General features: G+C 44.8%; 47 protein-coding genes and 4 pseudogenes (1 of these 51 cut by a window edge). 25 read left to right on the top strand and 26 right to left on the bottom strand.

Annotation, left to right across the window (positions count from 1 at the left end; translation table 11 throughout):
• Positions 1-764, top strand: partial view of an aldehyde dehydrogenase gene (locus ACR32F_RS17260; RefSeq protein ID WP_440109051.1) — the 3' portion only. Its footprint begins 637 nt before the window's first position; 764 of the gene's 1,401 nt are visible here — the last part of the coding sequence; its start codon lies off the left edge, out of view; the stop codon is at positions 762-764.
• A 63-nt stretch (positions 765-827) separates the two neighbouring features.
• Here the strand turns inward: ACR32F_RS17260 and ACR32F_RS17255 are convergent, their stop codons facing one another.
• The gene (locus tag ACR32F_RS17255) at positions 828-1,739 is read right to left on the bottom strand and encodes an AraC family transcriptional regulator (RefSeq protein WP_440109049.1); all 912 of its coding nucleotides are present in this window, start codon (positions 1,737-1,739) and stop codon (positions 828-830) included.
• Positions 1,740-1,953: 214 nt separating this feature from the next.
• Here ACR32F_RS17255 and ACR32F_RS17250 point away from each other — a divergent pair, with 214 nt between their 5' ends.
• The 9 genes from ACR32F_RS17250 to ACR32F_RS17210 all read left to right on the top strand — a co-directional run bounded on the left by ACR32F_RS17250 (position 1,954) and on the right by ACR32F_RS17210 (position 12,872).
• Complete coding sequence (locus ACR32F_RS17250; protein ID WP_440109047.1) at positions 1,954-4,185, top strand: glycoside hydrolase family 52 protein; 2,232 nt, start codon at positions 1,954-1,956, stop codon at positions 4,183-4,185.
• Positions 4,182-6,332 (top strand): alpha-glucuronidase family glycosyl hydrolase, encoded by a 2,151-nt coding sequence (locus ACR32F_RS17245; protein WP_440109045.1) that lies wholly within the window; start codon positions 4,182-4,184, stop codon positions 6,330-6,332. The genes ACR32F_RS17250 and ACR32F_RS17245 overlap by 4 nt, the downstream gene beginning before the upstream one ends.
• A 77-nt stretch (positions 6,333-6,409) precedes the next feature.
• Positions 6,410-7,477, top strand: a complete 1,068-nt coding sequence (locus ACR32F_RS17240; RefSeq protein ID WP_440109043.1) for an NAD(P)-dependent alcohol dehydrogenase — start codon at positions 6,410-6,412, stop codon at positions 7,475-7,477.
• Positions 7,478-7,837: 360 nt separating this feature from the next.
• Positions 7,838-8,104: an HPr family phosphocarrier protein gene (locus ACR32F_RS17235; protein ID WP_440109041.1), complete on the top strand. Its 267-nt coding sequence runs from the start codon at positions 7,838-7,840 to the stop codon at positions 8,102-8,104.
• Between the two features lie 143 nt (positions 8,105-8,247).
• Positions 8,248-8,499, top strand: coding sequence for a type B 50S ribosomal protein L31 (locus ACR32F_RS17230; protein WP_440109039.1), 252 nt, complete (start codon positions 8,248-8,250; stop codon positions 8,497-8,499).
• Between the two features lie 219 nt (positions 8,500-8,718).
• Complete coding sequence (locus tag ACR32F_RS17225; protein WP_440109037.1) at positions 8,719-9,024, top strand: Dabb family protein; 306 nt, start codon at positions 8,719-8,721, stop codon at positions 9,022-9,024.
• 133 nt (positions 9,025-9,157) lie between these two features.
• On the top strand, positions 9,158-9,919 hold the full coding sequence (locus ACR32F_RS17220; RefSeq protein ID WP_440109035.1) for an SDR family NAD(P)-dependent oxidoreductase: 762 nt from the start codon (positions 9,158-9,160) through the stop codon (positions 9,917-9,919).
• A gap of 174 nt (positions 9,920-10,093) precedes the next feature.
• The gene (poxB, locus tag ACR32F_RS17215) at positions 10,094-11,821 is read left to right on the top strand and encodes a ubiquinone-dependent pyruvate dehydrogenase (RefSeq protein WP_440109031.1); all 1,728 of its coding nucleotides are present in this window, start codon (positions 10,094-10,096) and stop codon (positions 11,819-11,821) included.
• A gap of 295 nt (positions 11,822-12,116) precedes the next feature.
• Positions 12,117-12,872, top strand: a complete 756-nt coding sequence (locus ACR32F_RS17210; protein ID WP_440109029.1) for an SDR family NAD(P)-dependent oxidoreductase — start codon at positions 12,117-12,119, stop codon at positions 12,870-12,872.
• Between the two features lie 153 nt (positions 12,873-13,025).
• Here ACR32F_RS17210 and ACR32F_RS17205 read toward each other — a convergent pair whose 3' ends face one another.
• A complete protein-coding gene (locus ACR32F_RS17205) occupies positions 13,026-13,403 on the bottom strand; it encodes a ribosomal protein L7/L12 (protein ID WP_440109027.1) in 378 nt (125 codons plus the stop codon).
• 330 nt (positions 13,404-13,733) lie between these two features.
• Between ACR32F_RS17205 and ACR32F_RS17200 the strand changes: the two genes are divergently transcribed.
• The 10 genes from ACR32F_RS17200 to ACR32F_RS17155 all read left to right on the top strand — a co-directional run bounded on the left by ACR32F_RS17200 (position 13,734) and on the right by ACR32F_RS17155 (position 30,236).
• Positions 13,734-14,711, top strand: a complete 978-nt coding sequence (locus ACR32F_RS17200; protein WP_440109025.1) for an aldo/keto reductase — start codon at positions 13,734-13,736, stop codon at positions 14,709-14,711.
• Positions 14,712-15,141: 430 nt separating this feature from the next.
• On the top strand, positions 15,142-16,242 hold the full coding sequence (locus ACR32F_RS17195; protein ID WP_440109023.1) for an ATP-binding protein: 1,101 nt from the start codon (positions 15,142-15,144) through the stop codon (positions 16,240-16,242).
• Positions 16,230-18,632 (top strand): DUF5682 family protein, encoded by a 2,403-nt coding sequence (locus ACR32F_RS17190; RefSeq protein WP_440109022.1) that lies wholly within the window; start codon positions 16,230-16,232, stop codon positions 18,630-18,632. The genes ACR32F_RS17195 and ACR32F_RS17190 overlap by 13 nt, the downstream gene beginning before the upstream one ends.
• Complete coding sequence (locus ACR32F_RS17185) at positions 18,617-19,807, top strand: VWA domain-containing protein (RefSeq protein WP_440109020.1); 1,191 nt, start codon at positions 18,617-18,619, stop codon at positions 19,805-19,807. Before ACR32F_RS17190 ends, ACR32F_RS17185 begins: the two co-directional genes overlap by 16 nt.
• A gap of 38 nt (positions 19,808-19,845) precedes the next feature.
• A complete protein-coding gene (locus tag ACR32F_RS17180; protein ID WP_440109018.1) occupies positions 19,846-23,406 on the top strand; it encodes a DUF4132 domain-containing protein in 3,561 nt (1,186 codons plus the stop codon).
• 4 nt (positions 23,407-23,410) lie between these two features.
• Entirely contained in the window at positions 23,411-25,177 is a 1,767-nt protein-coding gene (locus ACR32F_RS17175) for a hypothetical protein (protein WP_440109016.1), read from the top strand.
• On the top strand, positions 25,164-25,442 hold the full coding sequence (locus tag ACR32F_RS17170; protein ID WP_440109014.1) for a hypothetical protein: 279 nt from the start codon (positions 25,164-25,166) through the stop codon (positions 25,440-25,442). The genes ACR32F_RS17175 and ACR32F_RS17170 overlap by 14 nt, the downstream gene beginning before the upstream one ends.
• A gap of 169 nt (positions 25,443-25,611) precedes the next feature.
• A complete protein-coding gene (locus tag ACR32F_RS17165) occupies positions 25,612-26,154 on the top strand; it encodes a sigma-70 family RNA polymerase sigma factor (protein ID WP_440109012.1) in 543 nt (180 codons plus the stop codon).
• Positions 26,136-27,542, top strand: coding sequence for a DUF4179 domain-containing protein (locus ACR32F_RS17160; RefSeq protein ID WP_440109010.1), 1,407 nt, complete (start codon positions 26,136-26,138; stop codon positions 27,540-27,542). The genes ACR32F_RS17165 and ACR32F_RS17160 overlap by 19 nt, the downstream gene beginning before the upstream one ends.
• Positions 27,543-27,728: 186 nt before the next feature.
• Positions 27,729-30,236 carry a WG repeat-containing protein gene (locus tag ACR32F_RS17155; protein WP_440109008.1) on the top strand — a complete coding sequence of 836 codons (2,508 nt, stop codon included), beginning with the start codon at positions 27,729-27,731 and terminating at the stop codon, positions 30,234-30,236.
• Between the two features lie 492 nt (positions 30,237-30,728).
• Here ACR32F_RS17155 and ACR32F_RS17150 read toward each other — a convergent pair.
• Positions 30,729-30,968, bottom strand: a pseudogene (locus ACR32F_RS17150) (helix-turn-helix transcriptional regulator); the annotation flags it as partial.
• A 15-nt stretch (positions 30,969-30,983) separates the two neighbouring features.
• Positions 30,984-31,604, bottom strand: a complete 621-nt coding sequence (locus ACR32F_RS17145; RefSeq protein WP_440109006.1) for a helix-turn-helix transcriptional regulator — start codon at positions 31,602-31,604, stop codon at positions 30,984-30,986.
• Positions 31,605-31,800: 196 nt separating this feature from the next.
• Between ACR32F_RS17145 and ACR32F_RS17140 the strand changes: the two genes are divergently transcribed.
• Together ACR32F_RS17140 and ACR32F_RS17135 are read left to right on the top strand one after the other, a co-directional pair.
• Positions 31,801-33,975, top strand: coding sequence for a glycoside hydrolase family 127 protein (locus ACR32F_RS17140; RefSeq protein WP_440109004.1), 2,175 nt, complete (start codon positions 31,801-31,803; stop codon positions 33,973-33,975).
• On the top strand, positions 33,875-34,834 hold the full coding sequence (locus ACR32F_RS17135) for a glycoside-pentoside-hexuronide (GPH):cation symporter (protein WP_440119919.1): 960 nt from the start codon (positions 33,875-33,877) through the stop codon (positions 34,832-34,834). Before ACR32F_RS17140 ends, ACR32F_RS17135 begins: the two co-directional genes overlap by 101 nt.
• Before the next feature lie 594 nt (positions 34,835-35,428).
• Here the strand turns inward: ACR32F_RS17135 and ACR32F_RS17130 are convergent.
• The 7 genes from ACR32F_RS17130 to aiiA all read right to left on the bottom strand — a co-directional run bounded on the left by ACR32F_RS17130 (position 35,429) and on the right by aiiA (position 40,663).
• Positions 35,429-35,650 (bottom strand): hypothetical protein, encoded by a 222-nt coding sequence (locus tag ACR32F_RS17130; RefSeq protein ID WP_440109002.1) that lies wholly within the window; start codon positions 35,648-35,650, stop codon positions 35,429-35,431.
• 141 nt (positions 35,651-35,791) lie between these two features.
• Positions 35,792-36,136, bottom strand: coding sequence for a hypothetical protein (locus ACR32F_RS17125; protein WP_440109000.1), 345 nt, complete (start codon positions 36,134-36,136; stop codon positions 35,792-35,794).
• A gap of 28 nt (positions 36,137-36,164) precedes the next feature.
• Positions 36,165-36,782, bottom strand: coding sequence for a TetR/AcrR family transcriptional regulator (locus tag ACR32F_RS17120; RefSeq protein WP_440108998.1), 618 nt, complete (start codon positions 36,780-36,782; stop codon positions 36,165-36,167).
• A gap of 152 nt (positions 36,783-36,934) precedes the next feature.
• Complete coding sequence (locus ACR32F_RS17115; protein WP_192267245.1) at positions 36,935-37,126, bottom strand: hypothetical protein; 192 nt, start codon at positions 37,124-37,126, stop codon at positions 36,935-36,937.
• 29 nt (positions 37,127-37,155) lie between these two features.
• Positions 37,156-38,544, bottom strand: coding sequence for an amidase (locus ACR32F_RS17110; protein ID WP_440108996.1), 1,389 nt, complete (start codon positions 38,542-38,544; stop codon positions 37,156-37,158).
• The gene (locus tag ACR32F_RS17105) at positions 38,541-39,890 is read right to left on the bottom strand and encodes an MFS transporter (protein WP_440108994.1); all 1,350 of its coding nucleotides are present in this window, start codon (positions 39,888-39,890) and stop codon (positions 38,541-38,543) included. The genes ACR32F_RS17110 and ACR32F_RS17105 overlap by 4 nt, the downstream gene beginning before the upstream one ends.
• Positions 39,891-39,904: 14 nt before the next feature.
• A complete protein-coding gene (gene aiiA / locus ACR32F_RS17100; RefSeq protein ID WP_440108992.1) occupies positions 39,905-40,663 on the bottom strand; it encodes a quorum-quenching N-acyl homoserine lactonase AiiA in 759 nt (252 codons plus the stop codon).
• A gap of 150 nt (positions 40,664-40,813) precedes the next feature.
• Here aiiA and ACR32F_RS17095 point away from each other — a divergent pair.
• A pseudogene (locus tag ACR32F_RS17095) lies at positions 40,814-40,888 on the top strand (transposase); the annotation flags it as partial.
• Positions 40,889-41,466: 578 nt separating this feature from the next.
• Positions 41,467-41,739, top strand: a complete 273-nt coding sequence (locus ACR32F_RS17090) for a tyrosine-type recombinase/integrase (RefSeq protein ID WP_440108990.1) — start codon at positions 41,467-41,469, stop codon at positions 41,737-41,739.
• A 70-nt stretch (positions 41,740-41,809) separates the two neighbouring features.
• On the opposite strand, the gene ACR32F_RS17085 is transcribed toward ACR32F_RS17090, so the two are convergent.
• From ACR32F_RS17085 to ACR32F_RS17045, 9 genes are all read right to left on the bottom strand, one after another.
• Complete coding sequence (locus ACR32F_RS17085) at positions 41,810-42,769, bottom strand: L-threonine 3-dehydrogenase (RefSeq protein WP_440108988.1); 960 nt, start codon at positions 42,767-42,769, stop codon at positions 41,810-41,812.
• 37 nt (positions 42,770-42,806) lie between these two features.
• On the bottom strand, positions 42,807-43,997 hold the full coding sequence (locus tag ACR32F_RS17080; protein WP_440108986.1) for a glycine C-acetyltransferase: 1,191 nt from the start codon (positions 43,995-43,997) through the stop codon (positions 42,807-42,809).
• A gap of 1,559 nt (positions 43,998-45,556) precedes the next feature.
• Positions 45,557-46,261 carry a lysostaphin resistance A-like protein gene (locus tag ACR32F_RS17075; RefSeq protein ID WP_440108984.1) on the bottom strand — a complete coding sequence of 235 codons (705 nt, stop codon included), beginning with the start codon at positions 46,259-46,261 and terminating at the stop codon, positions 45,557-45,559.
• 109 nt (positions 46,262-46,370) lie between these two features.
• The gene (locus tag ACR32F_RS17070) at positions 46,371-46,580 is read right to left on the bottom strand and encodes a helix-turn-helix transcriptional regulator (protein WP_440108982.1); all 210 of its coding nucleotides are present in this window, start codon (positions 46,578-46,580) and stop codon (positions 46,371-46,373) included.
• A gap of 4 nt (positions 46,581-46,584) precedes the next feature.
• Positions 46,585-46,917, bottom strand: a complete 333-nt coding sequence (locus ACR32F_RS17065) for a DUF6442 family protein (RefSeq protein WP_440108980.1) — start codon at positions 46,915-46,917, stop codon at positions 46,585-46,587.
• 672 nt (positions 46,918-47,589) lie between these two features.
• Positions 47,590-47,970, bottom strand: a complete 381-nt coding sequence (locus tag ACR32F_RS17060; RefSeq protein ID WP_440108978.1) for a hypothetical protein — start codon at positions 47,968-47,970, stop codon at positions 47,590-47,592.
• 14 nt (positions 47,971-47,984) lie between these two features.
• Positions 47,985-48,140 (bottom strand): hypothetical protein, encoded by a 156-nt coding sequence (locus ACR32F_RS17055; RefSeq protein WP_440108976.1) that lies wholly within the window; start codon positions 48,138-48,140, stop codon positions 47,985-47,987.
• Between the two features lie 473 nt (positions 48,141-48,613).
• Complete coding sequence (locus ACR32F_RS17050) at positions 48,614-49,468, bottom strand: NAD-dependent epimerase/dehydratase family protein (protein ID WP_440108974.1); 855 nt, start codon at positions 49,466-49,468, stop codon at positions 48,614-48,616.
• A gap of 51 nt (positions 49,469-49,519) precedes the next feature.
• Positions 49,520-50,755, bottom strand: coding sequence for an MFS transporter (locus ACR32F_RS17045; RefSeq protein WP_440108972.1), 1,236 nt, complete (start codon positions 50,753-50,755; stop codon positions 49,520-49,522).
• A 167-nt stretch (positions 50,756-50,922) separates the two neighbouring features.
• Here ACR32F_RS17045 and pdxR point away from each other — a divergent pair, with 167 nt between their 5' ends.
• Positions 50,923-52,314: a MocR-like pyridoxine biosynthesis transcription factor PdxR gene (pdxR, locus tag ACR32F_RS17040; protein ID WP_440108970.1), complete on the top strand. Its 1,392-nt coding sequence runs from the start codon at positions 50,923-50,925 to the stop codon at positions 52,312-52,314.
• Between the two features lie 84 nt (positions 52,315-52,398).
• On the opposite strand, the gene ACR32F_RS17035 is transcribed toward pdxR, so the two are convergent.
• From ACR32F_RS17035 to ACR32F_RS17010, 6 genes and pseudogenes are all read right to left on the bottom strand, one after another.
• Positions 52,399-52,839, bottom strand: a complete 441-nt coding sequence (locus ACR32F_RS17035; RefSeq protein ID WP_440108967.1) for an NUDIX hydrolase — start codon at positions 52,837-52,839, stop codon at positions 52,399-52,401.
• Between the two features lie 13 nt (positions 52,840-52,852).
• Positions 52,853-52,942 (bottom strand): annotated as a pseudogene (locus ACR32F_RS17030) (hypothetical protein); the annotation flags it as partial.
• Positions 52,943-52,993: 51 nt separating this feature from the next.
• Positions 52,994-53,113, bottom strand: a pseudogene (locus ACR32F_RS17025) (tyrosine-type recombinase/integrase); the annotation flags it as partial.
• Positions 53,114-53,426: 313 nt separating this feature from the next.
• Positions 53,427-53,990, bottom strand: coding sequence for a GNAT family N-acetyltransferase (locus ACR32F_RS17020; protein ID WP_440108965.1), 564 nt, complete (start codon positions 53,988-53,990; stop codon positions 53,427-53,429).
• Positions 53,991-54,384: 394 nt separating this feature from the next.
• On the bottom strand, positions 54,385-56,358 hold the full coding sequence (locus tag ACR32F_RS17015; protein WP_440108962.1) for a GTP-binding protein: 1,974 nt from the start codon (positions 56,356-56,358) through the stop codon (positions 54,385-54,387).
• A 794-nt stretch (positions 56,359-57,152) separates the two neighbouring features.
• On the bottom strand, positions 57,153-57,521 hold the full coding sequence (locus tag ACR32F_RS17010; protein ID WP_440108960.1) for a hypothetical protein: 369 nt from the start codon (positions 57,519-57,521) through the stop codon (positions 57,153-57,155).
• Positions 57,522-57,671 lie beyond the last annotated feature (150 nt).

The following is a 57,671-nucleotide window of genomic DNA, read 5'->3' as shown; positions in this document are numbered from 1 at the left end:
TTCCAGTTACATTAGAATTGGGCGGTAAGAGTCCAGTTATTGTAGATGAACACGCAGATATCAAAGTGGCTGCACAACGCATTATATGGGGCAAATTGCTCAATACGGGTCAGACCTGTATCGCACCTGATTATCTACTTGTACATGAGCGGGTGAAAGATCAACTGATCTCTGAGATGAAAGCTTCCATAGAGTCTTTCTTCGGCACGGATATTCAGCATAACCGTGACTATGGTCGGATCGTGAACAAGGCTCATTTTAAACGTCTGACGACCCTTATTGAACGTGATCAGGCACATGTGATTTACGGCGGCAGATCGGATGAAGAAGATCGATTCATTGAACCGACCCTGATCGATGCAAAATCCTGGGAGGCGGCCACGATGGAGGACGAGATTTTTGGGCCAATTCTGCCCATTATCAGCTATCGCACCATCGATGAAGCGATCGCAGGCATCGTGAAGCGGCCCAAACCGCTGGCGCTCTACCTCTTTACTTCCGATACAGAGTTGCAGGACAAAGTGATGCGAGAGGTTTCTTTTGGGGGCGGGTGCATTAACGATACGATTACGCATGTAGCCAACCCGCGTCTGCCCTTTGGCGGCGTAGGGCACTCCGGGGTTGGAGCTTATCATGGGCGGTACAGCCTGGAGACCTTCTCTCATATGAAAAGTGTGCTCAAGAAGAGCACCAAACTGAATTTGTCGATTCTGTATCCGCCCTACGATAACAAGCTGAAGACCATTAAACGTTTGCTCAAATAAATATCCAATCACTATATCCATACGCAGTGAAATACGGTATTAAAAAAGTAACCTCTGCGGAACTCATTCAGGAGCAGACTGCTCCTGTCTGTAGCGTGATGGAGATACACCCGACCAGCGCTTGAATTGACGACTGAAATGGGCAATATCTTTATAACCGAGCATGGCAGCGATGTTCTGAACGGACAGTTCTGGATTACCGAGCAGCACTTTAGCTTCATGCAGAACCATTTCGGACAAATATACCCGCGGCGACTGACCGTGTACCTGACGGAATACGCGATTACAATGTGAACTGCTGATCCCCAGTTCTGCTGCAATATCGTCAATGCCATAATGGCTGTCTGACTCTCTTCCTTGCTTGAACTGTTGGTTCACCAGGCCTTGTAGCCGATTACGAATTTGATGAGCCAGCTCAATTTTCTCATACCCGTCGGTGAACAGATGAGCGACTTCCTGAGAGACGGCTTCCCACAAATGGCCGAATAATTCAAACACCGCTGATTGCAGCTGCATGCGTTGTACCATCGTACTCGCTGCTCGATCGTCAGCAGAAGACATTAATTTGCGCAGTACTGGCTCGATCTGCCGGGTAACCGGACTATCTGCATCGAATTGCACCTGCTTGATTCGTGCAAGTAAAGAGAGAAATAACTGATCATCGATATCAAAATGCATACAAAAATACGTGAAACCCTTGCCGTTATGGCTCAGGCTGGAATGAATGCTTCCCGGAGGAATCAGGAGCAATTCGCCAGCCTTTTGTATATATAATTTACCGTTCACGGTCATGTGCTGTTCGCCTTCTGTTACATAATTCAGTTCATATTGGGGATGCTCATGCGCTGGATAATCCCAATCTGCGCCGACACTCCGCAAATGAATGGCGAACAAATTCACCGTTGTTTGTACATCCGGGTAAAACACCTCATGTACACTTTCTCCCAAAGTGGGAGGCAAATAGGTGGAAGACATGGAGAGCCTCCTTATTGTAATTTTTTCGTAGGACCATATGGAATGAATGATCAGATCAAACAAAAGGGATGTAACCGCTTTATTAGTATTATAGTCTATCAGCTTGATTTGGGTAAATATCCGATTGATTTGACCATGGTCTATGTTGGAATGCCCATGGTAGGATGGGGCTAATGAAAACGTATGCAAACCATTTTGAGAGGGGTCATCATTTATGAGTACATCCAAATCCATTTTTTATAATGCCCATCACTCCCCAATCGGGGCTTTTGCGAGCTTTACGCTTGGTTACAAAGGAGCCAAAGGCGGACTAGGTCTGGAACTCGGCAAACCAGCCGATCAGAATGTATATATTGGTTTACAATCTCGCGACGGTGAGAACTACGAAGCTTTACCGTTTTTTGAAGCTGTTGAGGATGCGAGCGTACGATATGATGTTGAGAAGGGGGATAGTGCGGACGCCGATCAGGCATCGTCAACTTCTACGGGCAATGGAGAGAGCACGCCGGCAGCAGTTGCCGCGCAAACGTCACGCCCGCTGATTTCAGCGTTCCGAGATGATGATATAAGCCGTGAATTCACTTCAGGAACCGATACGTGGACCGCGGGTGATCTGACTTTCCGAATTTACTCTCCTGTACGTCCTGTACCCGAACCGCTCAGCGGCGATCGTGAAGGATTAATGGATGCGCTTGTGCCTGCAGTACTGGTGGAAATGACGATTGATAACACGCAGGGACAGCAGTCACGTAAAGCATATTTTGGCTATCAGGGTAATGATCCTTATTCCGCCATGCGCATCATTGGAGGCCCTGAGGGTGGAGCACTAACCGGGGTTGGACAAGGACGTTTAACCGCCATTTTGTCCGCGGATGAGGGTCTGTGGCCTGCACGCGGATTCACGCTGGAGAAGATTTTGCAGGAGAAACATCAGGAGAATTTGGCTTTTGGATTGGGCGAAACAACTGCGTTGTTGATGGACGTGCCAGCCGGGGAAAAACGGACGTATCAATTTGCCGTCTGTTTCTATCGCGGCGGGATTGTTACTTCGGGTATGGATACAACTTACTGGTACACTCGGTACTTTGCGGATATCCTGGAAGCTGGTACGTATGCGCTTGACCGTTTCAGCGAGCTGACTGCTTCCTGTGTGGAAGCTGAACAACGTCTCGGCGTAGCTGCTTTGAGTGAAGATCAGGCATTCATGCTTGCCCATTCCATTCATAGTTACTACGCAAGCACACAGCTCCTGGATGCGGATGGTGAACCGTTCTGGATCGTGAATGAGGGCGAATACCGGATGATGAATACACTTGATTTGACAGCGGATCAACTGTACTTTGAGCTAGCCCTGAACCCATGGACGGTACGTAACGAACTGGAGTGGTTCGTGAAACGCTATAGTTACACAGATCAAGTACGGTTCCCAGGCGAAGAGAAGGAATATCCGGGCGGCATTACTTTTACCCACGATATTGGAGTTGCCAATGTATTCTCCCGTCCGGGACACTCGGCGTATGAGCTTGTGGGCATTGACGACTGTTTCTCTCAAATGAGCCATGAGGAGCTGGTAAACTGGCTGTGCTGCGCAACGGTATATATCGAACAGACACAGGATCGGGAGTTTGTTAAAGAGATGCTTCCCGTCATTCGCGATTGTTTCGATAGCATGCTGAATCGAGATCACCCGGATGAACAGCAGCGTAACGGTCTGATGGGTCTGGATAGCAGTCGCACCAAAGGCGGAGCTGAGATTACAACTTACGACAGTCTGGATGTGTCGCTTGGACAATCTCGCAACAATATCTATCTGGCAGGCAAGTGCTGGGCGGTCTACGTTGCATTGGAAAAACTGTTCGCTGCGGAGAAACTCGCGGATCTGTCTCATCATGCAGGACGTCAGGCGGATCGCTGTGCAGCCAGCATAGCAGCCCAGTTGACTGATGGTGGTTACATTCCTGCAGTTATCGCGGAAAATAATGATTCCCGCATCATTCCGGCGATCGAAGGTCTGGTGTTCCCTTACTTCACAGGCTGTGAAGGCGCTTTGGATGTGAATGGCCGTTTCGGTCCTTACCTCCAAGCACTCCGTACCCATCTCAAGACGGTTCTTGTACCGGGTACATGTCTGTTCGATGATGGAGGATGGAAGCTTTCCTCGACGAGTAACAACTCATGGCTTAGCAAAATATATCTGTCCCAGTTCATAACAAGAGAACTGCTGGGCGTCGAGTGGGATGAAGCAGGGAAAGCTTCGGACGAGGCTCATGTAAACTGGCTGTTGCACCCAGAGGAGTCTTACTGGTGCTGGAGCGACCAGATCTTGTCCGGTGTTGCGGTTGGAAGCAAGTATTACCCGCGTGGTGTAACATCCATTCTATGGCTACTTGAAGGTAAAGGTCATCGTCTGGAGCAGATCTATGCAAGCAAGGAGGCGGTAAAATGAGCCATTCGGCTGTTGAATCCAGTTTGTCCGGCCCACAATATGATGCATGGCTGGGATATTGCTCAGGAAAGTCGGGCGTAAAGGGAGCTGCCAAGAAGGCGGCTCCTGTCTGGAGTCATGCCGTGTCGGCGGCAGAAGATCATGAGATTATAGCTACGGCTATGGCTGAACTTGCACAGGGACTGGAGAAGCTGTATGGAGCGGAGCCGAAGGTTAGTCACGTAGCTGCCAGTCAAACAACCGATCCTGATTTCTCCAATCAGGAAGCACAGGGAATATGGATCGGCACCTGGTCAGGATGTACCGTCGTTGCCCAAACCTTCAGTGAAGCTGAACGTGCTTCTGTCCAGGATGAAGGCTATATCATCCGTGAAGATAAGGAACAAGGCACATTGATGATTGGAGCAGACTCTCCACAAGGCGTACTGTATGGTACATTTCACCTATTGAGAGAGCTGGTACTTAAGCATGACGATTCGGAACCAGCCCATTTCACTACAGGTGAATTGAATCATATCGCTGAGCAACCCGTGAATTCACTGCGGATGATCAATCAGTGGGACAATGTGGACGGTAGCATTGAACGTGGCTACGCGGGTGATTCCATTTTCTATGATAACGGGGAGTTCACCCGTGATCTGGGGCGTATCCGGGATTATGCGAGACTACTCGCTTCCACAGGATTGAATGCCATATCGATTAATAACGTCAACGTACATCAGCGCGAGACCTTGTTTCTGACGGAACGTTTCCTGGGTGATGTAGCAAAAGTTGCTGCTGAGTTCAGAGCCTACGGCATTCGACTGTTCCTGAGCGCCAACTATGCCAGCCCGATGGAGATCGGTGGGTTGCGTACAGCGGACCCTTTGGATGAACAGGTCCGTGAATGGTGGAGTATCCAGACAGCCAAGGTGTATGCGGCAATACCGGATTTCGGAGGTTATCTGATTAAGGCAGATTCAGAGAATCGACCGGGTCCTTTTACGTATAATCGGGATCACGCCGATGGGGCGAACATGCTGGCAGAAGCGCTTCGTCCATTTGGTGGACTGGTGATCTGGCGCTGCTTCGTCTATAACTGCAAACAGGATTGGCGCGATCGCACCACGGATCGTGCGCGGGCAGCGTATGATCACTTTATGCCGCTGGATGGCCGCTTTGCCGACAATGTCATTTTGCAGATCAAGAATGGTCCAATGGACTTTCAGGTTAGGGAAGCCGTATCTCCACTGTTTGGTGCAATGGAGAAGACAAACCAGGTGATTGAATTCCAGATTACGCAGGAGTATACAGGTCAGCAACGACATCTGTGTTATCTGGTCCCCCAGTGGAAGGAAGTATTGGCTTTTGATACATTTGCGAAGGGTGAGGGTTCGGAAGTTAAGCGGATTGCGAATGGCTCTCTGTACCAAAGGCCGTATAGCGGTTTTGCCGCCGTTTCGAACATCGGCGCAGATGCCTGCTGGACAGGCCACCCACTTGCTCAGGCTAATTTGTACGGGTACGGTAGACTTGCATGGAATCCCGAGCTGTCCGCGGAAGAGATTGCGGACGAGTGGGTCAGACTTACGTTTGGGCATGACGAAGATGTCGTTCGTTTGATCACTGGCATGCTTTTGAATTCGTTAGACATCTATGAAAAGTATACGGCACCACTTGGTGTAGGCTGGATGGTTAATCCGAACCATCATTATGGGCCTAATGTGGATGGCTATGAGTATTCCAAATGGGGTACGTACCATTTTGCCGATTGTAAGGGCCTTGGTGTGGATCGAACCGTGAAGAGTGGTACGGGATATACCTCGCAATATCACCGGGAGAACACCGAGATGTACGAATCTGTAGAGAGTTGTCCAGATGAGCTGCTGTTATTTTTCCACCATGTCCCTTACACGCATATCCTGCACTCCGGCAAGACGGTCATTCAGCATATTTATGACACTCACTTTGAAGGTGCTGAACAGGCAGAAGCGTTAGCTCAGACCTGGAGAGAGCTGGAGGGTAAAATCGACCCGGCCATATATGATAAAGTGGTTTCCTTACAGGAAGAGCAGGCAGAACATGCAAAAGAGTGGCGAGATATGATTAATACGTATTTCTATCGCAAGAGCGGCATTGAGGATCAACAGGAACGAATCATATATTAATGATGATATGAACTACAGAGCAGGCACATCCTCTTCGGAGAAAAACAACATTGGCATACAGGAGAAGGAGGGAACGTATGGGACATCATCAACTACCCGATACCATGAAGGCTGCTGTCATGACGGAGCCAGGTCACATTATCATTGAGGAGCAGGCGGTACCGCAACCCGCTGAAGATGAGGTGCTTATCCAGGTCATGGCTGTTGGCGTCTGCGGATCAGATGTACATTATTATGAGCATGGACGCATTGGCAGGTTCGTGGTGGAGAAACCGATCATTCTGGGACATGAGTGTGCGGGGATCGTTGCAGCTGTTGGCTCAAAGGTATCACGGCTGAAAGAAGGAGATCGGGTAGCCGTAGAGCCGGGAGTAACATGTGGTCGCTGTACGGCGTGTAAAGAAGGACGCTATAATCTGTGTCCGGATGTACAATTTCTGGCAACCCCTCCGGTCGATGGAGCATTTGTACAGTACATGACGATACGTGAGGATATGGTATTCCCGATCCCGGATCATCTATCCTTCGAGGAAGCGGCTATGAACGAACCTTTTTCGGTGGGGATTCATGCGGCGCGTCGCAGCAAACTGGCTCCAGGAACAACGCTGGCGATTATGGGCATGGGACCGGTGGGACTGATGGGCGTGGCTGCTGCCAAATCGTTCGGTGTGGAACGGATCATTGTGACGGATCTGGAAGAAGTGAGGCTGGAAGCAGCTCGGCGTATGGGGGCCACTCATACCATTAATGTGAGGAATGAAGATGCGCTTTCGGTGATTCGTGAGTTAACGAACGGCGTTGGTGTAGACACGGCATGGGAAACTGCCGGTAATCCGAAGGCTTTGCAATCCGCATTGTATTCGTTGCGCCGTGGGGGCAAGCTGGCTATTGTTGGCCTGCCTGCACAGGATGAGATCGCATTGAATGTTCCTTTTATTGCAGACAATGAAGTGGATATATACGGGATTTTCCGTTATGCCAATACGTATTCCGCAGGAATTGAGTTCCTGAGCTCAGGCCAGCATGATGTGATGTCTCTGATTACAGACCGTTATTCACTAGATGAGACACAACAGGCGATGGAGCGAGCACTGCACAACAAAAGCGGTAGTCTGAAAGTAATGGTATATCCGAACGGACGATAAGGTGATACTATTAGAGGTTGTTCAAAAAGTCCGCTTTTGATTACGAAGGATGCCTAGTAGCATCATCAGCATCGAATATGAAATTCAGCCGAAATATCCGTTGCTCACGTAGTGTTCCCTACGCTCCGCTACTCTATTTCTAGCTTCATTCCATCTTCTCGGTACTGAAAAACTAACTTTTTGAACACGCACTAAGGGAGCCCTGATTATTATTATTATCAGGGTTCTTTTTTTGCATTTTTCACCAATAAAGGATTAGACAAGACCCCATAACATGGTATAATTCATGAAGATTTTAATATATAAAATCATACAGACCAAACAGGCTGATTAGCAACTTATCGAAAGGAACTGAAGGTTGTGAGAACACATGAATTTACCATTCACTCTGATTTTCACCGGGATTCTCTGATGTCCGTATCTTCTCAAGCGTCGCGTTTTTCCTCGGATATTTCATTGTCGTTTATGGAGTCTGATCATGAGCATCGTGTAGATGTCAAAAGCCTGCTCGGGATGGCACTTCTTCCCTTGCGTCATGGCAGTGTTGTCCGATTGCAGACAAGGGGCAGAGATGAACTAGAAGCATTGGAATACATGCTGTGCCTATTGGAGAAGGGGATAACTTAACCTCAGATGTGGTGCGAATCAAAGCGAATTGTGAAATATTTATCGTTTGTTCAAATCTGACTGGTGCTTCTTGCGAAAAAAGAGTATAATAAAGTTTAGTTCTATTCTTGGAAGTACCCATATTAAAGGAGTGTAAATAGATTATGCCAAAAGCTGACATCCATCCAAAGACACAAACAGTAATTTTCTTCGATGCAAGTGCTGATTTCAAATTCCTGAGTTCTTCGACTAAATTCTCGAACGAAACAATGGAATGGGAAGACGGCAACTCTTATCCAGTAATTCGTGTGGACACAAGTTCCGCATCCCACCCGTTCTTCACTGGTAAACAAAGAAACGTGGACATCGGTGGTCGTGTGGATCGCTTTAACCGTAAATACAACCTCAAAGACTAGTCTGTCCATAGATTGCAATGAAGCCTCGGGGATTTTGTCCTTGAGGTTTTTTTGTTTCGTTTGTACCATATGATTCACGCGAGGATCTATTATCATTTCGTATTCATATCTTTAATATCCATTTCATGAGAAATTAATCTTATACTATTATTGCGCTTACATATCATTCAGAGGTACACTAAGAAACAGAGTGAAATCATATTCTAGGAGGAAATAGAGATGAGTAGCATCACACATATGGTAACGTTTACACTTTATGCTGGCAAAGATACGCCCGAGGCTGAGGGATTTTTGAAAGAAAGCACGGATGCTTTGGCGAAGATTCCAGGTGTGGAGCAATTTCAGGTTCTCCGTCAAGTCAGTGACAAAAATGAGTTTGACTACAGTTTTTCAATGGTGTTCGCTGATCAGGCTGCATACGATGCATACAATAATCACCCGGTTCACCGCAAATATGTGGAAGAACGTTGGGAAAAGGAAGTCAGTCGTTTTCAGGAAATTGATCTGATTCAGCACGGTAAGTGATAAATACAATACAATTTCAATACACTCAATATAGTGAAGTATGAATGATGATCGAAATCGTTTTCGAACTAAGCTTCACATCCTTTCGTGAATTAAATGTGATTTAATTTAATTTGATGGAGGTAATGCCCCTATGCAATTGAATCTCACAGGTAAAACAGCGCTGGTCACTGGTGCCACCGGACAACTGGGAAGAGTCATTGCCCGTACGTTGGCAAACTGTGGTGCAAATCTCGCTATACATTACATAAATAATGAAACGAAGGCTCGGGAGCTTCAGGGTGAGATTGAAGCCATCGGTCGTCAGGCTGTGATTGTTCAGGGAGATATTACGAAGCAGGAGACGGCATTTCAGATTCGTGATGAAATTCAATCCAGCCTCGGCGGAGTGGATATTGTCGTTGCCAATGCGGTCATTCAATATGAATGGACAACCGTACTGGAACAGTCACCTGAAGATTACTTGAGCCAATTTGAATCTTGTGTAATGCAAAACGTGTATCTTGCCAAAGCATTCATTCCTTATATGCAAGAAGTCAAAGGTGGCCGGTTCATTGGTATCAATACGGAATGTGCCATGCAAAATTTTGCTACCCAATCCGCGTATACTGCAGGTAAGCGTGGAATGGATGGTTTGTATCGTGTGCTGGCGAAAGAAGTTGGCGAGCATCAAATTACCGTCAACCAGGTAGCGCCAGGATGGACAATCAGTGAACGTGACCGTTCCAGTGAGTCAGTGAATGATGAAGCGTATACCCGCACTGTACCGCTGAAGCGCAGAGGAGAAGATCAGGATATTGCCAATGCGGTGGCCTTTTTGGCATCCGATCTATCCTCTTTTATCACAGGGGCCTATATCCCGGTAAGTGGCGGTAACGTTATGCCTGCCATCTAAAGTAATACAAAACCTATCCCTAACGTTGAGAAAACGATTTAAGGGGTAGGTTTTTGTGTATATATCCATAAATACATATGATTTTGATTCGGATTTCAAAAGATTGGGGATAAGAATAGGTATATTAACGGGGTGGAAACATAACTCAAAATAAGCGATTAAAGGAGATCGATCATGAAAAAAACAATCGCAGACGTTGTTGTTGAAGCGTTGCTCAATGCAGGAATCAAACGTATATACGGTATCGTCGGAGACTCCTTAAATGCAGTACTCGATTCCATCCGGCGCTCGGGTAAAATCGAGTGGATTCATGTGCGTCACGAAGAAGTGGCTGCTTTTGCAGCAGGAGCAGATGCTGAAGTGAGTGGAAGTATCGCAGTATGTGCGGGCAGTAGCGGGCCAGGAAACATGCATTTGATTAACGGCTTATACGACTGCCATAGGAACCGTGTACCGGTGCTGGCGATTGCGGCTCATATTCCAAGTGACGAGATTGGGAGCGAGTATTTTCAGGCGACTCATCCAGAATATTTGTTCCAGGAATGCAGTCATTATTGCGAGGTCATTACTACGGCCAAACAGATGCCACGCTCGCTTACGATGGCAATGCAGACGGCAGTCGCTCGCTCAGGGGTATCTGTTATTGTACTCCCAGGAGATGTAGCAGCCCTCGAAGCGGCGGATCTGCCTGTGCCTGAGCATGTATACCATGCCACTACACCTGTTGTGCACCCGTCGGAGCCTGAATTGATAAAGCTTGCGAAATATCTGAATGAGGGTAAAAAAATTACGCTGCTGTGCGGAGCAGGATGCGCAGGTGCTCGTGAACCTCTGATGCAGTTGTGTGACCGCTTGAAATCCCCTATGGTCATTGCCCTTCGGGGGAAAGAGTACCTGGAGTATGATAATCCGTATTCGGTGGGCCTCACGGGATTAATCGGGTATTCGTCGGGTTATCACACCATGATGGATTGTGACGTGCTGTTGATGCTGGGAACGGATTTCCCTTATCGTCAATTCTTCCCCGAGGATGCCACTGTCCTTCAGGTAGACATTCAAGCATCACATCTGGGTCGTCGTACCAAACTCGATTATGGATTGTGTGGTGACGTGAAGGCGACCATTGAAGCGTTGCTGCCCTACCTGACGGAAGATCATAGTGACAAACATCTGCGTAAAAGTGTGGATCATTACACAAAAGTACGCAAAGATCTGGATGAACTCGCGGTGGGTAAACCCGGGAAAACACCAATTCATCCGCAGTACCTAACCAAGATTATTAGCGACGCCGCAGCCAACAATGCAATCTTCACTTGTGATGTAGGCACACCTACCGTCTGGGCGGCACGCTATCTGGAGATGAGCCGCAATCGCAGATTGCTGGGTTCCTTCAGTCACGGCACTATGGCGAATGCACTTCCGCAGGCCATTGGAGCCCAGGTGGCAGATCCGGGAAGACAAGTCATCTCGTTATCTGGTGACGGAGGCATCACGATGTTAATGGGCGATCTGCTAACTCTCAAGCAGCATAACCTTCCAATTAAAGTTGTTGTATTCAACAATGGAGCACTTGGTTTTGTTGAACTGGAGATGAAGGCCGCAGGATTCCTTGAATCCGGCACGGAGCTTGTGAATCCCAACTTTGCCATGGTAGCTCAGGCGATGGGCATGGAAGGAATCCGTGTTGAAGATCCGGCAGACCTGGAAGGGGCAGTGCAGCGTGCACTTCTGCATGATGGTCCTGTTCTGATTGACGTTGTGGTGAACCGTCAGGAGTTGTCCTTGCCTCCGAAGATTAATATTAAACAGGCCGAAGGATTCACCTTGTGGATGATGAAAGCGGTACTGAACGGACGTGGCGATGAATTGATTGAGTTGGCAAAAACGAATTTGCTGAGATAAGCACATGACTTGCATGATTAGTTTACATTTGATATCTCACAACAAAGAAAGTGAGTACATTCCGCTGTGATAGCGGGGTGGCTCTTTTGTGGGATGTTGAGTGTGTGATCTGTGATATAGTATGTACTGATATTATATGATTTGTTTTTATGTTGAGAGTCTATTAAAATAGGTAAAGTCAGGCAGGGTTTATGTTATTTTTAACCTACATATGTTGCATAGTTTGAAGCAAGACCGTTTCATAAGAATTCGCCGATCCGATGACAGATGACGAACACACATGGAGGAGATCATAATGAGTCACACAGGAAAAGTAGCAATTATTACTGGGGCAGGAAGTGGATTAGGCCAAGCGGCCGCACTGAAACTGGCTGAGAAGGGCGCATCTATTGTGGTCGTTGATCTCGTGGTAGAGACAGGTGAGGCAACCGTGAAACAGATTGAGAAGCTGGGCGGTAAAGCCATTTTTGTACAAGCGGATGTAAGTAAGGCAAGTGAAGTAGAGAATTATGTGAAAAAAACGATCGAAGAGTTTGGCCGAATCGATATGTTCTTTAATAACGCAGGGATCGCGGGTCCCGGTATCAAATTAATTGAACACACGATCGAGCAGTTTGACCAGATTATTGATATTAACCTGAGAAGTGTATTTTACGGGTTGAAATACGTTATTACTGAAATGCTCAAAACAGGTGGGGGTTCCATTCTGAACACGGCATCTACAGCGGGGATTGTTGGTGTGCCTACGGTTGCGCCTTACGCAGCAACAAAGCACGGAGTAATTGGGTTAACACGCACGGCAGCCATTGAATATGGTAAAGACAACATTCGTGTAAATGCGATTGCTCCAGGTACAATTGAGACCCCAATGGTGGTTCAGTTTGGTAAAGATAATCCGGAAGTGTTCAAAGCGACTGTTGACAGCATACCGTCCGGACGTCTTGGCAGACCGGAAGAAATCGCCAACCTGGTTGCTTTCCTGCTTGGAGATGAAGCTCCTTATATTAATGGTGCTGTATATCCAATTGATGGCGCAGTAACGGCACAATAAGAGTCTTTGCAGAAATAAGAAGAGAGGCTACTGTAGATTTACAGTGCCTCTCTTTTTGGCTTTTGTACCTTTGTTAGGTTCTTCACTTTTGTTACTTCAGAGGGACAGGTGCAGCTTCAGAGTTAGCAGGAGTCGGGAGTCTCGACACATTAATTATAGGCGTTCAAAAGACTCGACATAATCTTTGGCATCTTTGAGAGACAGATTTTTGGCTTCACGAACCTTTTTGATCGCAACGATTTTTTTGCCTTGTTGTACAAGTGCCAGCAATTCACGATCAAGTTCGGTCAGTTCAGCCTGTGACGCTGAATGAGGTGATACATCCAACGATGTAGGGCTGTAGTTCAAAGAAGAGTGTGAAACAGGACCTCCCCCGATCTCAAGGCGTTCGACATCCTGTTTCAATTCATTCAATTGGCTCTGCAAACTAATAACACGCACCAATAAAATGAGTATGAGCAGTAAAAAAACGATAAAAACGATGGTGTTTATTTCCATGCTGTTCAGTGCCTCACTTTCAATACTAGACATGTTTATTTCAGTATCCGGTCTCCATTCCAGTTCTTATAATAGGTGAATGTCTTTGCCAAAAGCAAGATGAGAAATCTTGCCGTCAAGGGGGGATACGTAAATGATTTGGCTTTATACATAATGTCTGCACCTTTTATATATTCAATACTCAAGCTTTTGAGACCTTGTCTACAATTATAGAAATAAGCTAAGTGAGCTTTGAAAAGACGATGATTTCATTTATAGATAGATATATCGGTCGATGGAGCAGGAGAATAGAGGAAGAAGGAAGAAATAAGAGAGTTTCTGTAGAGGTGCATTATAAAATAAAAAAACGAGGAGAAATCTGACATGTCTCATTTACAACTCCCCCTGCACCATCACCAGATTCCCGCAAGTCCGCTTGTCCTTGGCTGTATGCGGTTCGGAGGCGAATGGGATGGCCTTCCGATTACCCCAGATCTGGTTCTGGAAGGTCACAAAGCTGTGGAAGCAGCGCTTGAGATAGGCATTAATCATTATGATCTGGCCGATATTTACACACGTGGCAAAGCAGAGCATGTATTTGGACGCGTGTTATCAGAGCGTGCAGGTTTGAGAGAACAGATCATTATACAGTCCAAGTGTGGTATACGTCTGGCTGGTGATGATGAAGGACCTCAACGCTACGATTCTTCGTCTGCACATATTCTAGCAAGTGTGGACGGTATCCTCCAAAGATTAGGTGTGGATTATCTGGACATCCTGCTACTGCATCGTCCCGACCCCCTTGCCCATCCGCAAGAGATCGCAGAAGCCCTTGCCAAACTTCATTATTCGGGCAAAGTAAGACACTTTGGTGTGTCCAACATGGGTTCTGAACAAATTCGTCTTCTTCAGCTACACAGCAGCGTCCCTCTGATTGTGAATCAGCTTGAGATGAGCTTGGACAAAATAGGATTTGTTGAAGCAGGCGTGACTGTGAATCGCCCACCAGCGAGGGAAAACGTATTTCCTTACGGCACGATGGAGTACTGTCAGGCAGAGCATATTCAGCTGCAAGCGTGGGGTCCACTCGCTCAAGGTCGATTTACCAGCAGGGTAGTTGAAGGACAACGCCCGGAAATTGAGCATACGGCTCAGTTGGTTCATCGAATGGCGAAGGAGCGAGGAGTGACGCCAGAATCCATTGTACTGGCATGGTTAATGAAACATCCGGCAGGAATTCAACCCGTCATCGGTTCGATTCGACCCAAGCGTATTTTGGCCTGCCGGGATGCTGCGAAGATTGAGCTAACACGTTATGAATGGTATGAGCTGTATTCTGCTTCGTGTGGACGAAGAATGTGATCCGCGAACAACATGGAAGATTCACATGATTTTAATAGGAACTCTGAAAAAAGATTGAATATAAATTGAACTTAAAATGGAGACACAGGCTACCCGCCCTGTGTTTCTTTGTGATATTGGGCTTAAATTGGTTAAAACACAATATCAATCGTTTAATGAGTGATAGGGACATATGACCTATAATACGAATGTATTTACATTCATTGCTCTGATTCAAGTTCCAACTCTATGCAATCAGCAGTGACTCAATGATACAGCCAGTTCATAATTGCGCTATAGACTATGTCCATGGACTTATGAGAAGTGCTGATAAGAAGGACGTTTCAACCATTTTTATTGTTTTCTACGTTCGTGGATAGGTTGCTGTGATAAAATGATTCTAACGAATAAGAACATACGATCTGTTTATACGAAAGGAGACACCTTGACGATGGAAATGCTTAAGCCACCCGCCGAGACACTATACGACACCGAATTACGTGCATTGCGAGAGGAAGATATTGGAAAGAGGCCTCCGAACTGGCTGTTATCACCGGCCTATGTACGGGATTTTATTGTAGGCAGGGATAAACCTGCGATATTGGATGGCAATGAGGTACCGATTACCCGCAAATTTTATGGCAATGATGTGCTGATTGAACGTGCAGTGGTAACCTTGGCAGGCAATCGGGGGTTGATGTTAGTAGGTGAACCAGGAACAGCCAAGACCATGCTCAGCGAATTGCTGACGGCAGCCATCTCGGGAACAAGCCTGAACACCATTCAAGGTACGGCTGGCACAACGGAGGATATGATCAAGTATTCTTGGAATTATGCCATGTTGCTTGACAAAGGCCCCTCGGAAGCGGCACTTGTACCCTCACCGCTATATAACGGGATGAAGAAAGGGATTCTTACCCGTTTTGAAGAGATTACACGTTGTCCTGCCGAAGCGCAGGATAGTCTAATCAGTATTCTGAGTGATAAGGTGATGAATATTCCTGAACTGGATGGCGGTGTTCTTTTTGCTAAACCGGGATTTAACGTCATTGCTACAGCGAACATTCGCGATAAGGGTGTCAATGAAATGAGTGGTGCATTGAAGCGGCGCTTCAATTTTGAAACGATCAAACCGATCAGTAATGTGAAAATGGAAGCTAAAATTATTGAATCCCAGGCACGCAGCCTGTTATTACATAGTGGTATTGATATCGAAATTAATTCGGACGTGGTTGAATTGCTGGCCACGACATTTATGGAACTTCGCACCGGCATGACGCGGGAAGGGTACAAACTGGATACACCTCAAGCGTCCATGAGTACCGCTGAAGCCGTATCTGTATATGTTCAGAGCGCCATGACTTCTTATTATTACGAAGACAAGGGCATTGCGCTGGATCGATTGGTGCAGAACATGCTGGGAACCATTGCGAAGGAAAATGACAAGGATCTGTCCATTCTCAAAACCTACTTCTCCAAGGTCGTGAAAGAGCGATCCAAGACAGAAGGGATTTGGAAGAACTACTACGAGGAGAAAAAATGGATCGGTTAACTGGAACGGCGGAGCCGGATGTTACTCAGTTACATACGTTGTTTGAGGCCGAGGTATATAACCTGGATAACGGTACGGTTTATTTTCCTGTACGGCACCATAGTCCAGTGTGTTCCTATCACTTAATACGATTGATTGAGGAGTACAAACCCGACACCATTCTGATTGAGGGACCCGAGAGTGGTAATCCATTGATTCAGGTCCTGGCTGATGAAGCAACGGTACCTCCTGTCAGTCTGTACTACACCTACGAAAGTGAACATGAGAGAGAGGCTTGCTATTATCCGATGCTTCGCTACTCGCCTGAATATGTGGCTTTGAAGGAAGCTGCAAGATTGGGTATTCCGGCGCAGTTTATCGACCTGGACTATCACCACTTTTCCAAGCCCGGCAAAACAGAGCAGAAGGAAATATCCATTCAGGATGAAACCTTGCTGGCCGGATCAGACTTCATCAACCGCTTGTGTCAGAAAACAAACTGTCGCAGCTTTGATGAGTTATGGGAAAAGGTATTTGAGATTGGCGGTTTGGAGAAAACAACCCGGGAGTTTGTGCAAGATGTATTCACGTACTGCACCTTATCGCGGATGTGTTATTCAGCGGAACGATTGAGCACTACAGGTGATCTGGCAAGAGAAGCGCATATGAGAGAGCGGATTGGGCAAGTCAGGCAGGTGCATAACCGTGTGCTTGTGATTACGGGTGGGTTTCATACGTATGGACTTTTGATGTCAGAGCCTGATGAACCGGACTCAGAAGGGATGACGTTGAACGAGCAAGTACGGGGTGGGGATTCGGTTCATCAGCAGATGTATCCGATGGTCTATACGTTTGCTGAGGCGGATCGATTGAATGGTTATGCGAGCGGAATGCCTTATGTGAACTACTACGAACAGATTTGGAACCAAATGCTCCGCCAAAAGAGTACACCGTATAACATGACGGCGCTGGATTTATTGTCTCGGCTCACACGAAAGCTGCGAGAAAGTCATGAGCATGTATCCACCAGTGACGCGATTGAGGCTTACAGCATGATTCAGGGTCTGGCTGGACTGCGGGGCAAGAGGGAAGGTGGAGTTTACGAGCTGATGGATGCGGCACTCTCTTCTTTTGTTAAGGGGGAGCTGACACTAGCTTCAGATAAACCTCTTCAAGAACTGCAACGATTGTTGACTGGAGACGTCATTGGAAGTGTTGCCCCTAACCCATTCAGCATTCCAATCGTTGAGGATTTCAAAGCACGCTGTATGGGTTCGAAACTGCAAATACGTACGACCGGCCAACATAAGAAAGTACTCGATTTATATGCCAAACCGGACCATCGTCAGACTAGTCAATTATTTCAATGTATATCCTATCTTGTTCCAGAATTTTCAAAACGGCAATCCGGACCAGATTGGATCGCACAACGAGACATGAATCTTGTTCGGGAAACATGGGTCTACACGTACTCCTCACGGATTGAAGCCAGATTAATTGAGAATTCAATCTATGGGGGAACGCTTCGGGAAGCGGCAACACGTAAAATGGAAGAACAGATGCGGGAAATACCGGATCATCATAGTGGTGAACTTGCCAAGTCCATGCTTCAGGCTCTGCTCATGGGTCTGCAGGATACCGCGATGAAGCTGTATGAACAGGTTGAGTCAGCTTTGCGCAAGGATGGAAATTTCCTCTCTCTGTGTGGGAGTCTGCATATTTTGAACCGAATTCAGCAACACCGTAGACTCCTCGGTCTGTCTGAGGACGAGCATCTCCCTAAACTTGTATCCGAAGCTTATACCAATGCAGTAGACAAGCTTCTGCAGCTCTCAAGAACCAATCCGGATGAACATGAAGCCATCGTTCAGGGGCTAAAGCTGCTTGCGATGCTGGCGGAGTCATCTGAGGAACGTTTCCAAGATGAGACGTTTAGGGCACATTTGAATGAACTTCTGTCAGATCATAAACTTCCGGCACAGCTGGAGGGGGTATGTATTGCCATCTCTTCAGGACTCGGTGACAGGCAAAGGGAAGAAATCGTTGATCGTGCACGTGGATATATCCGGGGAACACCGGAACAGACCCGGCAAACGGCGCTTTACTTACAGGGTGTTTTTTCTGTAGCACGCGATGCTTTCTTATATGAAGATCAGTTGTTAACCGAGTTGAATTATATGATAGAGAATCTCGACTATGATGAATTTATAAGCATGATACCGCAACTACGTCTAGCCTTCACCTATTTTACCCCTATGGAGACAGGCCTCATCGCGGATCGCGTCGCGAGCTTGCATAAGGTACACATAGAGACGATGTCCATACCTCCTGTGGACGAGCAACTCTTGATTCAGGCGAGAACATGGGATGAAGCCATCAGAAAGGAGTTTGACGCATGGGAGCTGATCTAAACGAGCTGGATACATCCGAGCATGTTGATAAGGGCAGCGCTGAGCTTAATCAGGTGGAAACCTTGAATCGCTGGCGTCTTATTCTGGGCGAATCAGCCGAACAAGGCTTATCCAATTCGGATGCGTACACTCCTGATGAGTTTCAGTATTCCGAAATAGATGAGATTCTAGGCTATTTGTACAATCGCGAATACGGTGAAGAGCAAGGGTACAGAAAAGAGGGCGGGCGCGGACCGTCCAACTTAACCGTTCCCAAGTGGTTGCATAAAGTTAGGGAGTTATTCCCCAAATCAACGGTAGAAATACTGGAAAAGCAGGCGCTTGACCGTTATGGGTTGACGGAATTATTAACCGACAAGAAGCTGCTGGAATCACTCGAACCGAACATGAATTTGCTCAAAAATATTATGCAGTTCAAGGGGCGGATGAAGGGTGAGGTATTAAAGAGCGCCAAGGAAATTGTGCGAACTGTAGTCGAGGATTTGCGCAGCAAGCTGGAATCTCAAACAAGAGCGAGTATTATGGGGAAACGCAGCCGCTATGCATCCAGTTCGGTACGATCCTTACGCAATCTAAATTTCAAACAGACCATTACCAAGAACCTGAAGAACTATGATAAAAACAATCGCAGATTTGTAATTGAGCGCCTTTATTTTGACGGGAATATTCAGTCTCATAACAAGTGGGACATCATCATTGGTGTGGACGAAAGTGGCAGCATGCTGGATTCAGTCATATACAGCTCGGTGATGGCAAGCATTTTCTATCGATTGAATGCACTGCGAACGAAATTATTCATTTTTGACACTCAGGTTGTCGATCTTAGCGAAAGGCTGGAAGATCCCGTGGATGTGCTCATGAATGTACAGCTTGGCGGGGGGACACATATCACCAAAGCACTGCGTTACGGAGAAACGTTAATCGATAATCCGGGCAAAACCATCTATATTCTGGTCAGTGACCTGGAGGAAGGGTACCCGATTCAACAGATGTACAAAGCTTGTAAAGATATCATTGACACCGGGTGCAGGTTACTTGTTCTAACCGCACTCGATTTTAACGGAGAATCGGTTTACAACAAACATGCAGCACAGACGTTAACCAATATGGGTGCACATGTAGCGGCGATTACACCTAACGAGCTCGCGGATTGGATTGGCGAGATTATCACTTAATTAATTCAATTAACTCAAATTTCTAGGAGGAATGTGTAATGCTTATTGCAGACCGTGGAATAGAGACCTTGGTGGAGAAATTTGCTGAAATGTGTTCGAACGATTACTCGCTTAAAACAGATCGTAGTCAAGAAATCATTGATTATGTTCTCGGAACGACGGACAAATTTCCTGAAATGATGGGTAATTCCAGTCATTATGTCTACTATACGACTGAAGCACTTATGAAGCTTGCCAAGAAAGATGATGGAGATATATTTTTTCGGGCAGGGGCTATTGTCATTCATCTGGAATCTCAGTATTCCAGACGTAATTCGTGGAGGACAGATGGCTTCACGATCTGTATCGGCGATGATTCAACAGCCTACGGATTAAGCGGAAAGAGCAAAAGCCAGGATCGGATGGGCGATTTACTGTTCCGATTGCAGAAAATCCGTCAGTTTGCTGGAGAGAAGGAAATTTTGGAGGAGTTAAAAAGCAGGCTAAGCCGTGTTCGGTTGTTTGTTGAATCCAAGAAAGGAAATGGATATGGAAACCATCAACGGGAAATTATTGACGCTTTGTTACTTCTGAAACTGTATTCCAGATTGGAAGGCATTACCTCACAAGCAGCACAAGTACAATTACTCAGCCAAAACCTGCATGAGTTACTCCAACTGGTGATCGTTGAAGATGCAGAACAGCTTCGGCCAACGTTACATAAGCTTATTGAACCATTGGTTGTATGCTCCGTCCAGAGCCGTTCTATGCAGTCCGTTCGTGATCTGGATCCGGAATTCCTTCAACAAAAACGGAATCAACTGATTGTAGAGCATTATCCGAACACTTCATTGAATAAAAAGGATCAATTGTCCCAAAATGTGTTTCACCAAACGATGATATTGCTAAGTAGTTCGTTATTATATCTGATTAATATCAATGGCGGCAAAGAACGCTTCCTCGAAAACAAGGGGGAAACGGGGCAGGCTTTACTGGAAGCAATAATTCAATTGCATGAAATCTATCCCTTCGAAATGCGCATGTACCTACTGAGTTTGGACTCCAGAGCCAAGAATGTAGACAACCTGTTTACTGGTCTTCTTCCGATCGACGAACCTTACCAGTTGATCGAGCTAATCAATTACGAACTTAACATGTATTCTGTATCGTGGCCCACGCTACAGTTAGCGATTGCGAGTGAGCCTGATCAATCAAGACGGGCATATGAGCTGCTCAAAGCCCCGTATCTCAAGCTCATTATTCAAAAGATAATGGAGGACCGCGGGCTGGAACTTCCAGAAGCTGAAGGAACGATTGAACAAGCCGTCTATGCTGTACTAAGAGAGCCATTGGATGGGGGACGCAGTGGCCTAGCCATCGCACGGTATCTGGAAGGCAAAACTTCGTTGGAGGAATACTGGAACGATCCAAACAGCCGGGAGTTGTTTAACAACCTGAATCGTGACAAAAAGCGAATTCAGAGCTTAATTTCCATCAGCTTCCTGCCTGAGGAATCGGAGGCAATGCGGCGGTTCGTCATTTTGACTACATATCCTGATTGGACAATGGATATCGTCTCAGATATGTATCGATCCTATGCATTTAGTGGTGAAAAGCTTCTTCAACGTTATGGTCAAGATCCAGAGGTACAGCATGAGAAACTGTTGACCAGCCTCATCTCACTTAATGGCATGACAGATTATAGATACAATTCCATGCCCAAGGATGAGTATCGTCGGATCATTCAGCAGAATCTTGAATATGCGCTGAAACAGTATAAAAAACTTCCAACGGACACTCGCATTTTAGTATTAGAGATCACCTTTGAGCAGCGTCAGGGACTGCCCAAAAAACAGTTGTCTGAAGCGATTCGTGCCGGATTACAGGATTCGTCGAAGAAAGCCAACGGCGTAGCGTTGGCTGAATTCAACCGGATTCCTGATGAAGAGTTATACTCGCTTATATACCACGCGGAGAAAAAAGCGGGGATCAAAGAGATGGCTCTGACCGCGATCCGCAGTCTGGAAAACAGCAAGGAGCTGTACGGTGAGCTTTTGAAGAAAGAGAAGTCGGAGGATTGGAAGAACCTGATTCAAATTCTGCTGGATACCGCAGATCTAAGCCCTGAGTATGCTCATGCTGCGCTTGCTGATCAGGCAGATGGCAAAAAGCTGGCCAGACTAAGCTGGTTGACTCTGAATGATCTCCCTTCCCTGACGCGAACAGAGGACAATCAGCCGTTAGATGATCGAATTAAGCTATATGCTTTGGTGCAATCGCTGGATCGCACGTCAGGACCCAATGAAAGATTAAATGAATTACGGGACTACGTAAGCGACGCATCGCTTGCTCGCTTTGCAAGTGAACTGCTCCAGGTCTGGATTCAGGAAGGGGCTCCTGCAAAAGAGAAGTGGGTGATGTATGTATCAGCACTCTTTGGCGATATTCAGATTGTGAATATTCTGGCTCCGCAAATTAAGGAATGGACAGAAAACAGCCGCGGCGCAATTGCAGCAGATGCTGTGAAAGTGCTCGCATACCTGAAAGATCCATCCGCTCTCATGGCGATTGACAAGATCAAACGTGGCGTGAAGAACCGTCAGGTGAAAGGTGCTGCAGAAGAAGCATTGCAGCTTGCAGCCGATAATATGGGACTTACTCCGGAACAACTGGAAGATCGGCTCGTCACCACGCTTGGTTTTGATGAAAAAGGAACCATGCAACTGAGCTACGGAGAGCGTTCATTCCTGATTAAGGTGAATGGAGACTTGCAAGTTGTTGTATTCAATGAAGAAACGGGCAAATCCGTGAAGAGTCTGCCTGCTCCTGCACAGAAAGACGATGCTGAACTGGCAGCGCAGTCCAAGGCACGTTTCACGCAGCTGAAAAAAGATCTCAAATCCATGGTTAACATTCAGGCGCAGCGTCTGGAAGAGTCATTGTCCAAGCAACGTCTATGGTCTGCAGATGAGTGGAAAGCACTGTTTGTACAAAATGTAATCATGCAGAAATTCGCTGTAGGTCTGATCTGGGGCACGTATGAAGATGGTCAACTGGTCACCACCTTCCGTTATATGGAGGACGGCACGTTTAATACCGTTGATGAGGATGAATATGAGCTGCCCTCAGGTTCGCTGGTGGGCCTGATTCATCCACTCGAACTTGACCAAGCTACGCTCGAAGGATGGAAAACGCAGCTGGAGAATTACGAGATTAAGCAGCCGTTTGAGCAGCTTAATCGGGAAATCCATGTGCCTGAGGATGAAGACAAAAACAAGGTTGAATATGAACGCTTGCCGGAGTCTGATTTTTCACCCACTGCATTCCCCAAAGCACTGGAGAAATACGGCTGGATCAAAGGGCCCGCGCAGGATGGCGGTTGGTATCATGAGTTTTACAAAGAGTATGGAGATCTTGTCGCAGAACTGCGTTTCAGTGGTACGAGCATAACGTATTACGAGGGACTGGATGATATTACACTGGAATCCCTACATTTCTTCAAACCGAATAACAAGCAATATTATTATTATGGTGACAACAAACCCATTGCTTTGGGCAACATTCCAGGTCGGGTATTCAGTGAAACGATCTATGATATTCTGAGAGCAACGGGGCGTTGATGACGTGAGTGGATTCAAGGAGAAATACCTGGTTTTTTCGAAGCTGTGTACGGAGGATTATCTGATCCGGTATGCCAACAAGGGATTGTACAAAAGGTCTTTGAAAGAGTTGGACAATGGTGTAAGTGTAACGTACACATGGAATGAATCATCTGTGAGTTGCCAGTTAAGTGACGGGACACACTGTACGCTTGAGAATACGCTGGATCATTGGGAATGCTCCTGCCCGGCCGATCATATCTGCAAACATGTCCTGATTTCGATCTTGTATTTTCAACGGAAACACCAGGAAGAAGATACGGTGAACCTTAATGAAGAGCCCTCCTCGGAAGAGCTGGGTGTGGAGACAAGTATTGATGAAAGTGATGTAAAACAGAATTCACCATCCCTGGTGACGGAGTCCCGCTTCCGCTGGATGATTGAAGCTGATCTATCAACGTTGATTAAATCGTATAGTTCTTCGATGATTGAGGAAGTTCTATTTCGACTAAAGTATCCCGAAGAGATTAAGATTACTGAGGACTCGCTCCTTACTGTGCATCTTGTAAGTCAAGATATCGAAGTTTCGTTTACCGAGGAGTCAAGCCTGGCGAAAGCGTTATGTAAAGTGAAGCAGACAGCGGGAAATATGGCTAAGCTCGAAGCGTTGTTGCGATATCGGAAACAACAAGGTTTGGACGATACGGAAGCGTTAGGTGGCAGAGTGTACGAACCCAAGTTTTCCCTTCAAACGGTACGAGAATGTCGTGTCATGCTGGCAGGCCTGTTGAAAACGGGGCTTGCTAGGCTGCCGCAGTCGTATATGGCACAATTGGAGACCTTGGCGATTGCGGCCCATAGTGGCAACCTTCCAGATGTGGAGCGAAGTTTGCGTGGGATTCAGGGGGAGCTGCAGCTGTTTTTTAATAGACATGTACGCTTCTCCATGCAATCCATGCTTGATCGAGTAAGCAAGCTGTATCTTGCATTGCAGGTATTGGAGCAAAATGAGATATCTGCAATGAAGCAGAGTCAGCTCATTGGCAGTTTCCGCAGTAAATACTATGCTGTTCCTGCATTACATCTGTACGGTTTGGGAGCTGATGCGTGGGAGACGCGATCCGGTTACCGTGGAATCACCTACTATTTCTATTGTTTTGATGATCAGGAGATCTACACTTACAGTGATGTGCGGGCTGTATACTATGAAGATAATCCGTTTTCATATACAGAGCATTACGGATCGTTCACTCCCTGGCTTCCTAATCTGACCTTTCGTCAGCTTGGGGGAGAAGAGATACAGTTTCGTTCCGTGAAAGTGAATGAGGAACGTCGGATTTCCTCTGGCGAAGGTGCTAAGCTGATGTTGCTGCCCCGAACGGGAGTGGAAGAAGTGAACCTGGGTAAGTACATGCAAGATGTATCGTCTATACTCCTTAAGGATCTACGATTATTTGACCTTTTTTCCGTTCCAAAAGAGCGATTGGCAATCATCAAAGTTGCCCGAATCGTAGAACATAGCTTTGATAAGCAAACGCAGGATCTTATTCTTACGATTGAGATTGAAGATGGGGAAAGACTAGCCCTGACACTTCCTTATTCAGTGGACTATGAAACGATGATCAAACGGCTGGAGTCAGGGTATGGTGCTGCATCGCTCGAACACTTTTATGTCTTTGTTCGCGTTGAACAAAAGCATATATACCCGATCAGTTTCCTAAAGGGTCAAACGGTGATCAGTCTGAAACTGGATACGGGCTATGGAAGGACGGGAAGACTTGGAAGACTATAATCAGTTGATGCAGAAGATCAGCAGCTGGTCAGAAGAGTTATTATTGCGAGGGATATCCCAATTCACACTGAGAGATATTGAATTCCTGGAACAGCTGGTCGTGGAGAGCACAAGGTTCCAAATGACTTTTCTTCGTGAAATAATGGAAGTTGTTATCGAGGAAGGTCGCAAAACGGCGCTGGGGAACGGTGATGAGGAGTTTTTACTGTTTCAGTATTGCCGCCTCACTCAATATGTACAACTGAGCACTCAGGAATCATCCTGAACTAATACGTATATGAAGATTTGCAGAAGCGTAAGCCTCTGCAAATCTTTTTTTATCGAATTTGAGTAAATGGTGTTTCTGAAACGAATCTATTATGGAGTCACGTTTTAATGGATATATCCGTATCTGACTAACTCGTATATCACTCTATATGGAAGGGAGGGTAAGCATGAAGGAAGAACAGATCAGGGAAGCAGTCGCAAGACGTGACCATGAAGCCATGGAATGGGTGATGAATCAGTATGCCGGATTGTTGTGGAAAATTATTTATTCCATATTACATAATGCTTCATCTGAAGAAGTCGAAGAATGTGTAGCAGACACCTTTTTTTCATTTTGGCAAAATCCACTTTCTTTCCAGCCCGAGCGCAGTAGTTTGAAAAATTATCTGGCGACCATCGCGAAGCACAAGGCCATTGATCGTTACCGGAAATTGAATCGCAGAAGTGAGATTGCATATGAGGAGAGCATTCATTTTGTTCAAACTGAGGACACGCTTTCGCAATTGATTAGTAAAGAAAGGTATCAAGAATTGGAACAAGCTATTGAATCATTTCCTGAACCTGACCGGGAGATTATGAAACGTCGATTTTACGAAGGTCAGAAGCCATTGGAGATTTCAGAAGCATTGTCGTTGCACATCAGACAGGTCCATAACAAAATTTATCGTTCGAAACAGTGGTTGCGTAAGTGGTGGTTGCAAAAGAAATAGAGGAGGTGATTCACATATCGAATCCAGGAGATCATTTTACGGAGCAGAATCTAACCCATATCAAGAAATTATTCTATGAAAAAGCGGGCCTTAAGGCAAATTCTCAACGTAATTCACAAAAGAATAGAACACAACTGTACAAAAGGAGAATCCCTAAGATAATCTATATCCCCATTGCAGCCTTCCTGTCTTTAACTATTGTTACAGGTGCAGCAGCGGCTCTGGGGGTAATTGATCTTTCATCTATCCTGCAATTTTTGAGTGGAGATCGAATTAACATTCTTCGTCCCGTAAATAAGACCAGTGAAGATCAGGGCATACGCATGCAGACTCTCGGTGCGGTTCGAGACGGCAGCACAACTGAAATATATGTATCCCTCACGGATTTAACAGAAGACCGAGTGAATGCTTCGCTTGATGTATATGATTTTCATGTATCAGGTGGTCGGTCACATAATGCACAGTTAGTACAGTATGATCCTGCCGAGAAGACTGCGATTATCCGATTTCTGGTTCAGGGAAAACGGCTCAGCAATCGAATGAGTGTCCAGATTAGTTCTTTTTTATCAGGTGCAACTAAAGAAGAGAACTATGATTCTGGGCTCAATCTCTCAGAACTCCTGAGTAAGAAGCAGCAGAACGAATATGATACTCTTGATCCACTCAAAGACTGGATTAGCGGGTGGGGAGGTGAATCCGCTCTGGAATTAAGTGAACAGGAACTCATTCATGTACTTCGTCAGGATCAAACCCATATTAAGTTGCCTGGGATCGATTGGATGTATATATCCAATATAGGTTTCATTGATGGTAAATTGCATATTCAGATTAATCCAGATGACGAGATGGGTAGATACAATCATGGTGATTTTTTCTTCACTGATGATCGAGGGAACAAGCAGGATATTCCTATGAATAGTGTCTCCTATGGCTCTTATATCAAAGATGGTACTAGATACGGCGGGGATTATAAGGAGTATATTTTTGATATTTCAGATATCAGTCAACTCAATAATCTTCAACTTAAAGGATATTTTACTCGTTACGATCAGTTCGTTAGGGGGGACTGGGAAACGACCTTTAATCTGAAGCAAGATACATTAAGTAAAACTGGAGAAACGACGCTGGTTATGAATGAGGATATACGTACGGAGATTAAAGTCTCCTCCCTAGGTGTTACACTTATGGGCAAGGGTGTAAACCAAATCAAGCCTGAGGATCTACGTATGGAGCTTTATTTGAACGATGGCACAAGCATTCTTCCCCAATCAGGGTTTTTGAATATAGATGAAGATTTGTTGAAGTGGATATCGCCTCGCACGATACCAATCAAAGAAGTAAATTATCTTATACTCAACGGACAGAAAGTAATGTTACACGATCAGTAGGGTTGGAGACGACTGAAAAGGGTGGCCTTAGCGGCTGCCCTATTTTTATATAATTACATTCTTACAATGGCTTGAGACACTCTCACGTTCAATTTTTCAAAGTTAGCGGTTATATTCGTTCTGATGTCATATCCCGGTTTGTGATGCATACCATTAGGCGAATGCGGTCATAAGGGAGGAAATAACATGTCCATGAGCGAACCGCTGTTAACACAAATTGTGAATCAACATATTCCGGCTGGAGCAACAGTCGTCACCATTGATAAACCTGTCAAACATCCAGCCATCTATGCGTCAGATCTTACTGGTGACGGCATGCCGGAGATTGTTGCGGTATATCAGTTGGGCGGAGAATTGTTGCTGCTTGTTCTGAAGTTTTACGAGGGTAACTGGATCAAAATGTCTCTGACGAAGGGCATGGGTTATGGGGTAACTCTGCTGACAGCAGCACCCGTGACTTCAACCGTGAGGAACAATCTGATTGTCGGTTGGCAGATTGGAGCGATCTGGTCAAAGCTTGCTGTATACGAGTGGACGGAATCAGGACTGACAGATGTAGCACCAGAGGATATGTATTATAGCTATGCTGAGATCATTGATATGCCTAGTCAGCATGGAAGAGATGGCAAAGTGGAGATTGCACTCTGGATTCACGACACAGGGGAGGCCTATCGGGTCGAGATCATCCGATGGCAAAATGGGAAATGGGTTCCTTCACCGGATGTATATCTCTATTACTACCCTAAGGTGGTACAGTACTATGAGAAATTGACCCAGCATTATCCTGATTACACCTTCTACTGGTACTATCTTGCGGATGCTCAGTATCATGCGGGATTATTGCCAGCGGCGCTTGTTTCCGTCCAGAAGGCCCTTAGCTTTGCTAATCCATACCCTTCCAGAGAGGTGTTACTTGAACTGGAAAAGAAGATTAGGCAGGCCATGGGAATGGGTAGTCATGAGCGTGAAACGACGTGGTTATTTCCGGTTTCCGTAAGAACAACAGCCGGAACCAAGTGGGGGTATATGGATGCGCATGGTCGTATCCGACTTCAACCGGTACTGGATGATGCCCAGAATTTCCAGCAGAACGGTTTGGCTGTTGTTGTAAAGGACGGGAAAGCGGGCGTCATCAATCTTAGTGGGCAGTATGTCGTTCAATCTGTATACGATTCCATTAACGATTTCGCAGAAGGTCGGGCTATTGTTATTGATTCCCAAGGATTCAAGATGATTAACGAACAGGGTACTGTGTTGACCAAACGTGCATATTCGTATATTTCAAATCTGGAGGACGGGCGAGCTTTGTTTTATGATTCAGACAACAGCCAGTCAGGAGGGATAGTCAGTCTGTATGGCTATTTAGACACCGTCGGTAATGAGGTGATTCGAGCACAGTTCGCGTCGGCGAACGATTTTCAGGATGGCAAAGCGGTTGTGCAGATCAAGGATAATGAATTTGCGCTCATTGATCGGAATGGTCAAAGACTGGCGACTTATCCATATGCCTATGTGGGGCCACTGGGGGAAGGGCTGCTTGCTTTTCAAAAAGAGACTTCGGGTAAATATGGGTATATCGATGAACGGGGTAATATTCGTATACAGCCCCAGTTTACATCGGCATTTCCTTTCAGTGGTGGGCAAGCGATCGTAAATACAGCGGAGGATTACAAGTCAACGTATGGCGTCATTAATCTGCAAGGTACATTCATCATCCAGCCGACCTACAATGACATTCGAGATCTTGGGGAACAACGGCTTGCGCTAGGTAACGCCATTGATCCGGAGCAACCGTTTATTGGCTCTGTGTACGCGATTGCAGATGTCAGCGGCAGAAGACTTTCGGAATTTGTATATCGGGATGTCCGCAATTACAAAGGTGGGCTGGCCTCCGCATCGGATGCGAGACAGACGTATCTGCTGGATTTGAGCGGACGGCCTGCACAAGGATATCCCCGTGTTGAAGGCTCGGGTACATTGGAAGTTGTGGCGCCTGATTTGATCAAGGCCTATGTGGATCAGCGTTTATCCTATGTGAACCGGGCCGGACAGATGATCTGGCGGCAAAATACAATCGTACCGCTTCGCTCGCCTTATCGTGTGCGAGAAGAGAAGTATAAGCCCAATCCGGATTACCTCGTCTATTATCCACAGGTGGAGGGCATGACGGATCAAGCGGCACAACTTGCGGTAAATGCCAAGTTAAAGACCCTTTCTCAGGTTAAGCCCATACCTGCTGATCAGAAGCTGGACTATACGTACACAGGAGATTTTGATATATCTTTTTATCAGCAACAACTGCTTCAACTGAAACTTACGGGTTACAACTATCCATTTGGTGCGGCACATGGCATGCCTACGATGGTTTATGCAATTATTAATTTGGGCAGTGGTCAGATGTATGAACTGAAGGATTTATTTAAACCGAATAGTGACTATGTCAAAGTGTTGAGCCAGATTGTGGGAGATCAGATTAAGAATGATCCGCAGTACTCCTACGTGTTTCCAGATACCTATGAGGGCATTAGTCCGAATCAGCCCTTTTTTGTCACAGCAGATGCTCTGCATCTCTACTTCAGTCCTTATGAGATCGCTCCTTATGTGGCGGGATTTCCGACGTTCACGATTTCTTTTGCCCAGATCAAGGATATCATTGATACAGAGGGGTCGTTCTGGAGAGCTTTTCATATGTGAGAGCCCATTCACAGGTTAAGCGATGAGGCCATATGTCCAATATGGCTTCTTCAGCTCTCATGTACAGAGTCAAAGTTTGGATTAAGGTATGATATCGGCAGAATAGGTGTAGATGCTATCTTTTTAAGCACCGGACCCCTGCAAAAAAATGAGAAATAGCCATGTTAGATGATCCAATATACATGGGACCTGATGAGTTCTCCATGAGCGGAACATCAATCCTTCCGGCACGTACACAAATCTAAGAGCTGGCAAATGAACATGCAATAAGCATTAAAGAGGCCGTTCTGTCCAAAGGGGAATTGAATATATGGAAAAAGCAATGATCAAGGAGCAGCGAATACAGCTAATGCGCTGTATTCGCTGAGGGAAGCGTCTGCCAGTAAGTTTTCCGGCAGGCGCATTTTTGTTGAGCCTGCAATGCAAGTTGTTAAGCCGGTGGGTATGCATTGGAGTGGTATGTTAAAAATCATCGTACTCCCGGCAAAGTACTTAATCCACAGGCTTGGAATGCTGCTTTCTATATTGCTGAGGCGATACGCCGAATCTCTTTTTGAAGCAGCGGGAGAAGTAGCTGATTTGCGAAAATGCGGTTTCTTCCGCAATCCGCTGTATGAACCAGTCCGTTTGAAGCAACAGGCTGCGAGCCTGTTCCAGGCGGTACATCAGCAAATATTCAAGAGGCGTACAATGAAAGACTGTTTTCATGCATCTTGCCAAGTAATTTTCATGGACATGAAAACGACTTTAGAGCTGTTTATTCGTTATTGGCGTTTTATAGTTTTGTTTCAGATAGATTTCAATCTGTTCTGCTAGTTGAGTGGAGGAATCCTTGTGATTCTGATTATTTTCCAGGCCTTGTAACACCTTCATAAATGTCTGCTGGGTTTCCCAAAGGGCGAGCTTTCTCGGCTTCAACGTTGTACTCAGCAGTAAATCGAGCATTTCAAACAGTTCGCCGGAGTTCACGATTTGCTGATATTTGGGCAGGTGAATGGTTGTGTGCTCTGCATAATAATGCAGCTTGGAGACGGGCTCCTTAGGTATGATCATCTGTGGTTCGGTTTGGCATAGCCAACTGTTATTCGTCTGAAAATGGAACCAGTAAAAGGACGTGTTCTCATGGCATGGCTTCACAGGAAAATGGTGCTTGTCCGGTTCCAGAATAAGAGCATGATTGGAATACATTGTCCACATACAATCCTCCTCACCTAAATAAAGCGTGCCCTCCTTGACAAGGATGACATCGAAATAGCCCAATCGGTAGCGGTTCGGGTGTTGCTCTCCAGGACGGTATGTCGTGACATTGCCCTCAATGAAGAATGGAAACGGAGGGACTAAAAAGGATAAAGCTTCGGTGTATCCCATAGATGTAAAGCTCCTTAAGTGTGAAATTGTGCAAATATTAGTTAAAGGACGGGATTATTTCGGGCTCGGTGCATTGTTAGAATCAAAGTGTAAAGAGATTCGGAAGCATGTTTGAAGCCTCTGCTTTAATTTACTTTACCTCTATAGAGAACAAAATGAAAGCGCTGCATACAAGCTTGAAAGGATGATGTGTATCATGAAAACGGCTAATCCCGTCAAGGGCGTTCGCGTGAACGATGTCTTTTGGAAAAAATATAAACGAATTGTAGCAGAGGAGGTCATTCCTTATCAGTGGAAAGCTTTAAACGATGAACTGCCGGACACTGAACCAAGCCATGCCATTAAAAATTTCAAAATTGCCGCTGGGGAATCAAGCGGAGAATATTACGGATCGGTGTTTCAGGATAGCGATGTAGCTAAATGGCTTGAAACAGTGGCATTTAGCCTGCGAGATCATCCTAACGAGGAACTGGAACAGCGTGCGGATGAGGTTATTGCGCTGCTGGGCAGGGCTCAGGCAGAGGATGGTTATCTGAACACCTATTACATGTTGAAGGAACCAAACAATCGCTGGACCAACCTTAGGGATAACCATGAATTGTACTGCGCGGGACATTTCATCGAAGCTGCGGTCGCTTATTACGAAACTACAGGTAAAATCGAATTTCTGCACATCATGGAGAAGTACGTGAGCCTGATTGAGCAGGAATTTGGTGAAGAAGACGGCAAACTGAACGGATATCCAGGACATGAAGAAATCGAACTGGCGCTTGTTAAACTGTACGACGCGACCCACAATGAACGATATTTGAAATTAGCCCAATACTTTATAAACCAGCGTGGTCAGCATCCGATATATTTTGAAGAAGAGAAGGAGATGCGGAAAAATATCAAAACAGCACCAACCTGGAATGATGACAACCATATCAATTTCGGGCTCGGCTATGAGTATCAACAAGCTCATCAACCGGTCCGGGACCAGGAGGAGGCAGTAGGCCACGCGGTCCGGGCCATGTATTTATACATTGCGATGGCGGATCTAGCAGACAAAACAGGGGATGAATCGCTAAAGAAGGCATGTCAGATGTTGTGGGATGATGTAACGCAACAGAAGATGTACATCACTGGAGGCATCGGCTCTGCCCATAATGGAGAGGCATTTACTTGCAGTCACGATCTGCCTAACGACAGCATGTATTGTGAAACCTGCGCATCGGTCGGACTCGCGTTTTGGGCTAATCGGATGCTTCGTCTCGACCCGGATCGGAAGTATGCGGATGTTCTGGAACGGGCTCTTTATAACGGTACGCTCAGCGGCATGGACCTGGACGGACAGCGATTTTTCTATGTCAATCCCTTAGAGGTCAATCCTCATCAAAAAGGAAGGAAGGACCAGGAACATGTGAAACCTGAACGTCAAAAATGGTTTTTCTGCGCCTGTTGTCCGCCGAACCTGGCACGGATGATCGTCTCCGTGGAAGATCATGTGTACACACAGACAGAGAATATGCTTTACGCGCATTTATATATCGCGGGAAAGGTCGACATTCAGTTTGGAAATACACAGGTTGAAATCGTGCAATTTCATGAGTACCCTTGGAACGGGCAAATCATGATGAACGTGAATCCGGAAGAGCCGGTTTCCTTTACCATTGCATTACGAATTCCCGGATGGTGCAGAAAGACAAAAGTGCACATAAACGGGGAAGAGATTGCTGTGGATCAGTTGGAAAAAGGTTATTTGAAACTTAGCCGAACATGGTATCCGGGAGATCGGATCTCTCTAGTGCTGGACATGCCGGTTGAGCGAATCCGGAGCAATCCGCTAGTATCCATGAATCAAGGTCAAACGGTACTACAACGCGGACCAGTTGTCTACTGCTTGGAAGAAACGGATAACAAGGGGAATTTGGCGGCCCTGCGACTTCCAAAAGAAAGTGAAATTGCAGCAAATCTGGATAGGGAACTGCTGGGCGGTGTAGTCAAACTGACAGCGGAAGGCTATCGTGTAAAACCAATCACTGAACTGTACAGTTCAGCGGAATCGGCGTTAGAAGCCAAGACGATTACTGCTGTTCCTTATTATGCTTGGTGTAATCGGGAAAAAGGTGAAATGCGCGTATGGATATTCGAAATGTATTCCCAGCCCAAAAAAAGAGAAGAGGTAGATCATGAGCACCCAGCAGGCAGAAGCAAGCGCATCTGTACCACTGCACCGCAAGCTCAGCTATTCGCTGACGGATACCGCGGGCAATCTCTTATATTGTGTTATATCCAGTTATTTGTTGTACTTTTACACAGACGTTTTCGGGATATCGATCGGGGTAGCGGGCACGCTACTCTTTATTACCCGGTTTATCGATGCGATTGATGCTCCATTATGGGGGATATTGATTGACCGGACTAAATCAAAATACGGTCAGAGCAGGCCGTATTTTCTATGGCTATGCGTCCCGTTTGCGCTATTTATGGTGCTTACATTCACAACGCCGGATTTAAGCAATACGGGCAAGATGATCTACGCATACGTGACATACATTATAGCCGGGATTTTGTATACCGGCATTAGCACACTGATCACTTCCATTCTTCCGAATTTGACGACAAACTCGAACGAGCGGGTAGTGCTGAATTCTTTCCGTATGGTGGGCGGAAATATAGGCTTTTTCATCGCGACGACCTTTACGCTTCCCCTTGTGGAGTACTTTGGGCAGAGAAGTGACCAGAAAGGGTTTACGTTTACGATGGTCCTGTTTGGATTGGCTGCAGTAGTCATGTTCTTGATTGCATTCAGGGATTTGAAGGAAGTGACAACCGAGAAAGTGAAATCGATCCCGATCCGTGAAAGCTTTGGGGCGATTAAGCGAAATTGGCCTTGGATGCTGGTAGTGGCGGCAAATTTGTGTTATTGGATAGGATTAAATATCCGTTCCTCTACAGTCATTTTCTACTTTGAAAATAACCTGGGCAGAAAGGATTTAGTACCGCTTATTAACGGCATTACCTCGATCCAGCTGCTTTCCATGGTTTTGATTCCGTTTTTTGTAAAGAAAATGAGTAAGAACCCGGTAATGGTAATTGGTTTTATTCTGGCCGCGTTTGGCCAGGTTGTGATTTTGGCGGGCGATACGAACCTGAACCTGATCATTGCGGGTTGGATTCTCGGCGCATTGGGATCGGGCTTTGCTTGTTCAATGCCTTTTGCGATGCTTTCCGATACGGTTGACTAAGGAGAATGGAAAAACGGCATTCGTGCGAGCGGTTTTCTAACCTCTATTGGAAGCGCCTTCTGCATAAAGGCAGGGAGCGGGCTTGGCGGATTGCTGCCGGCCAGCATTATGGGCAGCTTCGGTTACGTTGCCGGACAGACGCAATCGCCGCCATATAGTAATGGCGACTTTTTCCCTTCACACATTTATCCATATAAAATGAAAAATGTTTCGGGTGAAATAGATCAAAGAAGTCATATTTATTTATACAGACTTAACTTATGTAGGGAGACTATACAACGTTTATGGCCAAAAACGAGAAAGGCAGAAGAGCGTATACGTGAGGTGGTTAAAGAACGATTGGCCCCGCCAAATATGCGTGTAAAAACGTTCGCGGAGCAGGTAGCGTGTTTACACGAACTACAGCCAAAAGAAACTCCAAGACATATTCACAAAACTCGTATTTTGTACATATGTATAGAATATGTTCTTGTCTCTCGACACCCTTTTTGTCTCCGCATTTCTGAGGACAAGAACTTGTACCGTTAAAGGACAACCAAAAATAAAAAAAACCTTATTTTATAAGGATTTTCTTGGTGGGTATCTTTATGTCATTCAACAACCTATGACCACTTCGATCTCCCATGCTTCTGTATAGTCTCTAGGCAGCGTCATACCATTTCCAATATCCTTTTGTGTACTGTGTGTGTTGACGGTCACTGGTGAGTGGTCTATTCCATTTGTGACTCGCCAGATGACCTCACCATTAACGCCCCACTTACTTCTTAGTTTGGAAAGAGGTGTATTCGCCAGGTCTCTAATAGTTCGGATGCCCATCTTCCAAAGATGTTTTCCATTCTGGAGCCAATCCTCCACATATCGCGGATGGGCTTATCTCCTATGTGAAGGTGTAACACCTCTTTCTTTAAGTGGAAAATGCCCCCCTCTGCTTTTTTAGCAATCATATCGCAGCACAATTTACTGATGACTTTGTTTCACCAATGCCGCTCTCGCGTAAACACCTGTTTCATTATAGATTTTGTCTTGAATTTGCTTGGCTAAATCGAATTGAATGGTTTCACTTTGTGAGCTCGTGTTTACCACGATAAATGTCTCATCTTTGGCCAGCGTTTTCTTCAATAAAGCTGGTTCTGATGCAGAGTAATAGGTTGCCTTTTCTACATCTCCCGTAAAAGTTACTGAATTCCCCGTAACCGTAACAACTAGCCTTCCGTTGCTAGGGATTGACCTTGACGTAACAACTGACTCTAGATCATGACCAACGCCTTCTCCTTCGTCATTGTAAGCTGCGTAGTTCTGCATGTTGTGTGGCTTTGGGCCAGCCCCTCAATTAATGTCTATGAGCTTTTAAACCTTCGATAAATATGCGTTGTAAACCATCAAGAACTCGTTGGCTCGTAAAGCCTTCATCTTGGAGATGGTAATCGATATTGTGAAGCACGGCCAGCAGGGCTTCAATGGTATATGGAATGTCCACCCCGGATACGTCTCCCCGTTCAACGGCCTCATTTAGCAGATTTCTGCTTATATTGCGCATCCATTGGCATAACGGAGATTGTAGCGGACGATGCCCGGTTGAGGCCCGACTGACCTCACAGAGCCAAGGAACTTTCGCCTCTAAAAAAGAAACATATCTTACGATTACGTGGTAGAGCCGGTCCAAGGCAGCGGTTTCCGGGGGTTGATCAAGAAATGCTTGAACTTCATCAAACAAGGGTTGGTATTCTTCACATGCGATCTCCTGACAGATGTCGCCCTTATCTGAGTAGCGGCGGTATAAGCTTGCTTGTCCGACTCCAGCAGTCTTCGCAATCTGATGCATATTGACATTGTCAACACCGTTTTTGATGAAAAGTTCTCTAGCTGACGCTAAAATTCGTCTTCGGTTTAACTCCTCTCTGGGAATTTTCAGAGAGGCAGGTTGCGATTCTGAATTCACTATAAACATCTCCCTTCATCTTAAATTAACTGTTATTTAATACGAAAAACGGACGATATGTCCGTCTCTCGTGTATTGGACATGTTGTCCGTTTTTCGTATTATAATACATTTCGTGAAAAATTAAAAATACATTCATTTGGGGGACCGATGTATTTTTTTTTATTTGTTGGTATAGTACCTTTTGTGAATGGGAGGCAAAAGCGGTTCAATGCCCGTTAGGTCCAGTTCCTTCAAACTTGCAATCGTAGGAATAAACTGCTCGTACGTTTTTTTGTTGTCGCTCGCCGTATCTGTTCCGGTTACGGTCGATGCTTTCCTGTTAACTTCAGAGTCGAGTTGCTTCTGTTCCATAGGATACCCTCCATCAAATTTAGTCAGGCTTACAAATCCGGATGTCTCTTGTGCCAGTCGGTATTCATCTCATAAGTATTGCCGATACCTAGTACAGTCGCTTCCTCGAAGGGGCGGCCAATCAATTGCATATTAATCGGCAGACCAGAAGGTGAGAAACCGCAAGGCATGCTCAGGCTAGGCAAGCCGGTCAAATTGGTCGGAACCGTAAATGAGTTCAATCTGAATACACTAGTAGTATCATCTGCACGCGGCGCGGTGATCGGTGTTGCCGGCGTCAACAGGATGTCGATTCCGGACAAAGCATTCAAAAAATCATTGACAATTAGTTGCCGGGCCCGCTGAGACTGGAGGTAAATGGAAGCCGGAATATCTCTACTGCTTTCAAGAAACATTCGGACATCCGGACCATACTGTTCCAAATCTGTCTCAAGCCACTTCTCGTGATTCGAGAACATCTCCGTCATCATAATGGCCATCGTCGCGCTTTGGGCATGTTTGATCATGGGTAGGCTGACTTCGATGATTTCCGCTCCCAGTTCACGGAATTTATTGATAGCGGCCTTCATCGCAGCTTCTACTTCCGGCATCAAATCCTCGTAATAGTAGCTTGTCGGCAATCCGATACGTACACCCCTGAGACCATTCGGATACATCTTGATACCTGGCGCAGGCAGATCGACCGTCGATTCATCCTTCGGATCGAAGCCTGACATCACATCCAAGCACAGGGACGCATCCATGACGCTTCGGGTCAACGGACCCGAGTGGTCCAATGACCAGGCCATTGGAATGATACCATACCGGCTGACCCGACCGTACGTCGGCTTCATTCCTACGACGCCGCACAATGCGGCGGGTATGCGGATCGATCCTCCGGTATCCGAGCCTGTTCCCAGATAAGCAAGTCCAGCCGCCAAAGCAGAAGCCGAGCCGCCGCTTGAACCTCCCGGTACAAGTTCAGTGTTCCACGGATTGAGGCAAGGACCGAAGTGCGGGCTAGTTGTTGTCAATCCCGCAGCGAACTCGTGAGTCTGTACTTTGCCTAGCAGAACTGTTCCAGCCTCATGTAGCTTAGTTGCAACCGTCGAATCGTAATCGGGGACGAAGCTGTTTAATATTTTTGAACCGGCAGTTGTTCGGATCCCTTTAGTGTAATATAGATCCTTATGAACGATGGGAATCCCGTGAAGGGGCCCTTTGTACCGACCATGCATAATATCGCGTTCCGTTTGCTTCGCTTGTTCAACCGCCAGCTCGGCCGTCTGGGTAACGAAAACGTTCAGTTTCGGATTCAAACGTTCGATGCGATGAAGTGCATGTTCCGTAATCTCTACCGGGGATATTTTCCTTGTCCGGATCCCTTCGGCTAGCTCATGAATAGCAGCAAAGGACAGTTGGGAATTTAATTTACTCATCTCGTCATCCTCCCTATCTTCGGACAAGTCGTCCGTCTACCCGCAGGATTTGTTTTTCTTGCCCATAAGTATGTCAGGATTGCCAACAGGGCAATGGTAAAATATACAACAGAAAAAGGTATCTTTAAATCAATCAGTCGGCTGACCAGCGCAGGACCGAATGCTCCGCCTAGCAGATAGGCCAGCGTGAAAATACTCATCCCCACACCCAGCTCAGCCGAACGGAGTGTCGTCGAAACTAAATTGCTGCTAGAGGTGAGGACACCGTTGAATCCAATCATAAGGATAATGATCAATAAAGCATCGAACCATGGCGGCAAATGTACGGATACACCAAGCAGTATAAATCCGCCGATGACGAGACTTTGCGATATGACAAGCACGCGGGAGCTTCCGAAACGATCCGTCCAACCTCCGATCCGGGATCCGAGCAAGGCTGCGCAAGCAGCACCGGGAAGCATCAGTAGACCGATTTTGCTAGTCGGTAAATGAAAGGCGTTCTTCATCATGACAGGAAAAGTAAAGGTTAACCCCGTGTTGCAAACGAAGGTAAGAAATCCAATTCCTAGAATTCGTCGGTAAGGAGCATTTTTCATGAAAGATGCATCGATAAATGGATCTTCTTTTTTCTGAATATGAGTACCGAACCATAGAAGAACTGCTGCTCCTGCAATGAGCATAAACCAATAGTTAGTAACCCCTAGCAATACAAACGCCAGTCCGGCGGAGAACAAAACAGCTCCGAGAATATCGAATGAACCGCGGTCGTGTTTCTTGCTTGGAACATATTTGAATACCAAAGGGATAACAAATAGGCTTAGACTGGACACGATGAACAAAGCGCGCCAGCCAAAGTATTGCTCCACGAAACCGCCGAACACAGGCCCGAAGCCGGAAGCAAAGGCAATTGTGGCGGACAACGTTCCCAGTACCCGTCCCTTGACGGCAGGCTTAAAATATAGGGTTACTGCCGCATAAGACAGGGGCGAGATGGACGAAGCCCCTGCTGCTTGCATTAATCTCCCAATAATGACTTGCAAGTATGAAGCTGCAAAGAAGCCGATCATAGAGCCGAAAGCAAAAAGGATTAAACCACTGACATACAGCTGACGGAAGGAAAAGGACTCCGTTAACTTGCCGTAAGTACCGGCGCCGATGGCCATCAAAATGCTATATCCGACCATGACCCAGCTTACTTGCGAAGAGGTCAGAGCAAAGTCAGCGGAAATCGACGGTATAGCCAAGTTAAACATGGTCATATTGATGTTTCCGAAAATAATGAGTAAGCAAAGTGTCCCCATTAATTTCCGCTCATTACCGGATAAAGCCATTGATTGAGTATCCATAGCCTATTCCTCCATTACAGGAAGTCAGGAAAGGTGCGGCATGTTTGCGCTTGATCTCTATCGTGTCCCAAGAAAACATAGGACGGCCGAACATCCTCAATCAACTCCTGCATGCGAGTAATCGATTTGGCAGCCATCTCTTGATCGAATGTCAAGAACGGTACGCTACTCTCGAAGTTCTCCCGAGTATAAGCAACATCAATCGTCAGAAGCACTGGACCCGACTTTTCCGTTGTGACGAGGACTGATTGATGGCCAGGGGAATGACCTGGAGTAAAGAAAATTTGAACCCCCGGCACCAATTCATGGTCACCCTCAATGATTTGATATTGTAAATCGGGCAGCCTGCATTCTAAAGGAGAGTAATCCTCGTTGCCTATGGCTGCATCATACTCTGCCCTTTGAATAAGGATCGGCGTATTGCGGAAATGCCCGTTTCCCCCAGAATGATCCAAGTGTAAATGAGAGCTAATGACCATCTGAATATCGTCAGGTCGATAACCGGCACGCTTTAACACATTTACGATCGAGTCGCCGTCCGACATGTTGGGTACGACGCGCCCTTCACGTCTAGTCCCCTTGTAGTAATCGGGATTGTTGATAAAAGCATCGGGCATTCCCGTATCGATGAGTATCGGCCCGCTGGTCGTTTCTAACAGAAAAGACCACACAGGCATTCCGACTAATTTCCCGGGGGCAAGGGTTCGATTAACTGCCGATTGATCTAGGAAACATTCACCTACAGGTAAAAAATACAGCTTCTTGACATACATCCCAATTTCACCCTTCATACTATAAATTCGGACAACTTGTCCGTTCGGGGTTTATTGTATAGGACAACTTGTCCGTTGTCAATTCGTCATCAGAAAATAAGGCCGATCATTTTGCTGAGGTGTTTTTTATGTTTGTCAACATTTCTATATTATGCGAAAGGCATGACCACTAGAGATATTCATGATCACTTAAATCAACTCTACGGAATCGACATATCCCCAAGCTTTACACTGCTCGAAGAAGAGCCGGTTTACAAGGAAGGGATTACCCCTGACATCGCCGGTCGAATTGCGGCAAGCGGTCAGCTTTTTGACACCGTTCGCCTTGCGGAAAAACGATTCCCCAAAAATAGCAAAAAGGCTGCTGGATCGATTTGTCCAAACAGCCTTTTGGGAGTGAATTTCCTACTTTACTTGAATATTATTTTGCTGCATCCACAAAGCCTAACTTTGAATCAGCATCTACTACACTCTAAGTTCCAACTTTGTTTTAGCAAACGGAACTTAGGGTGTTTTATCTGTTTATTTGTACATTTTTTCCAGTAAAGTTATACTGATCCTATCTGAACTGTATAACCTGGTGGAGCTCCTTATTCAGATTATTCATCGCATTGGGGTTAGAGCAGAACGAAAGGTAGAAAAGGAAATCCTGAAGGATTTACGGCGAGTCAGCACAAATATGGAATCTTGTTCAATCTAAGGTAAGGGCAGCAAGGATCGGATTGTTCCTTTCCCACAGACCTTTAAAGAGCTGCTGGCCATGCACGTCGATGTGATGAAAAAGAAACAGGCGGTCTATTTATTTGAATCCTCCTGGAAGAAAAAATCTTACGGATCGGGGAATCCGTAAGATTTTGGCCAAATATTCCGAGGAAGCCGGGCTAACTGAAAACCTATCCCCGCACAAGCTGCGTCACTTTCTGTTGACCTGGCTAAAAAAGCAGGGCATCGATGACGCGCTCATACAACCATATTCCGGCCACGAAAGCCGTAAATCGCTGGAAGTATATTCAAAGTTGGCGATCACCGATGCACAGTTTGAATACAACGAGGTTATCAATAAGTTCCCGATATAATTTCTGCTACTTTGCAGCGACGCTGGTACTACCCCTTCTACTCGCTTTGCACAGCGAATTCATAATAACTTTAAGCCTTGCGAAGCATTTGTCTCTCGCTTAGCTGGGAAAGCATATCCTTCGTCATGGCCTGCAGGTCGTAGCGGGCATGAAATCCCCATTCTGTTTTCGCTGCCGTCGCATCAATGGAATGCGGCCAGCTATCGGCAATCGCCTGTCTCTTCGGATCAACGTCATAATCGAGGATAAAGCCGGGAAACTCATCCCGAATCGCTTCAGCGATCGCCTCCGGATCCACGCTCATTGCGGTGACATTAAATGAATTTCGGTGCATCAACCGGGAAGAATCCGCTTCCATCAATTCGATGATAGCGTTCAGGGCATCCGGCATATACATCATGTCCATGTTTGAGTCCTTGGCGATATAAGATGTATACCGGCCAGCCGTCACGGCTGCGTAATAAATTTCCACCGCGTAATCCGTCGTTCCTCCGCCGGGAGGCGTCATATAAGATATCAAACCTGGGAATCGCAGCCCCCTAGTATCCAGGCCGTATTTGTGAAAATAATAATCACAAAGCAGTTCGCCGGACACTTTGTTCACGCCGTACATCGTATTGGGCCTCTGGATCGTATCCTGCGGGGTATTTTCTTTCGGAGTCGAAGGACCAAAAGATCCAATGGAGCTTGGAGTGAAAAATTGGCAGCTGAGCTCCCTGGATATTTCAAGTGCATTCATCAATCCGCCCATATTCAAATTCCAGGCAAGCAACGGTTTCTCCTCTGCGGTAGCCGACAGCAGCGCAGCCAAATGGATGACGGTATCAACTTCGTACCGCTTGGCGATTTCGAACATCGCCTTATCATTCGTCACGTCCAGCAGCTCGAATGGCCCGGATCGGGTGATTTCGTGGGCTGATGACCTGAGATCCGTAGCAACGACGTGATCCGCACCATAAATTTCACGTAATTTAACAACTAACTCAGAACCGATTTGGCCCAGTGCTCCGGTCACCAAAATCTTGTTCATAAGACATTCCTCCCGAAATATACTCCCGCGAATGCAGCTAAATCAGCTTCATTTCCTTGCCAACTCTCTCATAAACGGAGATCACCTGGTCGAGCATCTCCTTGGTATGGGCAGCTGTCGGCATGTTGCGTATTCTTCCGGTTCCTTTCGGAACCGTCGGAAACAGGATTGCCTTGGCGTAAACGCCTTCTTCATAGAGCCGTTTGCTGAACTGTTGGGTGGTTACTTCATCGCCAATGATACAAGGTGTGATCGGCGTTTCGCTTTGGCCTACATCATATCCAAGCCGGCTCAAGCCATTTTTCAAATCATTGCCGTTCTCCCACAGCTTCTCGATCAGCTCTTTGTCATTCATCAAAATGTCGACAGAAGCGCTGCAAGAAGCGATTGCAGCCGGAGGTAGCGATGTCGAGAACAGAAACGGACGGCTTCTCAGCTTCAACCATTCGATCAGTTGTTTTTTACCCGCCACATAACCGCCGACAACGCCGATCGCCTTGGAAAGAGTACCAATTTGAAAGTCAATGCGATCGGACAATCCAAAATGCTTCACGGTTCCCGCACCTGCTCCGAGAACGCCCGAACCGTGGGCATCATCCACATAAGTAATCAGATCGAATTCTTCTGCTATTTTCACGATTTCGGGCAGCTTTGCTATATCACCATCCATGGAGAAAACCCCGTCGGTGATGACCATAATTTTATGGTACTGACCGGATTCCTTGGCATCTTTCGCCTGCTGTCTTAAATCATTCATATCCGAATGCTTAAAGCGAATCACCTTGGCTCTCGACAGGCGGCAGCCATCAATAATCGAAGCGTGATTCAGCTCATCTGATAAAATCGCATCATGCTGGTCCATTACCGCGGATATAGCAGCCATATTGCAGTTAAATCCCGATTGATACACGATAACGGCTTCCGTTTTTTTGAAACGGGCCAGTTTTTCTTCAAGCTCAATATGAAGATCCATCGTACCATTAATTGTTCTCACAGCCCCTGCGCCTGCCCCGTATGTCTGCGACGCCTTAACTGAAGCATCAATCAGGCGGTAATCTGTTGCCAGTCCCAAGTAGTTATTGGAAGACAAATTGATTAGGGACTTTCCGTCGATACGAATAACAGGACCATTTGCACCCTGCAGCGTATCGATGACGTTATATAGACCTTTAGTCTTTAGATCTTCGATGTTCGAACTTAAAAATTGGTCCAATGCTTGACTTGACATTCCATTCCCTCCTCGATATACGTATGTCCTCGTACAGGAGACATAGTAATCTCCAAAAAACCCTGTTATAAAAGGGATTAAACTAATTTCAATGTATCATCTTTTTTATTTATTGTACACATGTGGCGGACAAAAAATAAAAATATCCGCAAAAAAAACATAGCGATTGCTTCCCCCATTCCCGGAAGCAATCGCTACTAAAACTTTGCTTATATCTTTCGCTGCTCGGTAACTTCTTGTGCAGCCATTATTTCTTTTGCTTATTCCTTTAAATCAATCGATTTACCCCGGTTCAAACGGGATTCTTCCGCGGCAAACGCAATGAGATGACTCCGTACGGAAGCGCTTGCCGAGGTTAGGATCTCCTGACCACTATAGTTCCATAGCTACAAACTCCTTAAGGGGCTAGCATTACCCATGCCAACAGCGCTGTTCGGATCATCATGTTCGCCTGTAGCAAAAGCTGCCTCTTCAATATAATAGACACTCGTTTCTTTTGAAAAATGTCGACGCCATCATGCAAGAAACGGGTGGCCGCGGAGTCGATGTCGTGTTCGACACCATCGGCGGCAACACATTGTCGCGCAGCCCCGACACGCAAGCACTCCTTGAACGAAGCTATTTTTCAAGCCCTTGCGCAAAGGGATACTGCCTTAGTAAAAAAAATCATGCAGCAGTCCCAATGGAATATCAATGAAGGTGTCGTCAGCATCGCGAAGGGCTGACAAGGGCGAAGCAATTATACGCTCATTAATATTACCAATGAAGTAACAGCTCTACCTTGAAATGGTGAAAAAAAGACCTACAACATTGGTGTAGGTCTTTTTTTAATGCAGCGTTTACTCGTACGCGGACACAAATCGCCCATACCAAGTCTACAGCATCCCCCCCGTCGATCTCAACATTTGCTGCCGTATTCCATGTCATTATAATCCGGTTGCCGACGCAGTATTTTGCTTGAACCAATGGACCTGCTTTACTAGATCATTTCGTTGATAGTGACATAGATATATACCCTCCTTCTTTACAGCTCTTTTATGATGAATATACACGGGTAAAAACACAAAATATCAATATCACCCGGGTATATTTATTAAATCCTATAGATTCTGTGCACTCTTTCTAGAGCATCACATTACTTTTTTGGTTCGTATCACTGACCACTCGTAATTGTATTTTCTTAATATTGGACTGGATATTAAGACTATTTTGCCCATTAGATTTACAAAAGAAAAAAACAATTAAATATATGCCTATTCGGTAATCGGACTAAGTTCTTGTCCTCAGATTGGTGAATGGAGCAATTTCTTGTTTGCGACACCATACCGATTAGATACACGACTAATTGGTAATAGGAACAGGTTCTTGTCTAATACGGTAATCGGTACAAGTTCTTGTCTTTAGTAAAGTAGCTATAACATGCTTGTTAGTGATAAGATTCATGTGGACAATGATTTTTAGTCTTTACAATTGGTAGCTCCGGAAGTTCAATGGTCAGAGATTACTGCTGATACCTCCTTCACTTCCAATTTTTTTACTTATCATGTTTATTTTTCATCTCACAGCATCAATGCAATAAAAAATGAAAGAATTGTGGCTAGAGCATTATGCACAATATGCACTATCACACCAGGCCAAATAGATTTTGTTCGATAAAACAAGTAAGAAGTAAATAACCCCGTTATAAAAGCTACAATAAAAATCTCGTTGAGACCGTGCGCTAATGCAAAGATCAGAGAGCTTCCCGTGATGCTTACCCAAGGACGATAACGTAATAAAGCACTCGTGATAACACCTCTGAAAGCCAATTCTTCACCGATAGGTGTTGCTATTGCGATTAGTATAAATTGAATGCTAAAAGAAAGTGCCCCACCTGTAGCAGCTGCATAATAAGGTTCTTGAACATTAGAGAAAGTGCCGCCCAGTAATGCGTATAGCAGCGTCCCCCCCCTTGCGAGTATAAATACGATTACTCCGAAGCCCACTCCTATCATTAACCATCGTCTAGATATGGGACGTATTCCAAAAGGGACTTTTGTCCGAAGGCGAATAGAATACGCTGCCAAAAACGCCCCTATGCCGGATAATGCAGACAAAGCCGAATAACTTAAACCGTAAAATACGAGATTGGACTGCCCGAACGTATTAATAACTTGGGCTCCTATAGCAACTATTAAAACATAACTGATAAGACATATTACAACTTCATATAAACCTGGACGATGTAATTGATTATTATTCCCATGTAATGTTTCCTCCATCATTCATTCACCTTAAAGCATGTTTAAATTCAATGCTTTCCCTTTCATATGTGTATTCTAGATATAGATACGTAGAGTTAACTCGTGATCGTGAGGAGATGGTTGAGATTATTCAATCAAAATAAAATAGTTCTTCAAACTTCTTATCCAAAGCAATACAAAGAATCAAGGCCAGTTTTGCTGTAGGATTAAATTGTCCTGTTTCGATGGAACTAATAGTATTCCGAGAAACGCCGACTAACTTTGCAAGCTGAGCTTGTGATATGTTTTTTTCAGATCTTGCTTCTCTTAGAAAATTTTTTAAGATCAATTCATTTTCCATCAGATCACCCTATATAAGTTGTTATCAATTTAGAAATATGGATATACGTTAAAATCACCGTTGCGAGCGTATATAAAATCGCTAACACTATATCTCTTCTTTGTTTCATACGAAGTGCTGTAACAACGAAACTGACGGCAGAAACAGAAAATATAATAGCATACAAACCAAAGTTCAATCCCCCACCAACCAGACTTTGCGTCACAAAAAAGATCGTAGCCAAAAAGATTGCTGCAATAGAACCAACATTTCCTGCATTGATCTGGACTTCTCTTTTATGTAAATCCCTGTCTTTGTTTTCTTTCCTACTTTTCGATAATATTTCATCTTTGTTCACAAAATCCCTCCTAAGAAATTGCCAAGTTTTATTGTCATGAGCCAATCATACTCCTGCCAAGTTTTGTTGTCAATTATTTAATAAGATCGCATTAGTCGGCAGTAGCACAATATTCTTGTCCCTACCAAAAAGGAACCCAGCTCATGTCCCCAGATCGGGGCAAGAACTTGGTAATGAATTTAACCATTACGCCGGAAGCTTAACGAAAAATAGAGCAGTTGCCGACAGGCAATCTACTCCATAATGTCCTATACTAACGCTCCCCATTAGTATTTGAGTAATACTTCCCTTTCACCAAACGGCCTGTATACAGCCAACGATAGATTGGTTTGAAGCGGACCATAGGGTATCCCTCTTGACGGAGACGGCCTACGATCTGCTCGGAAGACCACGTGGCTTGAAGCTGTCCATTTTCCGGCTGGGATGGAGGACTTGCGTCGCTGGATATAGCTCTCCGGAGATCGCTCGGCACGGTAGGGCTTTTGCGTTTCGACGGAGTTCTCGGCAAATGCGTGATGCTTGGCCAAATCACTTAAACATAAAATGGCCCTCTTATTTCTGTGATTTAAAATAATTATAATATTAACGCACCCACATCTCTTGGAAAGAAGAGGTGGGTCCAACTATCGTTTCCCGTTAGTTGATTAATAAAAATGTTACCTTGTCCTTAACTTATCCTCGATTATGATCTAACCCTTGCCCCAAATAAGTCTTTTGAGGTAAATCCATATTGTTGTATAATTTAGAAATTTCCGAACGAAAAGTATCCTGTGATTTAATAGTGAGTAGATATCCATTTATAGTGTTAACAATCATCTCAATTTCAGATAAATTGTATGAATCCATATCCATTTTCGAAATGATCACTTGCTTACCAAGCACTTCTGATAAAGAAAAGATAATTTGTTTCTTTACACCGTCATTTAAATCTTCAAACAGGAGTACAAGGTTTTCAAGGTCATCCTTGTTACCTTTCGTCAAACTGGGGGATTGTATAGCAATATGTTCAGGCGATGAAGACTTGATAGCATAAATCTCAATGATGTCATCCATTTTAAATTTATAGTTTATGCTTCTTCTGTTTCAACAAATAAGTAGCCCTCATTTAATTCTTTTGAAACACCACGGAAAAATTCATCTTGATTATTAACTTTAAGTACTACAGAACGTTGTTTATTAACTGTCATCTCAATAAATTGTCTCTTATTCATCATATTATGCAATGTGTTCTCCTCCCTTTTTAGAGATAAGGTTATTCTATATGAGGTATGCTGTTCCCTTTTTTCCTTAAACTAACCTGCCCGTTAGCTTAATGAATTAATGGGCGGAACAACGATTAGATATATGACTAATCGGAAATAGGAACAAGTTCTTGTCCAATACGGTATTCGGTACAAGGCACAAGTTCTTGTCCTTGGCTCGGGACACGAACTTGTGCCGATAAAATAAAAAAGTCGCTTAAATAGCGACTTCAATGGGAATATGTTCTTGTCCCTCGACAGTACCGGGGTTCATTTCCTCCGGCAACTGGCGGCTGCTTAGAACTCGAAAGGTGCTTTAATCTCTGTCTCACAAACAGGAGTCAGTCCCCCTCCTTGTTTGCTTTTTTCTCGTTCTCGACAATCCGTATCGTTGTGTTTCTTTATAGATGAATACCTTCTAATCACTTAGAGATAAACTGCTAATCAAGTGAAGGTTATCGTAAAGACTTAGAAAAGCCTGTTCTCCATGTGGGATATTGAGGAATCCACCCGCATTCGTGTTTGGCTTTGCGGTTCGAGGCCCCTCTCTCCCACGGACTTGCTCCAGATTGAATGTCTGGTGTAGGTGCACCTAAGGCTTGAGCGTATACAGGAAGCCAGTCTATCCCTTTAGCTGGTTCATCATCAACGATGTTATACGTACCTGTCGGCCAATCCAACGCCAGCAAAGCAGCATTCGCGGCATCTTCAACATGAATAAAAGAAGATACCCCATCCGTTGCCTTAACTTCTTTTTTACTGATCTTTTCTGCTGTTTCCCCATTTTTAGCGTACCAAGTTGCTGGTCCATACAAAGTGCCATATCGCAAAATGACATGCGCAGGAATTTCTTTAACGGCTTCCTCGAGAGCCAACACTCCGTTAATCGTGGTATTTCTAGGCATAGGAGCATACATGTCCAATGCTGTTTCTTCCGTCGCAGGAGTCGTGCCAGGTTCATATGCCCATGAAATACTCTGTGCGATGATTTTCTCTACCTTCGCCTGTTTTGCTGCATCTACCAAATTCCGGGTTCCTTCAATTCGTATGCGCGCATTTTCTGCTGAGCTGCCTTGTCTTAATGAGGTTAATTGATGAATAACAACATCAGGTTTAATTTCATTTAGAATTTTCACCATTTGCTCCCCATTGAACACATCTGCAAGAATGGCTTTGGCTCCTATTTGTTCGATGGCCTGTCTTTGCTCTTCTTTCCGCGTCATACCGATTACTTCATGGCCAGCTTGTATTAACTGCGGCAGCAATAATCTCCCAATAACGCCACTAGCACCAGCAACAAAAATTTTCATAAATATAGCCCTCCCAAGTTCATTTTTACATTCTTTTATTGTGTCATTTTCTTAGATTTTGTTTGAAAATATCAATGAATCTTCTTTAGATGCAATAGATAAGGATATGATTCCCATAGCTACAGAGATGAATACCATTGCCAAGATTGCTGCATTAAAATGACCCATACGATCATGCAAGTAGCCCGTTAACAAAGGACCGGCCGCTCCAATGAGAAATCCTATGCACTGAGTCATGGCTGCCCATGAGACCGCCTCTTCAGGTGAAGAGGTCATTTCAACCGGAAGTAAGTTGAGCAATGCAAACAGCATACCTGATCCCAAACCACAGATTACCACTGCAAGCCACAAATAAGAGGAACATAAGATAAGTAACAGACCTGCAGCTTGCATGATAGAGGATGCGATTAGCCAGTTCCGTCTTGAAGTATGCACTTTTAGAAGCTGTTGCAAAACGGCACCACTCGGAATTTGTACTAAAGCAAACAGGGTTAGCATAAGTGCGGCGTGAAGTATGGATACACCTGCCGCAATGAGCATTAAGGGAAGCCAAGCTAAAAGGGAATAAAATACAAGAGATAACAATCCGAATTGCACAGCTAGAATCCATGCTGTTCCCTTTTTCCAAGGTAGTTCTAACGATTTCCCAAGTAAACTTTTTGAATTAGCTTTAGAGCTACAAGACTGTCGTTTCAACACAATGAACCATATAGGCAAAGCCAGAATCACAGGTATCAGCCAGAATGACAGAGACATTTGCCACGAATGAAGCCTCCAATGCAAGGGAGAAGTAAGGCCTGAACCAAGTGCTGCCCCTAACGCTAAAGCCATGGAGTAGATTGCAATCATGGAGGGTGCTCTGTCAGCCATATGTTTTTTAATAAAGCCGGATAACAAAGGTCCCATCATAGCAATACCCATACCGGATAACAATGTAGTCAAAAATAACAATGAAGCGGAATGGATAAACAGGCGTAAAAGCGTACTCCCTCCGATCAGCATCAAGGACAAGGTGATAACTCGCTCAATGCCCAGCCTTTCACTTAATTTTACAGAGAACGGAGCAAGTATTCCCATACATAACACCGGAATAGAAACTAGCAAGCTGGATACAGCACCACTTAGGCCAAGATCATGTTGAATGCTTCCCAAGACGGGGGCAATGGATGAAACAACGGGTCTCAAATTGAGTGATGCCATAAAAAGTGCCGTAACGCACAGCCAACGATTCAATACGTAGTCTTTGTCGATTGGTTTGGAAGATATAGTCTCAGGTATTATACTCATCGTGGGTGCTCTAAGGCTGTGGGCTCTACGGTTTCTCATGAGATTAACTTCTTTCTTTAAGGATTTGGAATTGGTATGATTTATGATAGCATGATATATTGGTTATCATTAGTGCCAATTTTGATATAATTTGACCATACCAATTTAATTTAAAAAGGAGATCCCTCATGCAACTCGGACGAAATGAAACGAAAACCAGACGGGTATACTCGTTTATCAGAGACCGAATTATGCAAGGCAGTTACAAGGCAGGAACTCCACTTCCCTCTACTCGGGAGCTTGCCAAAGAACTTGGGGTCTCACGTGCCCTTATTGTGGAGGTATATGAGCAGCTAACAGCTGAAGGATTTTTGGAAGGTAAACAAGGTGCGGGAACCTTTGTAAGAGATATTGGAACAAGCAGACCACTCCATAAGCAGCCTGAAAAATGTCTTGGCCGTAATGAGTATGTCGCTCCTGAAGATGCCAATCGTTTACCAAATATTGATTTTCGTCCCAGTTTTCCTGCTCTCGAGCATGTTCCTCTTCAGAAATGGAGAAGAGCTGCACTGGATGTATATCATGATCTTCCCCCTTCTGTGCTTGGGTATCAGGAGGATATGGCCGGCGAAGTTCATCTTCGAGAAGCCATTTGTGAGCATCTTCTTCATATTAAAGGCCTTCACTGCCTGCCTTCGCAAATTATAGTCACGGCTGGCGCAACCCAGGCTTTTTCGATATTGAGCAAGCTTTTATTAACGCCTGGTGAAACGATTGCCATGGAGGACCCTACGGCAACATTTATTCAAAATGTCTTTGCATCGTCAAATGCCCGGATTATACCTGTGCCCGTCGATGCCAATGGTCTATGTGTAGAGCAGCTTCCAACCCATGAGAAGCTTAGATGTATCTTTGTGACCCCTTCTCATCAATTTCCATTTGGGAGTATACTGTCGATCAGCAGGCGCCTCCAATTACTTGACTATGCTCGAAGCTCAGGAGCTTACATCATAGAGGATGATTATGATAGCGAGTTCCGTTATGGCGGAATGCCTGTTCATGCTTTGCGAGAGCTTGATGAAGAGCGGGTAATCTACGTAGGAACGTTTAGTAAAAATATGTTCCCTGCTCTAAGGCTTGGTTATATTGTGGCTCCGCAAGAGCTGGTAGACTCGATCATACAGCTAAAACGTACGGCCGATATGCAATGTCCTGCCTTATCGCAACTAACTTTGACCAAATTTATGAACGAAGGGCATTTGAAACGTCATATTTTGCGAATGAAACGAATCTATAATAAACGAAGAACTCACCTGATTACGGTGTTGACGGATACGTTCGGAGAAAAGGTTCAAATATCGGGTGATGCTGCGGGTTTGCATCTTATCGCAACTTGGCCAGGCCGAAACGCCGATCTTTTGACTGCAATGGAACTTGAGGAGCACCGTATCAAGATTTACCCAGCCGAGCGATATACTATTCGCAAAGACCAGTATAACGAAAGCCTTATCATGGGGTTTGGCAATGTGAACGAAGTACAGATCTCCCAAGGAATTCAGGCTCTTGCACAATTTATATAAAACAGTGAGCAGTTATGTTCGTCTAACGTTCCCATCTATTATTTACAAGCAAAAAGGAAGGGCCTTTGCCCTTCCTTTTAATATTCATTCCATTGTAAAATCAGATGATTCCTTCATCAAAATAGGATACCTGCATGCTTTTCCTAACGATTTCTTGTAGACTTTCCTTGTAAAATGGCATGAGCGCATCCGCTTCTTCAAGACGAATCCAGGCAATCTGTCTGATCTCATCAGGTCTTGAAATGGCTTCAACTCAGTCACAATACATGCTCTGAAGGTTACACATATACCGTATTCTGAACAATCTCTCTTTTGATACTCATTAATAGCTACGACTCCCTTGAGCTTTACATGTAACCCTGTTTCCTCACATACTTCACGAATAGCAGCGACTTCTAACGTTTCATGAGCTTCAACTTTACCTCCCGGAAGAGACCAAGTCTCTGAGCCTATGTTTTGAACCATTAATATATGTGAATCATTCGGGTTGGTGATCAATGAATAAACGGTATGCAATCTGTTCATCTTATAATCCTTTCTAGATGTTTACGCTAATGACCCCGAGAAGAATAATAGCAATGCCAGTCCATTGGCTTTTCGTCAGCTTTTCTTTTAAAATCAAGCCAGCCATAAGTATGGTAACGACACTATATAACGAAGTAAGTGCAGATGACTGAGGGAATGGAACGATGCGTTCCTTGCTGCCCTTTCCATTATTAATGCGAACTTGGCAGTAATAAAAATCAATATCCGTCAGCAGAATATTGATTAGTTCGCTAACGCGGATACTGGTCTTATGCTCATGATATTTCGCTTATTAATATCTAACTGCCCGTGTTTATCTCTTATCGAGTCATTTGTTACATAAGAAATGCGAAAACTGTCCTGCATTATGCTGAGTATTAGGGTTTTAATTCATCGCTTTTCATTTAGATATTCATCTAATCGGTAATCGGACTATGTTCTTATCCATTCTGGCAATCGGTACAAGTTCTTGTCCCTCGATATCAGTTCTTGCATTAAGTCGGAAAATCAACCAACCTTCGCAGATTTGATTAACTTTACCTCAGCTAATCTCTACGGAAATTTCCTGCAGGTCCCTTGAATGCGGTCTAACTCTTCCGATAAGCAACCTTGTGAAAAGCATTGATATAACGAAACAGTGCTTCACCATCATCAGGCACATGCGTGCTTCTATCCAGTGGCAGCATCATTGCCTGATACGGCTCTGGCACCATTCTATATTGATGGACATAGGAGGTCAGGATGAACCCGTTGCGTTGCCAGAACTGAACGCGTTCCTGATGAGCCTCCGTTGTCCCGGACTCCGCCTCGATAATCATACCTTTGATCCCGTGTTTCCTTAACGCCCAGGCTCTGAGCTGCTCCAGCATCCAGGTCCCTATGCCCAACCCGCGCAGCTTCTGTTCAACCGCGAGGTAATCGATGATCAGGATGCGGTCCGCAGCCTTCCCCTCCAGTCCAGTAACAGCCATCGCAACCACTTCTCCATGATGCACGCCCGTGTGTAAATAACCAATCCCCCGGTCCAGCATACTGCGCAGAATCGCTTTTGTCTTAGCGCCGCTTTGAAAAGCCTCATGATAGATCCGCTCCATCCGCGCCCACAATGCTTCATCCCATTCCTCTATAGTAGTAAACTCTAATTCCAGCATCTCATTCGCCTCCAGATTTTTATCATAACAAATCCCGCCTCTGCTAATAACACTGTTAAACGTTTGTAAAATGAAAGGGGTAAATTTCCAACTAATTATTTTATATATATCCACGTTCCATAAAGGTATATCTTTAAGGATATGTAAGATAAAAAACTGAATTGACCCTCCGTTATTCCAATGTATTCTATTCTTTCACATGGTGACTCATCCAACTGATGCAGCTTTAAATCCCAGTTCGTGTGCCTTAGCCCTAAAGCTTTATTCAGATTTATCGTGATCACCCTTTCTCTTGCCTGACGATAGGGACTCTACTGTCTAGTTCTTTTATAAATGAGTCAAAGAAAAAGCAGTGTACACCGCTTGTACGCTGCTTTTTACTCGCTTTATCAGCTTACACCGAATTCAAGACATGTAAGAGATATTCCTTCCGATTTAATGGATTATGATCGTATCTTGTACATGATGGCACTTCACCATCGAAGGGCTGATAGCCATAAAATTCGGATAGCAATACACCTTCACCTTGGGTCCAACCCGGAAGTTGGTTCTTGAATGACTGAATATTCTTAATCGGGATCATGCCATATATCATAAATACCTGGTCATTCTGAATCGGATCCTGATAGGTTGAAGACGCTTGAGTTAGTTTAAATAAAATCCTACTTAGATAATTAGCCGGAACCTCTAATTCGAACCGATGAATGGGTTCATAAATTTGAGTAGTTGCTTCAGCTAGTGCTCTCATTAACACAAGAGGCGTTAATTTTCGAAAATCACTAGCTGTACTAACTGCACTTGCATAGGCGGTATCAGTAAGTGTCACGATTAGATCGCGAACTTCCCAACCATATAGTCCTTGCTTAAGCGTCTCATAGACGGTTTCTTCAATTGCCTTATGAAACGATAAAGGTAGGGAGCCGAGCTCTACTTCTAGATGATATTCTATACCGGTTGAACGAGGATTCGGATCAATCCGAAAGCCTACGGTACCATAAAATGGGTTTATCTGGTCTCCCATTCTCTCAACTGCCTCCCCTGTAAAGATAGGCTTTTCAATATAAATAGGCTGTGTCGCAAGAAATTCGATATCGATTTGAGCGTCTTTTTTCAGTTGATCCCGAATCACTTCTTTTTGAATTTCACCATAAAGATGAATAGATAGCTCCCTTTGAAGAGAATTCTGTTTGATATGAATAAATGGATCCTGTTCGGCTAATTTTTTCAATGCTCTGAATAAATGAATTGTCTCGTTTTCGTCAGAGGCTTTGATCGTTGTTACTAAACTAGGCGGCGAGAACAGAGTTTCAGTCGTTTCATTGGAAGGAACACCGATATCATCGCCAACCTGGCACTCTGTTAACCCCATAATCTTTACGATATCTCCACTTGCAGCAATTGTTCCATCTGTTGTTTTTCCAGAAAAGAAGTGTTTCAACCCCGTGACCTTGTTGGTAAATTTGATAATTTCTCCTGTTTGATTCATCCGATAATAGGAAAGACTCTCACGTATCTTGATTTCACCAGAGAAAACTCGTACGTAAGCGATCTTTTCGTCGTTTTTTCCACGTTCAATTTTAAAAACTTTCCCTCTTGTAAAAGAAGTATTTTCATAATGAACGGAAGAATGGCAATTCTGTATGGCTGTAATCAAATGGGGAATGCCCTCACCAGTAATTGCTGAACCAAATAGCACCGGATAAAGCTGTGCTTGCTTGAACTGTTCTAGAAACTCCGATTCAAAGTCAACGGGGGCTAAGTCTTTAGCGCTGTAAAGATATCGTTCGAGAAAGCGTTCATTATTATCAGCTAAACGATTTGCTAGGCCCTCCATAAATTTCTGATTGTTTTCCGTGAACAATTCCATATGCGCGGCTGATGTGCCGATATTATAAACAAAGCCCATTGCTAGAGCATGAGGTGTCAATTTATCATGGATCTCAGTTAGTAACGATTCGTACCTAGCACCCACACGATCAATTTTATTGATAAAAAAGATTGTAGGGATTTTTAATTTAGCAAGTGTCTTCATCAAAACTCGTGTCTGAGTTTGAATACCTTCGACAGATGAAATGACAAGGATGACTCCATCTAATACTCGTAAAGCCCTCTCAACTTCAGAGATGAATTCGGGGTGACCTGGTGTATCAATCAAATTCACTTTCACATTATTAACCGTAAAGGAAACGACAGCAGATTGAATAGTAATTCCTCGTTGTCGTTCCATTTCCATAGAATCTGTTTGCGTATTTCCTTTATCAACACTGCCGATTTCAGATATGATACCAGTTTCAAAAAGTAATCTTTCAGTTAAACTCGTCTTTCCTGCGTCTACATGCGCAAGAATCCCTATATTTATATTTTTCAATCGTTATCATCCTTTTTATTTTCATATTATTCTCCTTTTGTATAGTCATAGTATTTTTTCGCATACTATTCACGCTCCTTATATGTAATACCCTTATTATACTTTTTATGAATTTTATTACAAACCTTCAACATCACATGACAATGAATAAAACAAAAAAACGCTATAATAGCGACTTTAATGGGTATATGTCCTTGTCCCTCGACAGTACAGCACTAATTCGTCGTGTTCGGAACAAAATCGGTAAAAAAATGAAAATTTCGAATGAAATTCTGCAAAAGTTTTCAGACATGAATTATTAAGTACTTTTAATAGAAGGAAAAGAAATTGATACTGTCTATTAACAAATAAGTACCGTTAGCCTCCCTCTTCTGTGACAAGAACTCTGGTGCCATGTTCAACATCGGCGCAGCCGTGAATCCGATCCACTGGTTGGGCTAATGGGAATCTGTTCTTGTCCCTTGACAAGATCTTCTCAGAAGAGATCACTATTATCAAATAGGTATTTTCGTTCTCCTGTCCACGATTATTTATGGTAATTGAATTGCTCTAGCCATAAAAATCTCATCTACTTCACTCACGGACATCCCCAAATGTTTACTAGCTTTCTCAAGTACAATGGGGTCGTGTATTTTAGGAACGTAATTGTTTCCGTAATTCGTTAAAACATCGAACTCCTGCATCATATACTTGTGAACTGTGTCAGCATCACTGTTTTGAGTATTACTTGTTTGTACGCTTTCAGTTTTATAATATGCAAAGGAACTTGTGGTAATTTGTTTTTTTGTAGAGTGCTACGTAATCTTAAAGATAAATGGAGATTCATCCTCATAGAAATCATTCAAGTATTTGTAATAATTGATCAAATCCTCGTTTCGGCCCGTGTAACCCTTGGGAATGCTGTACAAGGACTCTAATACTTTTTTATCTTCTCTAGCTTGGTCATAGATATGATACATAGAAAGGTAATACATCATCTGGAGATCCTGACTTGGTGTTTGGAGCTTATCAATGAAATCCGTTATGAGTGTGTATTGTTCTGTGGCTAAATAGCCGTTTACCTCATCCCAAATTGTCTCGCTCTCGATCGCTGCTGTCAGAGAATCACTCGTACTAAAAGCGTATGTATATCCAATCATTTTTCCAAGGGTATCTTCGGACAAAACAAACTCACCCTCAAGATTTTCGCCTTGCTTACCAATTATGTTTTGAACTGAGTCAGGCTGTATCATAGCTGCTTGAGATGTGATTCGAAGACTATACGTTCCAGGTATTAAACCTTCTCCATTATTAGAGATCTACTCACTTTCTAT

Source organism: Paenibacillus hebaui (assembly GCF_051934385.1).
Lineage (GTDB): Bacteria > Bacillota > Bacilli > Paenibacillales > Paenibacillaceae > Paenibacillus.
Note: the sequence above shows the minus strand (reverse complement) of the source record. Positions and strands in the feature narration are given on the sequence as shown.

Bases quoted from the DNA above. Each gene is read 5' to 3' on its own strand.
- ACR32F_RS17255 (WP_440109049.1), bottom strand. From the start codon at position 1,739: ATGTCTTCCACCTATTTGCCTCCCACTTTGGGAGAAAGTGTACATGAG.
- ACR32F_RS17250 (WP_440109047.1), top strand. From the start codon at position 1,954: ATGAGTACATCCAAATCCATTTTTTATAATGCCCATCACTCCCCAATC.
- ACR32F_RS17245 (WP_440109045.1), top strand. From the start codon at position 4,182: ATGAGCCATTCGGCTGTTGAATCCAGTTTGTCCGGCCCACAATATGAT.
- ACR32F_RS17240 (WP_440109043.1), top strand. From the start codon at position 6,410: ATGGGACATCATCAACTACCCGATACCATGAAGGCTGCTGTCATGACG.
- ACR32F_RS17230 (WP_440109039.1), top strand. From the start codon at position 8,248: ATGCCAAAAGCTGACATCCATCCAAAGACACAAACAGTAATTTTCTTC.
- ACR32F_RS17225 (WP_440109037.1), top strand. From the start codon at position 8,719: ATGAGTAGCATCACACATATGGTAACGTTTACACTTTATGCTGGCAAA.
- ACR32F_RS17220 (WP_440109035.1), top strand. From the start codon at position 9,158: ATGCAATTGAATCTCACAGGTAAAACAGCGCTGGTCACTGGTGCCACC.
- poxB (WP_440109031.1), top strand. From the start codon at position 10,094: ATGAAAAAAACAATCGCAGACGTTGTTGTTGAAGCGTTGCTCAATGCA.
- ACR32F_RS17210 (WP_440109029.1), top strand. From the start codon at position 12,117: ATGAGTCACACAGGAAAAGTAGCAATTATTACTGGGGCAGGAAGTGGA.
- ACR32F_RS17205 (WP_440109027.1), bottom strand. From the start codon at position 13,403: ATGTCTAGTATTGAAAGTGAGGCACTGAACAGCATGGAAATAAACACC.
- ACR32F_RS17200 (WP_440109025.1), top strand. From the start codon at position 13,734: ATGTCTCATTTACAACTCCCCCTGCACCATCACCAGATTCCCGCAAGT.
- ACR32F_RS17195 (WP_440109023.1), top strand. From the start codon at position 15,142: ATGGAAATGCTTAAGCCACCCGCCGAGACACTATACGACACCGAATTA.
- ACR32F_RS17190 (WP_440109022.1), top strand. From the start codon at position 16,230: ATGGATCGGTTAACTGGAACGGCGGAGCCGGATGTTACTCAGTTACAT.
- ACR32F_RS17185 (WP_440109020.1), top strand. From the start codon at position 18,617: ATGGGAGCTGATCTAAACGAGCTGGATACATCCGAGCATGTTGATAAG.
- ACR32F_RS17180 (WP_440109018.1), top strand. From the start codon at position 19,846: ATGCTTATTGCAGACCGTGGAATAGAGACCTTGGTGGAGAAATTTGCT.
- ACR32F_RS17165 (WP_440109012.1), top strand. From the start codon at position 25,612: ATGAAGGAAGAACAGATCAGGGAAGCAGTCGCAAGACGTGACCATGAA.
- ACR32F_RS17155 (WP_440109008.1), top strand. From the start codon at position 27,729: ATGTCCATGAGCGAACCGCTGTTAACACAAATTGTGAATCAACATATT.
- ACR32F_RS17145 (WP_440109006.1), bottom strand. From the start codon at position 31,604: ATGGGATACACCGAAGCTTTATCCTTTTTAGTCCCTCCGTTTCCATTC.
- ACR32F_RS17140 (WP_440109004.1), top strand. From the start codon at position 31,801: ATGAAAACGGCTAATCCCGTCAAGGGCGTTCGCGTGAACGATGTCTTT.
- ACR32F_RS17130 (WP_440109002.1), bottom strand. From the start codon at position 35,650: ATGGGCATCCGAACTATTAGAGACCTGGCGAATACACCTCTTTCCAAA.
- ACR32F_RS17125 (WP_440109000.1), bottom strand. From the start codon at position 36,136: ATGCAGAACTACGCAGCTTACAATGACGAAGGAGAAGGCGTTGGTCAT.
- ACR32F_RS17120 (WP_440108998.1), bottom strand. From the start codon at position 36,782: ATGTTTATAGTGAATTCAGAATCGCAACCTGCCTCTCTGAAAATTCCC.
- ACR32F_RS17115 (WP_192267245.1), bottom strand. From the start codon at position 37,126: ATGGAACAGAAGCAACTCGACTCTGAAGTTAACAGGAAAGCATCGACC.
- ACR32F_RS17110 (WP_440108996.1), bottom strand. From the start codon at position 38,544: ATGAGTAAATTAAATTCCCAACTGTCCTTTGCTGCTATTCATGAGCTA.
- ACR32F_RS17105 (WP_440108994.1), bottom strand. From the start codon at position 39,890: ATGGATACTCAATCAATGGCTTTATCCGGTAATGAGCGGAAATTAATG.
- aiiA (WP_440108992.1), bottom strand. From the start codon at position 40,663: ATGTATGTCAAGAAGCTGTATTTTTTACCTGTAGGTGAATGTTTCCTA.
- ACR32F_RS17085 (WP_440108988.1), bottom strand. From the start codon at position 42,769: ATGAACAAGATTTTGGTGACCGGAGCACTGGGCCAAATCGGTTCTGAG.
- ACR32F_RS17080 (WP_440108986.1), bottom strand. From the start codon at position 43,997: ATGTCAAGTCAAGCATTGGACCAATTTTTAAGTTCGAACATCGAAGAT.
- ACR32F_RS17075 (WP_440108984.1), bottom strand. From the start codon at position 46,261: ATGATGGAGGAAACATTACATGGGAATAATAATCAATTACATCGTCCA.
- ACR32F_RS17070 (WP_440108982.1), bottom strand. From the start codon at position 46,580: ATGGAAAATGAATTGATCTTAAAAAATTTTCTAAGAGAAGCAAGATCT.
- ACR32F_RS17060 (WP_440108978.1), bottom strand. From the start codon at position 47,970: ATGGATGACATCATTGAGATTTATGCTATCAAGTCTTCATCGCCTGAA.
- ACR32F_RS17050 (WP_440108974.1), bottom strand. From the start codon at position 49,468: ATGAAAATTTTTGTTGCTGGTGCTAGTGGCGTTATTGGGAGATTATTG.
- ACR32F_RS17045 (WP_440108972.1), bottom strand. From the start codon at position 50,755: ATGAGTATAATACCTGAGACTATATCTTCCAAACCAATCGACAAAGAC.
- pdxR (WP_440108970.1), top strand. From the start codon at position 50,923: ATGCAACTCGGACGAAATGAAACGAAAACCAGACGGGTATACTCGTTT.
- ACR32F_RS17035 (WP_440108967.1), bottom strand. From the start codon at position 52,839: ATGAACAGATTGCATACCGTTTATTCATTGATCACCAACCCGAATGAT.
- ACR32F_RS17020 (WP_440108965.1), bottom strand. From the start codon at position 53,990: ATGCTGGAATTAGAGTTTACTACTATAGAGGAATGGGATGAAGCATTG.